Raw genomic sequence first — 57,671 nt, 5'->3', positions numbered from 1 at the left:
CTAATTTCTGAGCCAATGTCACGGTATGGCAGGCCGCTCAGACGTGTCATGTGTTTCTCCTGTTGCACAGATCGTCAACTGGTCTTGCACGCAAAGGCAAGTCGTCGGTTGATGGGCTGCAGGCACCCTGGCACGGCATTTTCGGTTGTTCCTGCGCTGTGCACGGCGGGAATGCGAATGTGTCATGTCGGTGCAGTTTCTCGCCGGATAATCAGGCGCAGGACTGACCCCATGTGACCTGCGGCAGAAAGACGCAAAGTCCGCGCCAGAACCAAGGGGGCATTCACCCGCTACAGGCTCTTTCTGCATAAGGCACAACCTCAGTCGGGAAAGCCCTGCGCCCTTGCGCAAATCGTCAACTGGGGTTGCACGCTCCAGCAAGACCGAGGCAGTCCGGCTGCCTACGATGGGTTGTCCGTTACCTAACCCACCGCAAGAAAGGTCGCTTCCCATGGCTATCGATTTCCAGCTCACCGAATCACAGAAGGCTTTACAGGCAAGCGCGCGAACCTTCGCCGCCGAAGTCCTCAGCAAGGTCGCTCCCACCATCGCCCCAATCGCGCGACCGGAAGACCGGTTCTACGCCACGCGGCCGTTCTACAATGCAATGGTCGACGCCGGCTTCATCAAGGCGTTGCTGCCAGCCTCGTTCGGCGGCAGCGCCCTGACCACGCTGGATTTTGCCTTGGCTGCCGAAGAACTCGCCGCCGCCGACGTCAACTTGCCTTCGGCCTTACTGGGCACCGGCCTGGGTTTGCACGCGGTGCTGCACCACGGCACCGAGGAGCAGAAACGCCGCTTCCTGCCGGACTTCGTCGAAGATGGCTCGCGCCTGGCCGCCCTGGCCTTCACTGAGGTCACCGGAGGCGCAAACTACGACAGCCCCGATCCCTCCGCCGGCGTGCAGACATTCGCCCGCCTCGAAGGCGACGAATGGGTCATCAACGGCGCAAAGCACTACACCACCAACGGTACCGGTTGGGACGGCAAGGGCGCGCACCTGTACAGCGTCATATGCCGCACCGATGCGGCCCTGCCGCCACAGCAATCGCTGGCGGTCATCATGGTGCCCGGCAGCGCTCAGGGCATCGAGATCGCGGGCTTTCTCGATACCGTCGGCCATCGCGCGACGATCTCGCCGCGCATCCATTTCAACAATGTGCGCGTGCCGGCGGCCAATATTGTGGGCAAGCCGGGCGATGGCATTGCCATGGTGGAAGATGCCTTCTCCTGGACTGCGGCTCTCATCGGCGCGGCCTGCGTAGGTGTGATGCGCGCGGCCTTCGACGTCGCCTTGAAGTTTGCCCGCACCGACAAACGCTCCGGCACGGTGCCTGTGATTGAGCACCAGAACGTTGGCTTCATGCTGGCCGACATCAAGATGCGAATCGAAGCCGCGCGCTACCTGACCTGGAAAGCCTGTCACCAACTCGATATCACCCAGGGACGCAGCCGCGAACTGGCCATCATCACCAAGGTGCACTGTTCGGAACTGTGCGTTCAGGCTGTCTACGATGCCATGCGCGTTGTCGGTGTCGATGCCTACACCGACCTCTACCCGTTGGCCGGCCTGATGCAGGACGCGCTGTGTTTTCCCCTGTACGACGGCGGCAACATGGGGGTCCGCCGCCGGCAACTCCATGCGTTGCTGCGCTCGCCGGCCTACGACGCCATGGCCTGCGCAGAGGCACGCAGTTGAAGCGGCCCCCGTGCCACGAGGCGTAAGCGCCGAGCAGCTGTCCTTCCCAGCACAACGAATGACCGCCCCAACAAAGCGACTTGGGGCGCTCCCCCCCTATCTTTGTCATGCGCACTGCCGCGTTGTCCTGTGTCGCCGCACTTCGCCGACCGATCAATGACAGATGACTACTCGAGAGAGGACTTCCGTAATGACCCAAGCATTCTCCAGCGTCGCCCGCAGGACCGGCCACGTGTCAAAGGCCGGTACCCACTCGTCCCTGAGCTGCATGAACAAGGTATTGGCCTTGGCCTGTCTACCGATGGTCACGATGGTACCGATGACCGCGCGGGCCATCGATGTGGACATCGGTGATTTTGTCCCGGCGCCGGAGGGTACGACAGCGGGGTTGCTGTACCTGCAGCATGCCAAGCGCGACAAACTCTATGCTCAGGGACGGCAGACGGCGCGGGATCCTCGGCTGGTCTCGGATGTCGGTATCGGGAGGCTGGTGCACTACACCACGATTGGCGGGCTGACGGTAGGCCCCCAGATCCTGGTACCGTTTGGCCGGCTGGATGCCGGGCGCGACACGAGTGCACTGGGCAAGACCAGCGGGGTAGGTGACGTCATCCTGGCCGCACCAGTCTGGTTGATCAACGACTCAGCGTCTCGCACCTATCTAGCCATAGCGCCCTATCTGTACCTTCCAACGGGTAGCTATAGCCACGACCGCCCGCTCAATCTGGGTGAAAACCGCTGGAAGTTTGATTTACAGGTAGGTTTCGTCAAAGGGCTGACCGACAATTGGTATGTCGATTTGACCGGCGACGTCATGTTCCACGGCAAGAACGACAACTATGGCGCTGCCGGCGAAACGCTCAAGCAGAAACAGCTCTACCAGGGGCAGGGATATTTGCGTTACCAGTTCACGCCCGGAGCCAACGCTTTCGTCGGCCTGTCGCAGACCTGGGGCGGTGAGACCCGGGTCGATGGCGTTGACAGCAACGACGAAGCTCGGCAACGGAAAATCAGCGTGGGTGGCAGTTACTTCATCCGCCCGAAGACGCAACTGCTGGTAGCGCTTGGGCGCGACCTTGAGGTGGAAAATGGCTTCAAGGAAAGCGCCCGCATCAACGTTCGACTGTTGCAGGTGTTCTGAGTAGGAAGACGACATGTTTGTCTAACCCCGAGCCAACAATCGATCGAGCAGACATTGAGCACCGAGCTGCCGCGCACCGCTGTCGGCATGCACCGGTGCACTGTCTCATCTTCGCGCCACCGACTCGACGGTCACTCACTGGAAAAATCAAGCCGATTGCGCTCTTAAAGGAGTTCGCATCAGCGAAGACGAAGAAGAACGCCTGGCGTTAAAACATATCCGGGCATGGGGTAGCCAGGCGTAATCGAACAGCATTTGCCCTCAATTGACGCGTAACCCAGTACTGATAACGGCTTACCGAAAGGTAGACCGTTTTTTTATGCCTTGAAGAAAGTGCCTGGGGCATACTCGCAGCGCCCCTCCTGGATACAGAACTTAGCCAATAGGACGTCCCTTCATGAGCCTTGATGTGTTCGCAATCATCATGCTGGGCGCTGCGTTGCACGCCACTTGGAATGCCGTGGTCAAGGGCGGTGACAACAAGCTGCTGACCACCTGCATGATCGCGTCGATCGCATCACTGATCGCATCGGCGGTCATTCCGTTTCTGGAACTGCCATCCAAGGAAAGTTGGCCCTTCATCGGCGCGTCGGTGATTTTGCAGGTGGTGTATTTCGTGCTGGTCGCCTCGACTTACCGCATTGCCGACATGAGCCAGACCTACCCGATCATGCGCGGCACCGCGCCGTTGCTGGTGGCGACAGCGAGCGTAGGGCTGTTGTCCGAATCCTTGTCCTCCTTTGCCTGGCTTGGCATTGCCATCATCTGCATCGGTATTTTGAGCATGGCTGCAACCCCCGGCACCGGTCAGCGAAAAGGGCTGCTCCTGGCGCTGGTCAACGCGGCAGTCATTGCCGGCTACACCCTTATCGACGGTGTGGGTGTGCGCAAATCCGGCGCGCCTGCGGCCTATACGCTGTGGATATTCCTGCTCACCGGTCTTGCGCTTGCCGTATGGGCCGTTGCCGTCAGGCGGCGCGAATTCTGCCGATATCTGGCGCGCCACTGGCGCCCAGGTGTTATCGGTGGTTTCGGCACCGTCGTGTCCTACGGCCTGGCGCTTTGGGCAATGACGGCGGCACCGATTGCCACGGTTTCGGCGCTCCGGGAAACGTCGATTCTGTTTGGCGTGGTGATCTCGGCACTGGTGCTCAAAGAACAGCTGACCCGCCGCCGGATCATGGCCGCGTGCATCATTGCCGGCGGGGCGATGGTGTTGCGACTGGGCTGACGCGCCGGTCAAACCCATGACATGCCCGGCAGGGCTGCTCTCCAAACAAATCCCCCGCCACCCTATCAAATGAGACCACTTCTCATTAATATGCCTGCTATTCGCGCAACGCCGCATCAGGGTATCGGGGCCATGGAGACAGGGACGCCAGGGGATCAGGAAAAACTCAGCGCCGTTTTTATCGGGCAGCGCAGTGCGTTAATCCGTATGCTGTCGCGCGTCGTCGGCTGTTCGAGCCAGGCGGAGGACCTGGCCCAGGAAACCTACCTGAAGGTGGCGAAAGCGCTGTACGCCCGCCCTATCGAACACCTGAAGCCGTTTCTTTATCAAACCGCGCAGTACCTGGCCTTTGATCATCTGCGCAGTGTGCGCAGCAAAAGGCGCTATGAGTGCCATTTGGCCGCAAGCCTGGTTGTCGAGGTGCCCACCACGGCACCCGGACCGGAGAGCCAGGTCCAGGGCCAACAGCAACTGCTGCAGTTTCAACAGGTGCTCGCTACCTTGCCCAAACGCCAGCAACAAATCCTGGTATTGCATCGACTGCATGACCTGTCTCAAAGCGAGATCGCCCAACGCCTGCAGGTGTCGTTGAGCACGGTAGAAAAAGATCTGCGCCAAGCCCTCACTGCCTGCGTCAAGCAAACGACCGACCATGATTGATCGTGCCGATATCCCCGATGCCATACGTAAGCAGGCGACCGACTGGTTCGCCCAGCGCGATGAGACGGTGCGCAACCCCATCACCCGCCAGCGCTTTGAGCAGTGGCGCGATGCGGATCCCCGGCACGCCACGGCGTATGCGGAACTGGCCGCGATGTGGGAAAGCCGTGCCTTCGAGCAAGCCTTGAAAAACCTCGCCGGCGACCTGGAATTGCCCCCTGCCCCGCAAGCCGCCACGCACCGCAAGACACGCTTCGTGGCTGCCGCCGCTGCCGTGTTGATCACGCTGGGCATCGGCTGGATGACCGATGTGCCGATGCGCCTGCAGGCTGACCACATGACCGACGTTGCGCAGTTGGAACGCTTTGACCTGGAGGACGGCTCCCACATCGTGCTGGGCAGCCACAGCGCAATCAGCATCGCATTCGACGGCGCCCATCGCCGCATCAAGCTGCTGCGCGGCGAGCTCTACGTCGAAGCCGCCCATGACTCAGAGCGTCCCCTTAGCATCGAAACCGCCGAGGCCAGCGTCACCGTGGTGGGCACACAATTCAGCGTCAGCCAGCGCGACGCGGGCGTCACCGTCGCCGTGCGCCAAGGCCAGGTGCGCTTCGCCAACCGCAAGGGCGAACAGAGCCTGTTGCAGGCGGGCAACTGGCAACAGTTGCTGGGTGGGCATCTGCAACCACTGTCCCTGGACGGCGGTGAACGACAGATGGCCTGGATCAACGGACGGCTGTCGTTCCAGAACGCGCCGCTGGCGCAGGTATTGGCAGAGATCCGCCGCTATTACCCCGCACCGATCCTGCTCTTGAACGATACCGCCGCCGGTGAGCGGGTCAGCGGCAATTACCAGTTGGATGATCCCCAGGCGATCGTGCAGGCGTTGGGTAAAGTCACTTCCACCCGGGTCCAGCGCCTGCCTGGCGGCATCCTGGTGATTCGCTGACACAGAGCCCCTGACACCGTCGAAAAAAGTTTTACGGCTTTCGAAGCTTCAACCCGTCAAGAACTTTGCCTTTGCAAATCATTCCTATTTCTAACGGGGCTCACATGCACTTCCCAGCACTCAATCCGACCCATGCCCGAAGCATTCTTGCGCTCGCCATCTGCCTGGCGTGCAGCACTGCGGTTGCCGTGGAACCGGCGGGCAAACCGGCCATTCGTGAAGCAGCAGATACCCGCAGCTTTGCCATCGCGCGTCAGTCGCTGGTCAATGCCTTGGATCAATTGAGTGTGCAGAGCGGGCTGCAAATTGCCTATGCGGCTGACCTGGCCCAAGGCGTCGAATCGCCTGGCGTCAGCGGCCGCATGACCGCCCTGGAGGCGCTGACCCGATTGCTCAAAGGCACGCCCCTGAGCTTCGAGCGCAACGGCCCTGACGCAGTCATGCTGACCCGCACCGAACAACCCGGCGCGGCCTTGCAACTGGGCACCACCACCGTCATCAGCAACCAGTTGGGCACCGTCACCGAAGGCACCGGCTCCTACACCCCGGGCACCATCGCCACGGCCACGCGCCTGGTGCTGACCCCGCGCGAAACGCCGCAGTCCATCAGCGTCGTCACGCGCCAGCACATGGATGACTTCGCCCTCGACAGTGTCGACGACGTGATGCGCCATACCCCTGGCATTACCGTGTCGGCCTACGACACCGACCGCAGCAATTACTACTCGCGTGGTTTTTCGATCAACAATTTCCAGTACGACGGTATCCCCTCGGCCGTGCGCAACGTGGCCTATTCGGCGGGCAACACCCTGAGCGACATGGCGATCTATGACCGAGTCGAAGTGCTCAAGGGCGCCTCCGGCCTGCTCAGCGGCGCCGGCTCCCTGGGCGGCACCATCAACCTGGTGCGCAAGAAACCTACGGCGGAATTTCTCGGCCACATCACCACGGCGGCGGGCACCTGGGATCACTACCGCACGGAAGTGGACGTCAGCGGCCCGCTGACCGAAACCGGCAATGTGCGTGGGCGTGCCGTGGCGGCCTATCAGGACAACAAATCGTGGGTCGACCGCTACTCGAACAAAAGCTCGGTGTTCTACGGCATTCTCGAATTCGACCTGTCACCCGACACCTTGCTCACCGTGGGCGCCGATTATCAGGACAGCAAACCCAAAGGCTCCACCTGGTCCGGCAGCTTCCCGCTGTTCAACTATGCCGGCGAGTTGAACAATGCCAAGCGTTCCTTCAGCAATGCCACTGACTGGAGCAGTTGGCAGCAATACACCCGCACGGTGTTCGCGAACCTGGAGCACGATCTCGGCGACGGCTGGGTGACCAAACTGCAACTGGACCACAAGCTCAACGGCTACGACGCCCAGATGGGTGCGATCCAGTTCTACCAGCCGGCGGCGGACGGCACCGCCAATATCAACGCCCAGCGCTACAAGGGCGAAACCACCAGCGACTCGGCCGATCTGTATATCAGCGGCCCGTTCAATTTTCTCGGCCGTGAACATGACCTGGTGGTCGGTGGATCCATCAGCACCGCCCATTGGAAGGGCAAGGGTTATTGGGACGAAACCTTCCCCACCGCCAACCTGGTCGACTACTTCAACTGGCATGGCAACCTGGCCAAGCCCGACTGGGGCGTGGCCTCCCAAGTCACCGACGACACCATTCGCCAGACCGGCATGTACGTCACCACTCGCTGGAACCTCACCGACGACCTGAAACTGTTGCTCGGCGGGCGCGTGGTCGACTACACCCTGACCGGCAGCACCGACACCTACCGTGAAACCGGACGCTTCATTCCCTATGCCGGGGCCATCTATGACCTCACGGACAACCTGTCGGCCTATGTCAGCTACACCGATGTCTTCATGCCCCAGGAAAGCTACAACCTCGACCGTAACCGCAAGCTGATTGACCCGGACGAAGGCGAGAACTATGAAGTGGGCCTCAAGGGTGAGTTCCTCGACGGGCGCCTGAACGCCAGCCTGGCGTACTTCGAGGTAAAGGAAAGCAACCGCTCCCTGCCCGACGATGCGTACAACAACCAGACGCCGACACCGCCCAACTTTGCCTTCAAGGGCACCGATGCGACAACCAAAGGCTATGAACTGGAACTGTCCGGCGAAATCGCCCCCGGCTGGCAGTTGCAGGGTGGCTACACCCACAAAGTGGTGCGCGACGATGCCGGCAAAAAAGTCTCGACCTTTGAGCCCGAGGATCAGGTGAGCATGTTCACGATCTACAAGCTCAAGGGCGAGCTGGACAAAGTCAGCGTCGGCGGTGGCCTGCGCTGGCAGAACACGGTGTGGCAGGACATCTACAACAGCCCCAGGAATACGACCGAGAAATTTTCCCAGGAGGCCTACTGGGTGGCGGACTTGATGACGCGCTACCAATTCACGAAAAACCTGTCGACCACGCTGAACCTCAATAACGTGTTCGATAAGCCCTATTACACCAATGTGGGCTTCTACAACTCCGCCATCTACGGCGCACCGCGTCACTTCATGCTGACCACGCGCTGGGACTTCTGACTGCCTGAGCCACACGGCCTATCACGAGGTAGGCCGTTTTTGACGCCCTCCCTTGCCACTGTTAGTGTCCAGCCTTCCCCATACACGGAGTGCTTCACGGTGAAACTGGACATCTACCAAGTCGACGCCTTCAGCCAGCATGCCTTCGGTGGCAACCCTGCCGCGGTGTGCCCGCTCACCGAGTGGCTGCCCGACGAGCAACTGCAGCATATCGCCGCCGAAAACAACCTCTCCGAAACCGCCTACTTCGTGCCCCGCGATGGGTTCTACGAGTTGCGCTGGTTTACCCCGCAAGTCGAAGTCGACCTGTGCGGCCATGCCACGCTGGCGACGGCGTGGGTGTTGATTCACGCGCTGGCGGACGCACCCCAGGTGCTGCGCTTTGCCACCCGCAGCGGCGAGCTTCGGGTGACGCGCAAGGGGGATGAGCTAGCGATGGACTTTCCCGCCCGGCAACCACAGCGTTGCGAACCGCCCGCTGGAATGTTGAGTGCCCTGGGGATCGAGAGCGCCGACGTGTTCGGCACCGATGACTACATCGTGCTGGTGGACAACGAAGCCCAGGTCGCCGCGCTGACGCCTGATTTTGCACGGCTCAAGGGCCTGCCCAAGCGCGGGATAGCAGTCACCGCCAAGGGCACGCGGTTTGATTTTATTTCACGCTGGTTCGGGCCGAATGTGGGGGTCGATGAAGACCCGGTCACCGGTTCGGCGCATACCTCGCTGGCACCGTTCTGGGCCGAGCGCCTGGGCAAATCGCACTTGACGGCCGAACAAGGGGGCCAGCGCAAGGGCCAGTTGCACTGCGAGCTGCAGGGCGACCGCGTGATTATTTCCGGCAAGGCAGTGTTGTACATGCAAGGCACGATTTACCTGTAAACCGCAGCGCCCCCAGGACAACAGATCATTCGCAAAATGAACGGAGTTCAGCACGTGTTTTCGATTTCCCTCCGCCAACTGTCGCTCATGGCGGCAGCCCTGAGCCTGGCTGCCTGCCACACGCCGGTCAACGAACAGCCACCGGCACCGGAGTTGGGCTCGGGCTATCGCACCGACCTCAGCACCCGCCATGCCGAGCGCCATATGGCCGCCGCCGCCAACCCGCTGGCGGCCGAGGCCGGACGCGAGATGTTGCGCCAGGGCGGGTCGGCAATTGACGCTGCCATTGCGATGCAGGCGGTGTTGACCCTGGTGGAGCCACAATCTTCCGGCATTGGCGGCGGTACGTTCATCATGTTGTGGGATGGGAAAAACGTGCACGCCTATGACGGCCGCGAAACGGCGCCGGCGGGGGCGACCGAGCGGTTGTTCCTGAACACCGACGGCACGCCGATGGCCTTCACCGACGCGCAGATCGGCGGGCGCTCGGTGGGCACGCCAGGGGTGCTGCGGGCCCTGGAAATGGCCCATAAAAAGACCGGCCGCCTGCAATGGGCCAAGCTGTTCGAGCCAGCGATTCGTTTGTCGGAGCAGGGCTTCGCGATTTCACCGCGCTTGCACAGCCTGATCGCCGCTGACCGCTTTATCCCGCAATCGCCGGAGATGGCAGCCTACTTTCTGAATGCCGATGGCACGCCAAAAGCCGCCGGTACACGGCTGAAAAACCCGGCGCTGGCCGCTGTGTTCAAACGCATTGCCAAGGAAGGACCGGACGCCCTGTACCACGGGCCGATTGCCGATGAAATTGCGCGCAAGGTGCAGGGCAACCGCAATGCGGGCAGCCTGACTCAAGCGGACCTCAAGGGCTACGTCGCCAAGGAACGCGCGCCGTTGTGCACTGATTACAAACGCTGGAGAGTCTGTGGCATGCCGCCGCCGTCCTCAGGCGGGATTGCGGTCGCGCAGATGCTCGGAACATTGCAGGCCCTGGAAGCCCGCGACCCGCACCTGGCCATCGCGCCGATGACACCGATAAAAAGCGCCTCGCCTGCCGGGCTTGAGCCCACGCCCGAGGCCGTGCACCTGCTCGCCGAGGCCGGTCGCCTGGCCTTTGCCGACCGCGCGCTGTACGTGGCCGATGCGGACTTCACCCCGGTGCCGGTGGCCGGTCTCGTGGCCCCGAACTACCTGGCACAGCGTGCCACGCTGATCGGCGAGCGCAGCATGGGCATCGCCAAGCCAGGCCGACCGGCCGGTATTCAAGTCGCGTACGCACCGGACCGTTCGCCGCTGCGAATCTCCACCTCACAAGTCGTCGCCGTAGATGACCTGGGCGGCGCCGTGTCGATGACCACCACGGTGGAAGCCGCGTTTGGCGCCCATGTGATGGTCCAGGGCTTCTTGCTCAATAACCAGATGACCGACTTCTCATTCATCCCCGAAGAAAACGGCCAGCCGGTAGCCAACCGCGTGCAACCCGGCAAACGCCCGCGCTCGGCGATGGCGCCGACCTTGGTGTTCGACCGCGAGAGCGGTGAGTTGCTGGCCGCGGTCGGTTCGCCGGGCGGCTCGCAAATCATCGAGTACGTGAGCAAATCCCTGGTGGCGATGCTCGACTGGAACCTCGACGCGCAAGCGGCCATCGGCCTGCCCAATTTCGGCAGCCGCAATGGGGCTACCGAGCTGGAGGCGGGCTTGTTCAGCCCAGGCCTGAAGCAGGTGTTGAAGGACAAGGGCCATGAGCTGAGCGAGATCGACATGACCAGCGGCGTCCAGGCCATCGTGCTCAAGCGGGATGCCCAGGGTAAGGTGTCGCTGAGCGGCGGCGCGGACCCTCGGCGCGAAGGCGAAGCGCTCGGCGACTGACTTTAGTGAACGGAGGGAATCCCTTGCACCAGGCTGAAAATCTCGCTGCCATCCCTGGCATCGACCACGGTTTCTGTTCGATCGACGACCCGCTGCGCCCGGATGAAGTATTCATCTGCAAGCAAGTGCACAGCGCCTCGGTGATTGAATGGCAGGCGGGCCAGGTGGCCAATACGATCGAGGCCGATGGTGTGTTGACGCACCACGCTCACCCGATCGCGGTGATCACCGCAGATTGCCTGCCCATTCTGTTCGCGTCGAAAACGGGCGAACGGGTGGCCGCAGTCCATGGCGGCTGGAAGGGGCTGCAACGCGGGATTATCGCCAACGTCATGCAGCGCTTTGCCGCCGAAGGGATTGCAGCCGACCAGCTGCAAGTGGCTATCGGCCCATCGATCAAGCCGTGCTGTTATGAAGTGAGCGAAGGCTTTATCGCCGACTTCCAGAGTGACCAAGGGCACCTGTGGCAACACGCCCAGGCACCGTGGAGCTTCGTGCAACCGGCACCGCTGCGGTCGCCGGAAATTACTCCGCCCCATGCACGACAAGCAGGCAGTGCGTGGTTTGACTTGAGCGGGTATGGGTTGTTGCTGCTGCAAGCGGCGGGCGTCAAGCGTGAGCAGATCGACGTGAGCGAGGTGTGCACCTACTGCACGTCGCCGACGTTTGCCAGCTACCGCAGAAGGACGCATCAGCCGGACGAAGCGAAGACGTTGATTTATTCGTGGATTGCTCGTACAGACTGACACGAGAAGGCCTACAACACTCTTTCTCAAATCCTCTACATGTCTTCAGATCGCAAAATGCCATGTCATTTTTTGCGATAAACCCCCTCTTGAGCGGCGCCTTTTCACCTGCGATTTTCTGGCCCGCACTTTCTTGCCAGGGGCTACGTCAAAGACGTAGAATTTCTCGTGTTAACGATCATAGAATCTCCATTGTTCAGCAAACTATGGCCTGACTATTGGAGCGAAGATGAAAAGGGTATTTTCATGGCGTTTCTTGCCAGCCATCCCGATGCCGGGAATGTTGTTCCTGGCTCGGGCGGTTGCCGAAAAGTACGCTGGTGCTTGGAGGGTCAGGGCAAAAGGGGGGCCGTGCGAGTCATCTACACCACTCAATTGGCTTGCGGAGCAATAGTAGCCCTACTGATTTACGGCAAGGGCGCTACGGAGAATATTCCAGCGCCCATCCTGTACAAAATTGCGAAGGAGATGAACCATGCCACTCACTGATAAACAACTGAAGGAACGTGACGCCAAACGCAATATCGGCGAAGAATTACTGAGCGCTATTCAGGATGTTAAAGCAGGACGCTACGGCGCCGTGCAGCAGATCGAAATCACTCAAGCTGCCGAAGCAAGAAGCAAGACAGGACTGTCGCAACCCAAATTTGCCGAGCTTTTGGGGGTTTCGGTAAGAACCCTTCAAGAGTGGGAACAGGGGCGTCGTTCCCCCTCCGGCGCAGCACGCTCACTGCTGCATATTGCGGCCATAAGACCAGACGTTTTTCGGGAAGTCCTCAGTAACGCCTGATGGCGTTACTGGCCACTCCCTGAGGATCAACGGCTGATCTTCAACCCCTTACGCCCCGCATGCCGCTCCAACGCCAGCTCGATCAACCGGCTCACCAACTCGCTGTAGCTCATCCCCGCCGCCTGCCACAGCTTGGGGTACATGCTGATGCGAGTGAAGCCGGGCAGTGAGTTGATTTCGTTGATCAGCACTTCGCCATCGTCGGTCAGGAATACATCGACCCGCGCCAACCCCGCGCAACCCAGCACGTCAAACGCCTCGAGGGCCAAGCGGCGAATCCGCTCACTGGCTTCATGGCTGATATCAGCCGGCACCACCACCTGGGCCGCCTGCCCGTCGATGTATTTGCTGTCGTAGGAGTAGAAACCGCTGCTCACCACAATCTCGCCGCAGCCGCTGGCGACCGGGTTTTCGTTACCCAGCACAGCGCATTCTATTTCGCGGCCGCGCACGGCCGATTCCACCAGCACCTTTTGATCAAAACCCAGGGCCAGTTCAACCGCGGCGTGGTACTCAGCCTCGTTGCCCACCTTGCTCACACCCACCGAAGAACCCTGGTTGGCCGGTTTGACGAACATTGGCAGGCCGAGTTTATTCACCGCAGTGTCAAAGGAAGTACGCGCGGCGTTGCTGCGGGTCAGGGTGATGAACGGCGTCACGGCAATGCCGGCGTCGCGCAGCAGACGTTTGCTGATGTCCTTGTCCATGCACACCGCCGAGCCGAGCACGTCGGAGCCGACGAAAGGCAGGTCAGCCATGCGCAGCAGGCCTTGCAGGCAGCCGTCTTCGCCGAGGGTGCCGTGGACGATGGGGAAGATCACGTCGATGTGTGCCAGCAGGCCGTTGCCGGAGGTTTCCACCACCTGCTGGCTGGCCTTGCCGGGCACCACCGCCAGTTCACGGTTGGATTGGTTAAGGGCGATGAGTGCCGGGTTTTCCTGGTTGATCAGGAAGTTCGAGGTGTCGTTGAGGTGCCAGTGGCCGGCCTTGTCGATGCCGATCAGGACTGGCTCGAAGCGTGTGCGGTCGAGTGCATCGACAATATTGCGCGCCGACTGCAACGAGACTTCGTGCTCGGCCGAACGACCACCAAAAATAATCCCCACCCGCACCTTGCTCATGACTCGGCCTCACTGTCGAAAGTAAGGCTTCTTACCACGGACGGTCAGCGATTCGCTACCAGGTGTGCGCCGAACAACACGTAGCAACCGCCGGCAAAACGGTCGAGCCATTTGCGCGAGCGGCTGTAGAGGTTGGCCATGTGCGCACTGGAAAACACCAGGGCCACGCAGGAATACCAGCTGAACGACAAGGTGGCCATGGTGATCACCGCCAGGGTCAGCAGCATCGGCGACGGCGACGGCGGCATGGTGGAGGCGAAGATGGTGGCGACGAACAACGCGGCCTTGGGGTTGGACAGATTGCCCAGCAACCCCAGGCGCCAGGCGGAAAACAACGAGCGGCGCGCTTCGTCCGGCAACGGGCTCTGGCCCATGGCTGGCACCGAGCGTTTGAACAGTTTCAGCCCCAGGTAAATCAGGTAGCAGCCGCCGATGATCTTGAACGCCAGGTACAACATGGGGGCGGCGGTAAACAGCGACTTGATGCCCAGGCCACCCGCCAGCCCCCACATGATCGTGCCGGTGGACACGCCCGCCGAAGCCACCACGCCATGGCGGCGCGAACAACTGGCAGCCAACTGCGCCGTGTTGAAGAAGTTGGGCCCAGGCGTCACCACCGCCACTGTCCACAACAGGGCCAGCGAGACCAGGGGAGCCACGTAGGCGGGGTTGATAAATTCCATTGGGCAGTTCCATCAGCGCAGGGCACGAGCAAGGAGCATAGACCTCGCCCACCGCCCGCACAATCGTACAAGACCCCGGCAGACAAGGGATGCAGACTGGGTTAACGTATTTCCACCTCTCCTTGTGACAAGCCGCCATGGGCAAACCGACCCGCAACTTCGACTGGCTGCACCGCGCCCCGCATGCCAGCGGCCTGGACCGTATCGAGGCGTACTTTGCAGGCTTTGCCTTCGACCCGCATCGCCATGACACCTATGCCATCGGGCGTACCTTGTCTGGCGTGCAGAGTTTTCACTATCGCGGCGACATGATCCACAGCCTGCCCGGCACGACCATGGTGCTCCATCCCGATGAGACCCACGACGGACACGCCGGCAGTGACGAAGGTTTCAAGTACCGGATGATTTACGTGGAGCCGTCGCTGATCCAGCAGATCCTCGGCGGCAAGCCGTTGCCGTTTATCCCCAGTGGTTTATCCACTGACCCCAGGCTGTTCCGCGCCAGCGAAGTGCTGTTGCAGAACCTCGATCATCCGATTGACCCGTTGCAGGAACAGGACGCGATGTTCGACCTGGCCCACGCGCTGAGCAACGCCGCTGGCGCCCTCGTCAGCCGCAAGGCGTTCGATTACGTCGCCGCCGAACGCGCCCGGGAGTTTATCCACAGCGCCCTGGGCCGCAGCATCACCCTGGATGAAATCGCCGACCACGCCGGCCGCGACCGCTGGGCATTGTCGCGGGATTTTCGCGTGCTGTTCGGCACCAGCCCCTACCGCTACCTGACGATGCGTCGGCTGGACCTGGTGCGCAGTCTGCTCGCGCAGGGACAGTCGTTGGTGGACGCCGCGCTGATCGCCGGCTTCACCGACCAGAGTCATATGACCCGGCAATTTCGCAGCACCTACGGTATGCCGCCGTCGCGTTGGGTGAAGATGCTCGGGCGCTGAGTACGCTTAGAGCGAGTGCCCATCGATGGGCTCGCCGATGGTCAGGAAATGCCCTCCCGCCACATGATGCAAAGTCCGTAATTCATCATGCCCTTCGAAGTGCCAGTGGCCTTCGCTGAACACCCGCTCATCGGCATAGGCTGCGACCACTTCGCCGAGGAACAGGTCATAAGTCTGCTGGTTGTGAGGTTCGGGCAGCAGGCGACATTCTAGCCACGCTACGCAGCCTTCCAGCAAGGGCGCGTCGCTGTGTTCACCGCTGAAGGTTTGCAGGCCATAAGCAGCGAATTTGTCGCGCTCGGTACCGGTGGTATTGCCGACCGTCTGCACGAGGTCGACCTGGGCCACACAGGGCACCTGCAGCACGAAGGTGCCGGCGCCTTCCAGCAATTGGCGAGTCCAGGTGGCCTTGTCCAACACCACCGCGACTTTCGGCGGTTCGAAATCCAGCGGCATGGCCCAGGCAGCCGCCATGATATTGCGCTGGCCGTTGTGGGCCGCACTGACCAGCACGGTTGGGCCGTGGTTGAGCAAACGGTAGGCCTTTGACAGCGGGACGGGGCGACAGTGGGCTGGGTTCATGGAGGATAGGCTCTTCAAACGAAAAACCTACGATACCTCAAGCATGAGTCCTATGGATCAGCTCGACAGTTGGTTAGCGAATCGCCCTACGCGTTGAGCGCCAGCACACTTAACTGCCGTTATTTCGACACACGCCCATGACTTGGTACTCCAAAGTCGTGAGCTTGCCGCTGGAGTCTTCATAGGTCATGCGCGAAGGCACGGTGTTGCACGCGCGGATCGGCGGCGTCACGTTGACCACCTTGGCAATGTCCAGCTTCATCCCATAGCGATAGGCCTGCACTTGAGGCACCGGCTTGCCGTTTCTCACGGCGTAATCGGCCATGGCCTTTTCATTGCGCTCCATCATCAGGGCAAAGGTGCGATCACCGCCGCCTTCGGCCAATACACCGAAAGACAGGACGGCCGTTAATACACCCAGAGCGGTTTTATAAAAGTTCATCACCTGTTCCTCGACTGAAAGTTCAGTGCCGAGACTAACGAACGAACCCTGACGCGATGTTCACCAGAACATTACTTATTTGTTAGGTGGTGGCGAGCTTCCAGAATTGTAATGTTCACGCCACCCAATCGTTATCCACGGTTTGCAACTATCAGCCCGGGCCAGATCAATAAGAACGCCCGCCTCCATAAGAAGCTGATAACTGCCAATACCGAGGAGCGAAACATGCGGATCCGTTATTACACCCTTCCCCTTTCACTGATCGCCACATTGCCCCTGGCAGCCGTGGCCGCGGAAGACAAACCTGAAGGGTTTATCGAAGGCAGCAGCGTGAACGTGCTGGCGCGCAACTTTTACTTCAACCGCGATGACCGCAAAGGCCAATCCAGCCCCACCGGGAATGGCTATTCCGAAGCCTGGGCCCAGGGACTGATCGGTAAATTCGAATCCGGCTTTACCCAGGGCACCGTGGGGTTTGGCCTGGACGCCTTCGCCATGGTCGGCGTGAAGCTCGACTCGGGTACCGGCCGCAGCGGCGGCAAGGGCTCGTTCGGCGTGCTGCCGGTGGACAGCAACAACCATCCCGAAGACAACTACAGCAAGGTCGGCGGCGCGGCGAAACTGCGGGTATTGGACACGGTGATCAAGGCCGGCGACGTGTTCCCGCTGACCCCCGTGGTGGCCTACGGCGATTCGCGGGTGTTGCCGGAAAGCTTCCGTGGCGTGACCCTGCAGAACACCAGCCTGGAGGGCCTGAACTTGCAGGGCGGGCGCTTGAGCGGCATGAGCCAACCCAACGAAAGCGGCATGAACAAAGGGTTCGCAACGTTTTACGCCGGCCCGGTCGATTCACCTTGGATCGGCTACTTCGGCGGCGACTACGCCGTGAACAAACACCTCAGCCTGAGCCTGTACAGCAGCCGCTTGAAGGACGCCTGGGACCAGTACTACGTCGGCAGCGCCGCCAGTTACCCGCTGAACGAAGACGTCTCGCTGTTCGGCGACGTCAACTACTACAAGGCTGTGGACGAAGGCAAAAAGCTGCTGGGTGAATTCGACAACTCCATCTGGAGCGCCCGGCTCGGCGTGAAGGTGGGCGCCCACAGCCTGGCTGTGTCACACCAGCGCAACAACGGCGATGACGACTTCGATTACCTGCGTCAGTCGGACTCGATCTTCCTCAACAACTCAATCCAGTACAGCGACTTCAACTCGCCCAAGGAGCGCTCGTGGATGCTGCGCTACGACCTGGACATGCAGCCATTCGGCATTCCCGGCCTGTCGTTCATGACCCGCTACGGCAAGGGCACCGGCGCCGACTACAGCAACGCCAACGCGGTGTATATGCGCCGCGATGCCGCCGGCGATCCGCTCACCGACCAACGCCGCTGGGAGCGGGATATCGAAGCCAAGTACGTGGTGCAAAGCGGCAACTTGAAGGATTTATCGCTGCGGCTGCGCCAGGCCACCGTGCGTTCAAGTTCATTTGAGTCCGACCTTGAAGAAGTTCGCGTGATTGTCGAATACCCACTGGCGATTCTTTAAGACGCGCTTACATTCACTTGCCGATGCCCTACATCTCTTCACAGGTTGAAGTCTGTCAGAACTGTAATATCGGCCTCACCTTCTCGTTAAGTTGCACTTTTTATACTGCGCATCGAACACATCTCATCTCTGCAGCTTTTGTGTAGCTCCTTTGGAACAGAGATGAATTTTATACGCCCCAGCCGGGGCGTTTTTTTTGTGTGCCCGGTCAGTGACGAATCGTCGCACTGGCCTGACGCGGCTTGACCTTAAAGCTACTTCAGGCTTCAGAGTTTTCCTACAGCCTATTCAGCCTCTATGAGGCCATCTCCTTTCGTTTTCCTTGAAGGTAAATTCCCATGCGTATCCTTGTGGTTGAGGACGAGCAGAAAACCGCCGACTACTTGCAGCAAGGCCTGACCGAAAGTGGCTACGTCGTCGATTGCGCCGCCAGCGGCATCGACGGCCTGCACCTGGCCAGGCAGCACACCTACGAACTGGTGATCCTCGACGTGAACCTGCCCAACACCGACGGCTGGGAGGTACTCGAGCAACTGCGCCGTGACGGCAACCAGCGCGTGATGATGCTGACCGCGCGTGGCCGCCTGGCCGACAAGATCAAGGGCCTGGACATGGGCGCCGACGATTACCTGGTCAAACCCTTCGAGTTCCCCGAACTGCTGGCCCGTGTGCGCACCTTGCTGCGCCGCAGCGAACATATCCCGCTGCCGGATGTGCTGCGCGTCGCGGACCTGGAGTTGGACCCGCGTCGTCATCGCGCCTATCGCGGCGACCGGCGCATCGACCTGACCACCAAGGAATTCGCCCTGCTGCATGTGTTGATGCGCCAGGCCGGGGAGGTGATGACCCGCACGCAGATCATCTCGCTGGTGTGGGACATGAACTTCGACTGCGACACCAACGTGGTCGAAGTCTCCATCAGCCGCCTGCGCGGCAAGGTCGATGACCAGAGCGAGGTCAAGCTGATCCATACCATTCGCGGCGTGGGTTATGTGCTGGAGGCGCGCCAATGAGGACCAGCAGCCTGTCGATGCGCCTGGGGCTGACGGTCAGCCTGATGGGCGCGGGGCTGGTCGTACTGCTGGCGACCCTGGCCTACCTGGCCTTGACCCATGAGCTGGAAAAGCTCGCGCGCAAGGGCCTGGAAAGCAAGATGGAGCAGATCCAGCACAGCCTGGCGGTGGGCCTGGACACCCACGGAATCAAAGCCCGCCCCCACTCGTTGCTGGACCTGGTGATGGGCCATGACAATTTTTACCTGACCGTCGTCGGCACCGCGCCCGATAACGCCGTGCTGCTCAGTGTCGGCGCCAAACCCCAGGAACCGTTACTGACCGACTTTTCCCCCAGGGAAACCCTCGGTTACCTCAACTGGGAAGACCAAGACGGCAACCAGGTACTCAGTGCCTCCAGCCTGATGCGCCTGGCCAGCGGCGAGCGCGTGCGCGTGTTGCTGTCGCTGGACCGCAGGGATGACCAGGCGCTGCTCAGTGCCTACCTGCGCGCCACCCTCATCGCCCTGCCGATGCTGCTGATTCTTATCGGCATGGGCGCCTGGGGGCTGGTGCAACGCGGGTTGGCGCCCTTGAAGCAGTTCAGCCATGTCGCTGCCCAAGTGACGACCCAGGACCTGACACACCGCTTATCCATCGACAACCTGCCCAAGGAGCTGGGCGAGTTGGCGCAAAGCATCAACGTAATGCTGAATCGCCTGGACGCCGGCGTGCAGCAGTTGTCGCAGTTCTCCGACGACCTCGCCCACGAACTGCGTGCACCGCTGACCAACCTGATGGGCAAGGCCCAGGTGACCCTGTCCCGTGAACGGCCCAGTGAGGAATACAAGGCCGGACTGGAATCCTGCACCGAGGAAATGGAGCGCCTGTCGCGCATGGTCTCCGACATGCTGTTTCTCGCTCAAGTCAGCCATCCGGCGGCGCGAGCCGGGTTCGGCACGGTGTCGCTGGGGGCGGAGGCACAACGGGTGATGGAACTGTTCGCCCTGAGCGCCGAAGACAAAAACGTGAGCCTCAACCTGCGCGGCGACGCCTGGGTGACAGGTGATCGCCTGATGATCCAGCGGGCCATTTCCAACCTGCTGTCCAATGCCATTCGCCACACGCCCGAAGACTCCAGCGTGCTGCTGCTGGTGGAGACCTACGACCAGAGCGTGTCGTTGTCGGTGGGCAACCCCGGGCGTGGCATCGAAGCGCACCACCTACCGCATCTGTTCGAACGTTTCTACCGCGCCGACAGCAGCCGTACCCGCGCCGAAGGTGGCACCGGGCTGGGGCTGGCCATTGTGCAGTCGATCATGCACCTGCATCAGGGGCACGCCGACGTCAGCAGCCAGCCAGGCCGGTTTACACGGTTCAGCCTGGTATTTCCTCTTCCTTGCGATGTGCCCACTGGTACAGCGCCGGCAGCACCAGCAAGGTCAGCAACGTAGAAGAAATGATCCCGCCGATCACCACCGTCGCCAACGGACGCTGCACTTCGGCGCCGGTGCCGGTGGCCAGGGCCATGGGGATAAACCCCAGGGAGGCCACCAGTGCGGTCATCAATACCGGGCGCAGGCGAGTCAGCGCACCCTCGTGGATGGCCACCGACAGCGAGCGCCCTTCCTCCCGCAGGTTGCGGATGAAGGCAATCATCACCAGGCCGTTGAGCACCGCCACGCCGGACAAGGCAATAAAGCCAACGCCTGCGGAGATCGACAGCGGAATATCGCGCAGCCACAGCGCCATGATCCCACCGGTCAACGCGAACGGAATCCCGGTAAACACCAGCAGCCCGTCCTTGAGGTTGTTGAACATCATGAACAACAATCCGAACACCAGCAGCAACGCCACCGGCACCACGATTTGCAAACGCTCGGAGGCTTCCTTCAGTTGTTCGAACTGGCCGCCCCATGTGGTCCAGTAACCTGCCGGGACTTTCACCTGCGCCGTGATCGCCGCCTCGGCCTCCTCCACGAACGACCCCATATCCCGCCCGCGCACGTTGGCACTGACGATCACCAGGCGCTTGCCGTTCTCGCGGCTGATCTGGTTCGGGCCGAGCACCAGGTCCAGGCTGGCGACCTGGGACAACGCAATAAACCCCAACTGCCCCGCCGCATTCCCGGCCAGCGCCGGCACCGGAATCAGCAGCCGCGACAAACCGTCGATATCAGTACGCAGCGCGTCGGACAAGCGCACGACCATGTCGAAGCGGCGGTCACCTTCATACAGGGTACCGGCCTGGCGCCCACCGACGGCAACGGCAATGGTGTCCTGCACATCGCCGACATTCAGACCAAAGCGCGCGGCCTTGTCACGGTCGATATTGATAGTCAGCACCGGCAGGCCGGAAGTCTGTTCGACCTTCACTTCCGAAGCCCCCTCGAGGCCTTGCAAGGTCTCGGCAATGTCTGCGGCGGTGGTGTTGAGCACCGCCATGTCGTCGCCAAATACCTTCACCGCGACATCGCTGCGCACCCCGGAAATCAGCTCGTTGAAACGCAGCTGGATCGGTTGCGACAACTCGTACGCACTGCCCGGCACAATCGCACTGGCGCGCTGGATATCGGCGATCAGAGCTTCGCGGGACTTGCTCGGATCTGGCCATTGATCCTTCGGCTTGAGCATCACGTAGCTGTCGGAAATATTCGGCGGCATCGGGTCGGAGGCGATTTCCGCCGTACCGGTACGTGCAAATACCCGCTCTATTTCCGGCACCTGGGCCATCAAGGTTTTTTCCAGTTGCTGCTGCATCTGCACCGATTGCGTCAGGCTGGTGCCGGGCACGCGCAGGGCCTGTTGGGCGAAGTCGCCCTCACTGAGGCTGGGGATAAACTCACTGCCCATGCGGCTGGCCACCACGCCCGAGGCGACGATGGTCAGCACGGCCAGACCGAACACCAGCGGCCGGCGGGTCATCACCCAGTCCAGCACCGGCGCATAGGCCCGGCGTGCGGTACGCATCACCAGGTTTTCTTCTTCCTTGACCTTGCCGGTGACGAACAGCGCAATCGCCGCCGGCACGAAGGTCACCGACAAAATCATCGCCCCCAGCAGCGCGATCACCACGGTAAACGCCATGGGGTGGAACATCTTCCCGGCCACGCCGGTGAGGGCGAAGATCGGCAGGTACACGACCATGATGATCAGCTGCCCGAAGATCAGCGCACGCCGCGCTTCCTTGGCCGCAGCGAACACCTCGTGCAGGCGCTCGCTGCGGGTCAGCAAGCGACCATGGCGCTGCTGCGCATGGGCCAGGCGGCGGATGGCGTTCTCGACGATCACCACTGCGCCGTCGACGATAATGCCGAAGTCCAGCGCGCCGAGGCTCATCAGGTTGGCGCTGACTTTGTTGGTGAACATGCCAGTAAAGGTGAACAACATTGCCAGGGGAATCACCATCGCGGTGATCAGCGCCGCGCGGATATTGCCGAGGAACAGGAACAGCACCGCGACCACCAGCAGCGCACCCTCGAAGAGGTTTTTCTTCACGGTGGCAATGGCTTTTTCGACGAGGTTGGTGCGGTCGTAGACGGTAACCGCCACCACGCCTTCGGGCAGCGAGCGATTGATTTGTTCGAGCCTGGAAGCCACCGCCTGGGACACGGTGCGGCTGTTTTCTCCGATCAACATAAACACCGTGCCCAGCACCACTTCGCGGCCGTTTTCCGTGGCGGCGCCGGTACGCAGCTCACGGCCGATCTCGACCTGGGCGACATTGCGCACGCGGATCGGCGTGCCGTCGGACGTGGTGATGACGATATTGGCGATGTCGTCGATGGACGCCACCTGCCCCGGCGCGCGGATCAACAATTGCTCGCCGCTGCGCTCGATGTAGCCGGCGCCGACGTTGGCGTTGTTGCGCTCCAGCGCCGTGACCAGATCGTTCAAGGTCAGGTTGTAGGCCGCCAGGCGCTTGGGGTCGGGGGCGATCTGGTATTCCTTGGCGAAGCCGCCGATGGTGTTGATCTCGGCCACACCGGGCACGTTGCGCAGTTGCGGCTTGATGATCCAGTCCTGGATCACCCGCAGGTCGGTCGGCGTGTAAGGCGTGCCGTCGTCCTTGCGGGCGCCCTCTTCGGCCTCCACGGTCCACAGGAAAATTTCCCCGAGGCCGGTGGAAATCGGCCCCATCGCGGTTTCGATCCCCGTAGGCAATTGCTCGCGGGCCACCTGCAGCCGCTCGTTGACCAACTGGCGGGCAAAGAACAGGTCGGTGCCGTCCTTGAAGATCACCGTCACCTGGGACAAGCCGGAGCGTGACAACGAACGGGTCTGCTGCAGCCCCGGCAAACCGGCCATCGCGGTTTCGATGGGAAAGGTAATGCGCTGCTCGGTTTCCAGCGGCGAAAAACCGGCCGCCGCCGAGTTGATCTGCACCTGCACATTGGTGATGTCGGGCACCGCGTCGATGGGCAGTTTCTGGTAGCTGGCGATGCCGACACCGGCCATCAACAGCACCGCCAGCAGCACGATGATGCGCTGCTCGATAGCGAATTGGATAAGGCGCTCAAACATGAGAAATCACTCGCAGGATCAATGGGCGTGCTCGGCCGAGCCCTTGCCCAATTCGGACTTGAGGATGAAGCTGCCGGTGGTAGCCACCTGGGCACCGGCCTCCAGGCCCTGGCGCACTTCGACGTAGCCGTTTTCACTGGCGCCCAGTTCGAGATGGCGGGTGATAAAACCGTCTGGCGTGCGCACGAATACCGACGGTTTTTCCTCGACGGTCTGGATCGCCGTGTGCGGCACGGTGACCTTGGCCTGGTAGGTGTCCGTGGCCAGTTGCACGGTGACAAACAGCCCTGGACGCCAGGCGTCATCGGGGTTGGGCACCGTCACGCGCACGGTGGCGGTACGCGTTTGCTCGCCGAGCAAATTGCCGACATAGGCCACGGTGCCCTGCACATCGGTACCCATTTCCGTGGAGCTGACCTTCACCGGTTTGCCGAGCCGGACCTTGTTCAAATCCTTGGGAAATACGCCGAAGGTGACCCACACCTGTGACAGGTCAGAAAGCGTGAAGGCATTGCTGGTCTCGCTCACCACCTCGCCGACACCGAGGTGTTTTTCCACCACCACGCCTGCGAAAGGCGCACGCAGTTCGTAACGATTGCCGCCGACCAGCACGGTGTTGCCGCTAAGTGCGGTCATTTTTTGGCGGGCATTGTTCAAGGCGATTTCGGCTTCTTGCAGGGTTTGGCGCGCCAGCAGGTAATCCTGTTCGGCGGAGATCTTGTCCTGCCACAACTGGCGTTCACGCTGAAAGGTAATACGCGCCAGTTCAACCCGACGCTCGCTGGCCGCCAGCTCACTGCGCTGGTCGGAAATCTGCTGGCTGGCGATCACCGCGAGCAACTCGCCCTTCTTCACTGCCTGGCCAAGATTGACCTTCACCGACTCCACCACGCCGGCCGCGCGCGGGACGATATGCGAGGTGCGGTCTTCGTCGAAACGCACCTCCCCCGGCAGCGTCAGCAGGGTGCTGATCGACCGGGGTTGGGCCTCGGCGAGTTCGATGCCGGCGGCCTGGATTTGCTGTTCAGTCAGCTCGAGCGTGCCTTCTTCTTCCTCGGCGTTGGTAACGCCGGACAGCATCAGGCCCAAGGCGACGGCAAGCGCCACGCCGTGTCGTTTGTTCATAAGGCACTCCAGAAAAAATCAAAACCGGGCGAGGTCGCCGTAAATCCGTTCGATGCGCAGCCAGGCATCGGTGGCCTGGGCGGTGGCCGCAAGGTATTGGGTGCGCGCCGCGATCAGGGTGCGTTGGGCGTCGAGCACGTCGAGGAAGTTGAACTTGCCCATCTCGAAGCCGCGGGTGGCGCTGTCCACCGCGCTTTGGGCGGCGGGCAGGATCTGCTGGTTGAATGCGCGCACTTCGGTATTCGCGGTTTGCCACAGGTCCAGGGCCTGGCGCGTTTCGGTACGCAGGCGCAATTCGGCAGCGTTGCGCAGGTCGCGGGCCTGATCGGCACGGCGCGTGGCGGCAAGTACGTTGCCCTGGTTGCGGTTGAACAACGGAATCGGCATCGATACACCGACCAGGTTCACCCGCTCGCGCACACTGGCGTCGTATTGACTGCCAATGGACACATCCAGGTCGGGAATCCGCTGGGCTTTTTCCAGGCCCACGCTGGCTTCGCTCTGCACGATCTGCAGTTCTGCCAGGCGCAGTTCGGCGGTCTGTTCAAGGCGCGCCAACAGTTGCGTGGCGGACGGCAACGGCGGTGTGGAGTGGCTTGGCGTGGCGACGGCCTGGAAGTCGGGCGCCGCGCTGCCGGTACTGGCGGCCAGGCGGCGATAGGCGTCGGTAAGGCCCATTTGCGCGCGGTTGAATTCGAGGCGGATCTCCGACAACTGCACCTGGGCCCGTGTGGCTTCCACCGGTGAGGATTTGCCGGCGGTCACGCGGCCGTTGGCGACCACCAGCCCGCGCTCGGCCAAGGCCAGGGAGCGCTGGGCCAGATCGAGACGTTCCTGGGCGCGCAGGGCACCGTAGTAGCCGTCGATCACCTCGGCCCGCAACGTATTGCGGCGCTGTTCCAAGGTCAGTGCGGCGGCGTCCTGGGCACGTGTCGCCACGTCAATGCGGGCACCGCGCTTGCCACCCAGCTCCAGGGTTTGGCTTAGCTTGAGTGTGGTGGTGCGCGTATCGCGACGTGTGTCTTCGGCATCCCAGGACGCCACCGGATTGGGGATCAGCCCGGCCTGCTGGCGACCGCCCTCGGCGATCTCGATGTCCCATTGCGCGGCCGCCAGGTCGGGGTTGTTGGCGAAGGCGGTTTGCAGGGCGGCGTCGAGGGTAAGGGTTTGTGCCTGGGCAATGCTGGCAGCTCCCCACAACAGCGTCGCGCCCAAGAGTTTTTTAACGGAAATTGCCATACGAGAGTTCCACGCCCAAGAAGTCCAAGCGGGGGCAATGTAGCGTTCGCGACTTATCAGAGCGGTGGAGCAAAGATTACAAATCCGACAGCAATGGCTCTGGGGCGGGCGTTATCAGGTATGCTTTTGGAGCAGGAAACAAAAAGAAACAATTTTCCCAACCTGTTCGATAAGGAGTCCCGTCTTGGCGTTATCGACTGCCGCGTGGATGCTTCACGACACCCGCCTCATGCTCTGCGTACTACTGGCCATCGCCAGCATCATCGTGCTGATCAGCGCGACCAAGTTGCCGCCGTTCCTGTCGATCCTGATCGGCACCTTTATCGCCGGGGTCGGCGCCGGGCTGCCAGCGGAAGAGGTGGCCAAGGCCTTCAGCAAGGGCGCCGGGGCGATCCTCGGTGAAGCCGGGATCATCATTGCCCTGGGCTCGATGCTGGGTGCGCTGATGGCAGAATCCGGCGCGGCCGATCGCATCGCCACCACCCTCCTCGGGCTGGGCAAGGGCAAGTCATTGCCATGGGTGATGGCGCTGGTGGCGATGGTGATCGGCCTGCCGCTGTTCTTCGAAGTGGGCCTGGTGATGATGGTGCCGATCATCTTTGTGATGGCCAAACGGTCGAACCAGCCGCTGTTGAAAATCGCCATCCCGGCGCTGGCGGGCATGACCACCTTGCACGCCTTGATGCCACCGCACCCGGGGCCGCTGATTGCGGTGGGCGCGTTGCACGCCGACCTGGGCCTGACCATGTTGCTGGGCTTTTGCCTGGCGGTGCCGGCGGTGATCCTCGCCGGGCCACTCTATGGCAACTGGCTGTCCAAGCGCCTGCATGTGGATGAGCCGGCCGACATCGGCGCGCTGTTCAGCGCCCCGCCCAAGGCCCCGCGCCAGCCGAGCTTTGGCGTGTCATTGCTGATCATTCTGTTGCCGGTGATTCTGATGCTCGGCAGCACCTTGGCCAAAGTCGCGCTGCCAGCGGAAAGCAGCGTGGGCCTGACTCTGAAATTCCTCGGCGAACCACTGATCGCCCTCGGCCTGGCGGTGATCGCCGCCGTGATCTGCCTGGGCTGGGCCGCCGGGATGCCTCGCGCCGAAGTCGGCAACACCCTGCGCAAGGCCCTCGCGCCCATCGCCGTGTTGCTGTTGACCATCGGCGCCGGCGGCGGCCTCAAGCAAACCCTGCTCGACGCCGGCGTCAGCCAGACCATCAGCAAAGTCGCCGAAGGCGCGCACATGCCGTACCTGCTGCTGGCCTGGTTGATCGCGGTGGCGCTGCGCCAGGCCACCGGCTCGGCCACTGTCGCCACCACCACGACCGCCGGCATCCTCGCGCCGATGATGGCCGGGTTGGCGGCGACGCAAAGCTCACTGGTGGCGCTGGCGATCGGCGCCGGCTCGGTGTTCTTCTGCCACGTCAACGATGCGGGGTTCTGGATGGTGCGCGAGTACTTTGGCTTGCAGCTGAAACAGACGATTTGGGTATGGTCGGTGTTGCAGACGATTGTTTCGGTCGTCGGGTTGGTCGGTACGCTGGTGCTGTGGCACTTCTTGACCTGACCTTCAGGCCGCCAACGTGTGGCGCTTACCAAACAGCGCCACACTCGCCACACCCACCGCGCCCATTACCACGCAATACGCCACGCAAATCCACGGGCTGGTCGGCATCAGCGCGATCAGCATCAGCGGGGTAGTACTTGCCCACAGCGCATAGGCGATGTTGTAGGTGAAGGAAATGCCCGACACCCGCACCTGCGCCGGAAACAGGCCGACCATCACCGACGGCACCGCACCGACCACCCCGCAACTCAAGCCCGCTACCGCGTACGCCGCACCAAGCCAGATGCCGCCGCTGATCAGGCTGGCGTACAGCAGGAAAATACCCACTGGCAGCAGCAGGCTGTAGACCAGCACCGCGCGCCAGGCACCGATGCGGTCCACCAGCAGGCCGGCGAGGACGCAGCCGATATTCAGGAAGACGATGCCCAGGGCGCTCAAGGCAAAGGTGTGGCTGGGGCTCATGCCGAAGGTTTTCTGCATCATGGTCGGGGTGATGACCACCAGCACCACCACGGCGGAGGTGAGCACGCAGGTGAGGATCATCGCCGGCAGCAGCACGGCGCGATGGTCACGCAGTACGGTGCGCAGCGGCATCTCGGCGGCGGCCTGGCGGCGGGCCTGCATTTCGAGAAATACCGGGGTTTCGCTGAGCCAGCGCCGCAGCCACACGCCGATCACGCCGAACACACCGCCGAGCAGGAAGGGAAAACGCCAGGCGTAGTCGAGGATTTCGGCCGGGGTGAAGACCTGCGCCAGCAGCGTGGCGGTGAGGGCGCCGAGCAGGTAGCCGAAGGTCAGGCCCGCTTGCAGGAAGCCCAGGGCATAGCCACGATGGTTGCGCGGTGCGTGTTCGGCGACAAAGGTCCAGGCGCTGGGCACTTCACCGCCCACCGCTGCACCTTGCAGCACGCGCAGCACCAGCAGGATCAGTGGTGCGAAGTAGCCGATCTGTGCGTAGGTGGGCATGATCCCGATCAGCAGGCAGGGCAATGCCATCATCAGGATGCTCAGGCTGAACACGCGTTTGCGCCCCAGGTGATCGGCGAAGTGCGCCATCAGGATGCCGCCCAGCGGGCGCGCCAGGTAACCGGTGACGAAGATGCCGAAGCTTTGCAGCAGGCGCAGCCACTCGGGCATTTCTGGCGGGAAGAACAGTTGGCTGAGGGTCAGCGCGAAGAACACGAAGATAATGAAGTCGTAGATTTCCAAGGCTCCGCCCAGGGCGGCCAGGCCCAGGGTTTTGTAGTCGGAGCGGGAAAAACGCTGCGCCTGTGGAACAGAGGTGGCAGTCATGTGGAGGCTCGGCAGACAAACAAAATGGCGTGCAGGTTATGAGCTGAGCCGGTTGATGGCAATCGCGGCAGATATATTTGTTTTCCTCATGGATCGATGAAGATAACTGCATTCCCATATCAATGGCCGTAGCGGAACATGCCGGAAAATTGCCGACACCATAATAAATACAAGAGGAAAGACTCGTGGCCGATGCTATCGAAGAAAGCCGCTATGCCCGATTTGCCCTGCGCTGCTCGAACTTTGCCGAGCGCTGGTTCCCCGACTCCTGGGTGTTTGCCGCCCTCGCCGTGATCATCGTCGCCGTCGCGACCCTGGGCATGGGCGCCGCGCCGACCGAAGCCGCCAAGGCCTTTGGCGACGGGTTCTGGAGCCTGATCCCGTTCACCATGCAGATGGCCTTCGTGGTGATCGGTGGTTACGTGGTCGCCAGCTCGCCGCCGGCGGTCAAGCTGATCGACCGCCTGGCACGCATCCCGAAGAACGGCCGCTCCGCCGTGGCGTGGGTCGCGTTGATCTCCATGGTGGCGTCGCTGCTCAACTGGGGCCTGTCCCTGGTGTTCGGCGGTTTGCTGGTGCGTGCGCTGGCCCGTCGTACGGATTTGCGCATGGACTACCGTGCTGCAGGTGCGGCGGCCTACCTGGGACTGGGCGCGGTGTGGGCGCTGGGGTTGTCGTCATCAGCCGCACAATTGCAGGCCAACCCGGCCAGTTTGCCGCCGTCGATCCTGTCGATCACCGGGGTGATCCCGTTTACCGACACCATCTTCCTGTGGCAATCCGGCGTGCTGTTGCTGGCGCTGATCGTGGTGTCGCTGATCATCGCCTACGCCACCGCGCCCGGCCCCAACAGCGCCCGTGATGCCGAGGCCTGTGGCGTCGACCCGGCCTTCAACCTGTCCAAGCTGCAACCACCGACCCGCCCCGGCGAATGGCTGGAACACAGCCCGTTGCTGACCATTCTGCTGGCATTGCTGGCGGCGGGCTGGTTGTTCCATGAGTTCTCGAGCAAGCCGGCGATCAGCGCGATTTCAGGGCTGAACACCTACAACTTCCTGTTCATCATGGTCGGCGCCCTGCTGCACTGGCGCCCGCGCAGCTTCCTCGATGCGGTGGCCCGTGCAGTGCCGACCACCACCGGCGTGTTGATACAGTTCCCGCTGTACGGCTCGATTGCGGCGCTGATGACCGTGGTCAAGGGCGGCGACGGCCAGACCCTGGCGCACCATATCTCGACCTTCTTCACCTCCATCGCCTCCCACGACACGTATGCCCTGCTGATGGGCGTGTACTCGGCGGTGCTGGGTTTCTTTATTCCGTCGGGCGGCGGCAAGTGGATTATCGAAGCGCCTTATGTGATGCAAGTGGCCAATGACCTGCAGTACCACCTGGGCTGGGCGGTGCAGATCTACAACGCCGCCGAAGCGCTGCCGAACCTGATCAACCCGTTCTATATGCTGCCGTTGCTGGGGGTTTTAGGGTTGAAGGCGCGGGATTTGATCGGGTTTTCGTTTGTGCAGCTGCTGGTGCATACGCCGCTGGTGTTGTTCCTGCTGTGGGCATTGGGGACGACGTTGAAGTATTTGCCGCCCGTCATGCCGTAGAGCACGGTGTTTCTGATGAAGTGCGTCGGGGTTGTCCTACTCAATAAGGTGACAACCCCTGGCTCCTCCTGCCAGCCCCTTTGATTAACCTTGGCTGCCTCCTCACATAGCACAAGGAAAATCCGATGACACCCTTATCCAAATCACTGGAGCAGTTGCTCGATGATATTTACAAGGACGACAACGTATCGTTCGTCGAGTACAAGACCCTGCGAGACGACGCCGATCGCCGCATGGACGCTGTTATCAAGGAATTCGGCCTGCATAACAACGTGACGGCCTTCCAGAAGGCCATAGATGTGGCCATGCAACTGCTACAGACCAGCGTTATCGATGCAAAAAAAGCCACCCTGACTGACACCGGCGAGGCAATCGTCAAGGATGCCGTGACGGCTCAGGTGGAGTACTTGCGCGCCGGCAGCCAATTGGCACTGCGTCTGCTGTGATCACCTGACTGTCTTCGTTCCGTCACATTGCATTGCTACCGTCCTGCGAAATATCTTGCAACATCTCGCCCGCAAGGACTCCCCGCAATGAGTGATGATCACGAAGACCGCCCTTCCCCCGATTCCATAGCCCAACCGCCGGTAGACACCGGCCGTCGGCGCTTCCTGGGGGGCGCGGCGGTGTTGGGGGTTGGCGCGACCTTGAGTGCCTGCGGCAATAGCAGTGAGGCGCCCGGCAAGCCCGTGGCGCGGCCGCTCACGCCGCAGGAGCTGGACAAGGCGTTGCGCGACCAGGTGAAGACCGTGGTGGTGATCTATGCCGAGAACCGCAGCTTCAACAACCTGTTTGCGGACTTCCCAGGCGTTGAGAAACCGCTGTCGGCGCTTTCTGCCGCCGACACGCAGCAACGCGACCGCGACGGCAGCCTCTTGACCACCCTGCCCCCGACCTGGGGCGGTGTGCTGCAAGTAGGCCCGCAAAGCGTGGATGGGGTGACTTACCCCAGCGAAGTGCAATTCCAGGAAAACCTGCCCAACGCGCCGTTCGCCCTCAAGGGCCCGAACGCTGAAGACCTGCCTTTGAGCCTCGTCACTCGCGACTTGTGGCACGTGTTCTACCAGAATCAGATGCAGATCAACGGCGGCAAGAACGACGGTTTCGTCGCCTGGGCCGACTCCGGTGGCCTGGTCATGGGCCATTACGCCCAGAGCCGTTATTCCCTGCGCCTGTGGGACGTGGCCAAGGAGTTTGTGCTCTGCGATAACTTCTTCCAGGGGGCGTTTGGTGGCTCGTTCCTCAACCATCAATACCTGATCAGCGCCACCGCGCCGTTTTACCCAAATGCCGCGCAGTCGGTGGCCAAGGCGCAGATCGCCACGCTGCAAAGCGATGACCCCACCGACCCGCGTCTCAAGCCGCTGGATAAATCCCCGGCCAGCGCCATGACCGGCCCGCCGCAGTTCGGCCCCAGCGCGCTGACCCCGGACGGCTACGGTGTGAACACCCTGGCGCCGCCTTACTGGCCGACCTGGATTCGTGACCCGGAAAACCCGGACTACGCAAAAGCCGACCTGCCCAATGTGCTGGTGCCGCAGACCCACGAACATATCGGCGACAAGTTGTCGAAAAAGAACGTCGACTGGGCGTGGTACGCGGGGGCATGGCAGGCAACGCTGGATCAGTTCAAGGATTCGGGGGGCATTCCGAAGATTCCAAACTTCCAGTACCACCACCAGCCGTTCAACTATTTCAAGCAGCAAGGCCCCGAGAACCGTGCGGAGCGCGACAAGCGCCTGCGCGATGGCGGTTTGGGCGATGAGGCGAGCACCAACAAGTTCTTCGCCGATGCCCAGGCCGGCAAGCTGCCGGCCGTGAGTTTCTACAAGCCACAAGGCAACCTGAACATGCACGCGGGTTACGCTGACATTGCCTCGGGCGACCGCCATATCGTCCGCGCCTTGAAGGTGCTGCAGGAAAGCCCGCAGTGGAAAAACATGGTGGTCGTGGTGACCGTCGATGAAAACGGCGGCTGGTGGGACCACGTCGCCCCACCCAAAGGCGACCGCTGGGGCCCAGGCACGCGGGTTCCGGCGCTGGTGGTCTCACCCTTCGCGCGCAAAGGCACCGTGGACCATACGGTGTACGACACCGCGTCGATCCTGCGCTTGATAACGCGGGTCTTCCAGCTGGAGACCCTGGACGGGCTCAAGCAACGCGATGACGCCATGATTACCCGCGGCCAGAAACCCATGGGGGACTTGAGCAACGCGTTGCAGTTCAGCGTGTAGGACGCTTATCCAATAGCGACATGCCTGGCGATTTAGCACGCGGTTTTCCTGGTCAACCGCTACTGTGAGGGGGTGGGCTTTCATCCCGCGCAGACGGGCTTTCGCTGACAAGGAATCGAGTATGTTCAAACCGACCAGGTTGTCCTTCACCCTGGCCGCACTGATGAGCAGTGCGGTCGTACACGCCGACATCGAAGTCCCTCTGGGCAGCACGCAACGGGTCACCCAGTTGTTCGCTTACCCCAATAACTGCAATGTGGTCTGCTTTCGGCCATGGACGCTGGAGCAGACCGCCGAGCACTACCTCAACCAAAGCCTGCAGCGTGACGGCTACAGCCGAGCCAAGGTCAGCGTCAAAAACCATGAAGGGCAGCTCGCCGCGACCTTCAGCGGTGTACCCGACAGTTACGGCCAGCCCCTGACCGCGCTGCTCAATACCGCTGACCTGGCCTACCAGGGCGCGAGCAAACTCAACAGCGACGGCAAGTGGGCTTACAACTGGTACCTGTTCCTGCCGCTGGGCATGGCCCTGGAAAACCGCAAGAGCATCGAGCTGCTGCATTTTCCGCCGGATTATTCGCTGACCCAGGCCCAGGATTACCTGGAGTCGGCCACCACCGACCGCTGGGCCAGCCTGCTTACCGATAACGGCGTGCCGGCCACCGAAACCCCGGCCTACCAGACCATCATCGATATCGCGCCCATCGCCGCCCCTTCCAATGCGGGCAAGGACCTGGAGAACGTCTACAGCTACTTCACCGACTACCAGACCCGCATGGTCAGCGAACTGAGCCTGCACCCCAACGGCTCGCTGCCAATGGTCGCGTTCGGCGCGCCGGTGCGCAGCTGGATCAAACAACAATACGGGCAAACCGTGGGTGTGCTGGGCCTGGCGCAGATCAGCCCTGCCGCGGGCAAGACCGTCTCGGTGCTGGGCGCCAACCACCCCAGCTACATCTGGTACGCGGCCAGCCCGGACACCTATGACGGTAACGAGCAGAAAGCCGACGATGCGGGTTTAAAAGTGATGGGCCAGGACTTGAGCGCCGCCTGCTGGCAGGCCGGAATGGGCCAGAAACCGGCGAGCAATCCGAATGTACTGCTCAAGGCCTGCATGAACACCTGGCAGGTCACGCGCAAAGAGCAGACCTGTGAGTTGTTCTACACCTCGGTGCGCAACCTGACCCCGGAACAGGCGAACGCCAAATGCGCCACGCCCGCGATCAAAACACAGCTCAAACAGCTGAAGAACACAGCGCCCGCCCCCACCATCACGGCGCCTGTGCTGTAGAAAGCCAAAAAAAACCGATTTCTACTGTCAAAGTTGACAGTAGAAATCGGCTCCATGTTCAGCGAGTCTTGGGCCGGGCACATCCGCTGCAAGACTGGTAGTCAGCCACCACCCGCAGGTCGATGCAGCCTCACCAAGGAGAGTTATGAAAACTCAAGCCATGGACCAGGCTAAAACCGCTGTGGGTGATTGTTTGTACCCGTTCAAGACACTGCTCGTTGAACAGGGCTATCCATCGGCCAAGCACTTTAAGGTTGAGCGCGACGACGGCGGCGTCAGGGCTCGCGTGAGTTTCGATGGCCGCGTGCGCATTGCCCGAGTGTCCGGTTACGCCGTGAACGAGCGACGCACACGTACGTTGCAACTGTCCGCCCGCATCCACCTGTACGACAGCTGGTTCTGCGGCCTGCTGCGGCATTCCTGCAATCCTAATGTGTTTTTCGACACCACCTACCTGGAGCTATGGACCGTGCAGCCCATAGCCGCCGGCGCCCCGCTGACCCTGGATTACGCCAGCACCGAGGACGCCTTGTTCCGGCAGTTCGCCTGCCAATGCGGCGAGCTGAACTGCCGGGGGTGGATCACCGGCAGCACAGAGCTTTTGAACGCCGAGGGCCAGGCATTCATGACCCGCTGGCGCGATCGCAAACGGCCTTAGGCTTCGCCCAGCGGACGCAGGCGATACTGCGGCGGCAACTGCTCAAAACCACTGATGGTGGTGTTCAAGCTCTTCCAACGGCCGTCCTTGATGCCGTAGATGCAGCCGTGGATCGACAGGCTCTGCCCACGGTGCCAGGCATTTTGCACAATGCTGGTGTGGCCGACGTTGGCCACCTGCTGGATCACGTTCAGCTCACACATGCGGTCCACACGTTCCTCTTCGGTCGGCAATTGGGCCAGCACGTCACGGTTTTCGTAGTAGAGGTCGCGAATGGTGCGCAGCCAGCCGTCGATCAGGCCGAACTGGCGGTCCTGCATCGAGGCACGCACGCCGCCGCAGCCGTAGTGGCCAGTGACGAGGATATGTTTGACCTTGAGTACATCGACGGCGTACTGGATCACCGACAGGCAATTGAGGTCGGTGTGCAGCACCACGTTGGCCACGTTGCGGTGTACGAACAGGTCACCGGGCAGCATGCCGACGATCTCGTTGGCCGGTACCCGGGCGTCGGAACAACCGATCCACAGGTATTCAGGGGTCTGCTGGCGGGCGAGCTTGGCGAAGAATTCGGGATCTTCCTGTTTGATCGCATCCGCCCAGCGTTCGTTGTTATCAAGCAGGTCTTGTAGTTCGTTCATCAGGGAAAGCCTCAGGAATGATGCGCAGCTTTGACAGACGACCGCCCGTCCGGGTCACGCCGATCATAAAGATAGCCGGCGGGCAATTACTTGAATCTTGGGGGGCCATGCCTGTCCACACACTATAAGCCCCACAGTATGAGGATTGGCCATGACTGAATCACGACGTCCCTACGGCGCTACACAGCCCGAACCGATTGACGACAACGAAGATCGCATGGGCTCGATGCGCGAGCTGGATTTTGACGAGGAAGAACCGACGGCGGAGATTGGCAATGAGATTCCGCGTGGCGAGCGTGAACACCTGATGCCCGACGAACGGGTGCGCGAGGCAGGAATGACCGGGGCTTCGACCGATAATCATGAGTCGACCGATGATGATATGAGCCCGGAAACGCTGATCCATGAAGATGGTGCGCGGGATGCTCGGGAGGCGGGTGAAGACAACCCGGCGGATTTTGACCTGAGCATTGTGGATGAAGATGACATTGGCGGCGGGAATGGGCTGGATGAGGCCGAGTTGGCTGATATCGACCCGGTAGACGGTAACCGCTGACACACCGCACAGCTGAATGTGGGAGGGAGCAAGCCCTCTCCCACATGGGTTTTGTGTGCTCAGTCGACCAGGGTGCAAGCCATGACCACCGCATCTTCACGACCACCAACAGCCGGGTAGTAATCCCGACGACGGCCAATCTCGTTGAAGCCATAGCGTTCATACAGGCGGAACGCACCGGTATTACTGTCGCGCACTTCCAGGAAGCATTCCCGCGCATTGGCGGCATAGGCACGGGACATCAGGTGCTCCAGCAGCGCCAACCCCAGGCCACGGCCCTGGTTTTCCGGCTTGACGGTGATGTTCAGCAAATGCGCTTCATCGAGGATGATCTGCACCACGCCGTGGCCGACCTGCTGCTCGCCTTCGAACATCAGCCAGATCTGGTACTTGCCCAGCCCGTCGAGAAAGATCCCGCGAGTCCAGGGGTGGCTGAACGCCGCGTATTCGATTTTCAGCACGGCGTCGAGGTCGGCCTCGGTCATCGGGCGGAAGGATAAAGCCTCACTCATCGGTTGTTTTCCAGCGCGCCATCAGCCGGCGCATGGCTTGCCAGACATCAGCCTTACGCTGTGGCTCTTCCATTAATAATTCCAGGCCCGGCAGGGCCCATACAGAACCCAGGCCCTCGACCTGCAGTTCGCGGTACCAGGCTTCGGCGTTCGCTTCGCCGGCAAACCGTACGGCGGGCAGGCCGATCAGCCACAGGCACACGCAGGGTTCGTCTTCCAGGCGCGCCGAGACGAAGCCTTGCACAAAATCCCGCGCCGCTTCCGGTCCCTGGTCCATGGTGCCGCGTACCAGCAGCGGCCAACGGACCGGGTCGCCGACGATTTGCGGGCTGTCGGGCAGGCCGGCGGCGCGCAGCATGTCCTTGAGCAGCATGTAGGCGGGGTCGCGGGTCTGGAAGCGTTCGCCGGTGGGCAGTTCCACCAGCAGCAGACAGCGCCCGGCCCGCAGCAGTTGCAGGGCGAAACGCGGTGGCGGCACCACCGGGGCCTTGACCACCGGGGCTGCCTCTTCGGCTACCACCGGCTTGGCCATGGGCGAGGGACGTGGCACTTCGATCTTGGCCCGTTCGACCGCTGGCCGCGCAGGCGGCACGGGCTTGGCCACCACCACCGGGGCGGCGGCCTCCTCGCCCGAGGTCTCGAACGCCTCATAGGGCTCAAGCGCCTCTAACAGCTCGGGCCGCGACGGGGCGGCGAACGGCAGTTCGGTGCGGGGCAGCCAGTTGACCACCTGCATGGCGGTCAAGTAAGCGCGACGTCGGGACTCGATAAGCACAGCTCGGCCACTTGTGGATAAGTAAAGAGCGGGGATTCTACCGCTGTTCGGTAACAATCGCCCACTGTGCACTGACCGGCTGTGGATAAATCCCGCGCCTGATGCAGTACAATCGCGACTTTTAATCGCCAACCAGCCGGCCATTCCCATGATCGAACCCAAGCGCGTCCTGCGCGCCCTCGCCGAACACTGGGCCTTACTTGAGCCACTGTGCGAACACTTCGACCAAGGCACCCTCAGCCTGAGCGAGTTGCGCGCACAACTGGCCGCCCAACAACTGGACAGCACGCCCCAGGACATCACCAGCCTGCTGGACGTGTGGATTCGCCTGGACATCCTGGTGCCTGTCGCCAAAAGCCCGAATCGTTTCGAGCTCAACGCGCAGATCCATGACTTCCTGGCTTATCTTCGCAAGGAGCACCGGCTTGGCCTGTGCCTGGAAATCGAAGCCTACCTGCGCCATCTGGAGCGCTTGGCCGGTTATATTCAGGACGCCTTCGACATCCGTGATAGCCACGACCTGGCCCGCCAGTTGCGCCTGCTCGACATGCGCGTACGCGACGTACTGAAAAAACTCGCCAACGACGAACAGGCCCTCGCGGCCGTGGCCGACCGTGCCAAGACCAGCGACCGGCAGATCCCGTTGCGCCAGCGTTACGCCGAAGTCCTGGCGACCTGGGACGAATACGTCGAACCGATGATTCAACTGGTGAACGCCGACGGTGCCTTCGAACAAGGCGTGCGCAAGGTGGAAAACGTGCTGTTGCGCATGCTCACCGAGCAACAGCGCCTCGGCCACCTGGTGGACGACGACATGCTGCTGCGTACCCACGCGCGCATCCTCGAAATGCAGACCAGCGCCCAGCTGACCTTGCGCCACGCCCGCGAGTTGCTGTTGCCGCTGCGCGAAGAGGCACGCCGGCACAACGCCGTGACCCGCGGTGCGGCGCTCGCGCTGTCGGCCATCCGCCGTAAAGGCCTGGACGCGGTGCCGCAGGCGGCGATGCCGATGTTTACCCGGCCGCAAAGCACCTTCCTGGGCAGTGCCAGCCAGGTCGAAGCCTATGTGTATGCGCTGGCGAATTTCGAGCCTAAACCGGCACGGTTCCCAAAGGCGCACAAATCCCACAAGGGCGAAGCCCAGCGCGCGCCGCGTACAGTCAAGGAAATGCTCGAGCGCTGCGAAGACGCGCTGCCGATGCCGGACCTGATGACCTGGCTGCTGGAGCAGGAACCGGATGGCGCCACCGACGAATTGCTGTACTGGTTCTCACGGCTCTCACGCGAAAAACGCTTCAAGCGCGAGCGCCTGGAACGCCGCGATTACCACACACACGAGCACCAGGTCAGCCTGCGCTCATTCGCCCTGCTCCCGGCCGGCACTGACGCCGCCGAGCATCCTGCGAGTACACCTTATGCATCTTGATCTATCCGAACTGTCCCAGCTGGCGCCGATTTTTCGCGAGCTGTTCAAGGGTTACCACGTCAGCCGCCGCGACCCCGAACTGTACGCGCAACTGTCGAACTTCCAGGACCAGTACCGCACGCTGTTCAAGGCCCTGGGCTTTGAGCTGGTGTGCGATACCCGTGGCTTCTATTACTTCGTGCCGGACTCCGCGATTGCCAGTGCGCAGGTCAACAAGACCGCCCAGCGCCTGGCGCTGTTCACCTTCATCATCGTCGAGCACCTGGCCGACCAGGGCCGCGACCCGATTGCCGTGCTCGACGGTGGCAGCCTCGGTCGTGATGAACTGCCGTCCCTGCTGGAAAAGTACCGCGACCTGTTTATCCAGGCCGAAGTGCAGACCCAGGAAGAACTCGAAGAAAAAATCATGCGCCGCATGACTCAACTCGGGTTCGCCAGCGAAGACAACGGCATCTATCGCTTCCTGCCGCCGATGCACCGTTTCCTCGATGTGTGCCTGTCGGTGCAGCAGGACCGTGACCTCGCGGCCAGCGTGCACAGCGTGTTGCCGTTACCGGCACCGGTGATCATCGACGAAGACAGCGATGAGAAGCTGCTGAAGACCGATGACCCGCTGGACTTGAGTGACTTCGCTGAAGAAAGCGAAGAAGACGCCCTGGCCCGCGCCATTGCCGAAGAACAGGAGACCGACGCATGAGTAAGGAACGCTACGGCATCCGCCGCTTCGCCCTATTGAACACTGCCGGTTACAGCTTGGGCTTATTCCCGCTGGAAGAACCGCTGTCGGTGTATGGCGCCAACAACCTGGGTAAATCCGCGTCGATCAACGCCTTGCAGTTCCCGATCCTGGCGCGCATGTCGGACATGAGTTTCGGCAAGTACACCCTGGAGCAATCGCGGCGCTTCTATTTCGCCACCGACACCAGCTACATCCTCGTGGAAGTCTCCCTGCCCCATGGCCCGCATGTCATCGGCGTGGTCGGGCGTGGCCCGGGCGGCGGTTTTGGTCACCAGTTCTTTGCCTATGCTGGCAAGCTGGACCTGGCCCACTACCAGAAAAACGACACCTGCCTGCGCCAGAAAGAGCTGTTCACCAACCTGGAACGCGAAGGCCTGAAAGCCTACGAACTCAAGCCGGATGAACTGCGGCGTTTGCTGGTGGGTGGTCACACGTCGATCCCGCTGGACCTGACGTTGATCCCGCTGCGCTCCACCAGCGAGCAAAGCCTGAAGACCTTCCGCGCGTTGTTTATCAACCTGCTGCACATGCGCGAAATCACCGCGGCCAAGCTCAAGCAGTTGTTCCTCGATGCGTTCGAGCACAGCCTGCGTTCGGGTAGTGTGGATTACATCGCAGCGTGCGAAGAGGCCTTCCGCGATGTACGACGTATGGAGCAGGACTACAACGCCCTGGTCGCTGCCGGCCCGCTGGTCGAAGCCCTGGCCAATGGCGTCCGGCAGCGCGACGCCCTGCGCGGCAAACTGCATCGCCTGTCGCCGCTGCTGGACTCGCTGCTGGGCACCTGGTCGGACTACGCCAGTGCGCGCAAGGAAGAGCTGACCATCCAGGCCGAGCACTACCGCAACGAGCAGGATGCGCTGCAGAACGATCAGCGTGGCGGCACCCAGGAGCTGATGCGCCTGGAGCGGGAAATCAGTGGTATCCAGCGTTGGCTGGGCGAGTTGTCGGTGCTCAAGCATCGCTTTGCCCTGGTGGATGACGTCAAAGTGCTGGAGCAGCAACTGCTGGCGGCCAAGGACGCTCACGATGAACTGGCGGGCGCCCTGGCGCAGTCGCGGCAGTTCAGCGCCGAGGATTTGGACGAGCGTTTGCGCGACCTGGAAAAACGCTTGAAGTCGGTCAAGCAGCAGCTTGATCACGCGGATAACAACAGCTACGCCAAGCTGCGCGAAGAGTTTTCGCAGCAGGATGTCGAGCGCCTGATGCGCCTGTTCAACAGCTCGTTGTTCAGCCTGCCATTGGGTGAACACGGCATCACGCTGGACGAGGACGGCCAGTGGGTCAAATCCTTGGAGAAGATCCTGGATGGCTTCAAGGGCGAGCGTTTTGAAGTGCCGGGGCTGTCCATCGACATCTCGCACATCGAACCGCCGGCGTTGCAGGCCCTGGCGGATCGCGCGGCGTTGCGCGACCAAAAGGAACGCCTGGAAAAAGAACTCAAGCAGCTGAAAACCCAGCAAGCGGTGGCCTCTGACCGTGCCGCGAGCAAGACCCAGACCGAAGCGCTGTACCAGCAAGTGCTCGACGCGCAAAAGGCGCTGGAAGATTTCCGTCGCGCGCAAACCCTGAGTGCCGAGGAAGGCGAAAAACTGGAAAACCTGGCGCAGATGGAAGCGGCCCAGGATGAGTTGAAGCGTTCCAGTGACGCCTTTACCGAACGCGTCCAGCAACTGTCCGCCAAGCTGCAACTGGTAGGCCGGCAAATCGGCGATATGGAAGCCAAGCAACGCACGCTGGATGACGCCTTGCGCCGCCGGCAGCTGTTGCCGGCCGACTTGCCATTCGGCACGCCGTTCATGGACCCGGTCGATGACTCCATGGACAACCTGCTGCCGCTGCTCAATGACTATCAGGACAGCTGGCAGGGCTTGCTGCGTGCCGATGGCCAGATCGAGGCGCTGTACGCTCAGGTGCGCCTCAAGGGCGTGGCCAAGTTCGACAGCGAGGATGACGTGGAGCGTCGCCTGCAATTGCTGATCAACGCCTATGCGCACCGCACCGATGAGGCGCTGACACTGGGCAAGGCACGCCGTGCTGCGGTCACTGACATTGCGCGGACCCTGCGCAATATCCGCAGCGACTACGACAGCCTGGAACACCAGTTGGCGCTGTTCAACCGCGAGATCAACAAGCGTCAGGTGTCCAACCTGCAGAGCTTCCGCATCGTGCTCGCGCCGAACAAGGAAGCCCTCAAGCATATCGACCAGATCATCCACAGTGCTGGCCAGTACGAAGAAGGCGAAACCCTGTCGGTGTTCGACCTGAGCCAAAGTGCCGAGCAGGACAACAAGAACGAAGAGGCCAAGGAATACCTGGCCCGCCTGGTGGCCGCCAACCATAACCAGTTGGGCCTCAAGGACCTGTTCGAGCTGGCCTTCGAGATCACCAAGGTGCATGGCCAGCCGGTGATCCACACCGACATCGACGGTGCGGCGTCCAACGGCACCACCATGACCATCAAGGCGCTGACCAACATGTACTTGTTGCTGCACTTGATGGACCGCGACCAGGCTGGCCGCGTGCGCCTGCCGTACTACCTCGACGAGGCGGCGGATATCGATGAGAAGAACCAGGCAGCGTTGCTGGAGACCAGCTTGCAACTGGGCTTTGTGCCGATCCTCGCCAGTGTGAAGCCGCAGGTGTCTGCCCAGGTGGCAATCGACCTGGAGGGCGGCAGCGGGCCGAACGGGATCTACATCGATGAGGCGGACTGGAAGTACATCCGCCGCCATGATGGGGTGAAGGCGACGGTGAATGTGCAGGCGGATGAGCCGGAGCTGGATGAAGTCTGACGCTTTGCGCTGAAATGTAAAAAGGCCGCGATCCATTGGATCGCGGCCTTTTTTGTAGCTTTATTTGCCGAGTGAAATTTTAGGCGCCCACGTCAGCCATTCCTCTTCGAATTTGTCGAACAGCGGGAAGGTTTGCTGCGGCCGTGCTGCGTTCCCCATGCGCTCGCCGTCTGGCGTGGCAAATGCGATACCACCGGCCACCAGCGTCTCCAGGGACTCGGTACGCACCGTCGCCCCCTTGAACAGGCCGAAGTCGAGGCCGAAGCCACTGGTGTTCCAGAAGCGGCTGCCACTGCGTACCAGCGGCGCGTACTTGGGTTCGATCAGGATGTGGATCAGCACGCGGTCGGCGGTCTGGCCAAGCTCGTAGCCGGTCACTTTGCCCACGGTGACTTCACGGTAGGTCACCGGTACGCCTTCCTTCAACGAGCCACGGCGTGCGGCGCTGAGTGTCAGGCTCAGGCCAGCCTCTTGACGGACAGCTTCAGGGGGCTGGTCCAGCGCGACGAAACTCTTCTGCGGGCCGGCGTTTTTCGCAGCCGGCTGCACCTCGATGTATTGCCCGGTGACCAGGGTTTCGAGGTTGGAGGTTTTCATCAGGCCCAGCTCTGGCTTGACCACCCAGAACTGGCTGCCGACGCGCGCGATACGGTCTGCCACTTGGGTGATACGTGCGCTGAGCAGCACCGACTGCATATCGGCACTGAGGTCCACACTCTCGATCTTACCCACATCCAGGCCTTTGAAACGTACCGGTGTGCCTGGACGCATACCGTCAGCACGGTCGACCTTGATGGTCACCAGGGTGCCATGCTGATTGGCAGCCTCACGGTCGGCAAACAAGCGGAAACGTGGAATGCGCTTTTTCAGCGGTACGTTCGGCTGCGGTGTTTCGAAGGCAATACCGCCGGCCATCAGGCTAGCCAGGGATTCACTCTTCACCTGGATACCACCGGTAAGGCCGCCGGTCAGGGTGACGCCGCTGGCATTCCAGAAACGTGTCGAACCGTTGACCAGGTTTTCGTATTCCTTCTCGATATGAACGCCGATCACCAGTTGCTTGTTCTTGCGCGAGAACTGGTAGCTCTGCACCGAGCCGACCTTGACCTGCTTGTAGAGAATCGGGCTGCCGACATCCAGGGAGCCGAGGTTGTCGGTGAACAGCACCATGTGCAGGCCTGGGGAACGCAGGTCCAGCGGCGGCGCCTTGGCGCGGGCGACGAATTCGCGTTGCGGGGCGCTGCCTTTGTCGCCAGGGCGAATGGCGATGTAATTACCTTTGACCAGGGCTTCCAGGCCAGTAATACCGGCCAGCGAGATGGAAGGTTTGACCACCCAGAACTGAGTGTCCTGAACCAGGTAGTCTTCGGCCAATGGGTCGAGGGTCAGCTCGGCGTTGGCGCTGGACAGGTCCGGGTCGATCTTCAAGGTTTTCAGGCTGCCCACCTGAATGCCTTTGTACATCACCGGTGTACGCCCGGCCTGCAGGCCTTCGAAGTCCGTTAGCTTGACCTTGGCCTTGATACCGGCAGCGGCCGCGTCGAAATCTTCGTACAGGCGGAACGGCAGGCTCGGATCAGTGGGTGGGCTGTCCTTGCGGTTCTCTGGCGTGGCGAAGGCGATACCACCGGCGACGATGCTGGAAAGAGATTCGCTGCGCACTTTCACGCCGGAGAGATTGGCGTCGATGCTGATGCCGCTGGCGTTCCAGAAGCGCGTGTGTTTGCGCACCAGGCTGGCGTAGGTGGGTTCGATGTACACCTTGATCTCGACGGTGCTCTGATCCTCGGAGAGCAAGTAGCTTTTGACCTGGCCGACCTGTATCTGCTTGTAGAACACCGGGCTGCCGCGATTGAGCGAACCGAGGCGATCGGCCTTGATGGTCAGGTGTAGACCGGGCTTGGCGTCAGATAACGGAGGCTCTTCTGAGAGCGCCTTGAATTTACGGGTGGGCTCACCATCGCCAGGACTCGCGGCGATATAGTTACCCGAGACCAAGGTTTCCAGGCCAGTAATGCCAGCGAGGCTGACGCTGGGCTTGACCAGCCAGAAACGGGTGTTGGTCTTGAGGTATTGGTCGACATCCTTATTCATCTCGATGGTGGCGATCACCCCGCGATTATTACCCTCATCGTCAAGAGCCAGGGCCTTGACCTTACCCACGGACATGCCTTTGTAGACCACTTCGGTTTTGTTGGCCTGGATGCCTTCGCCGCTTTCAAAGCGCACCTGGATCTCAATACCCTGCTGGGAATAGGCACGCCACCCCAACCAACCACCGATGATCAGGGCAATCAGGGGGAGAACCCAGATGGCCGACCAATTGGAGGCCGGGCGGGTTTTAGCTTTAGGCAAATCACTCATGGTCGTCGTCCGACTCCGTGTTATCCCAAATCAGTCGGGGATCAAAAGTTACTGCGGCAAGCATCGTCAAGATCACCACACTGGCGAATGCCGCAGCGCCGAGGTTGGCCTCGACACTGGCAAGCCGTCCAAAGTTTACGACCGCCACCAGGATGGCGATCACGAAGATATCCAGCATGGACCAGCGGCCAATGAATTCGATAAAGCGGTACATGATAATGCGTTGCTGCGCGGAAAGCGGTTGGTGACGCTGTACGGAAAACAGTAACAGGCCAATGCCCACCAACTTGAACGTCGGCACCAGGATGCTGGCGATGAACACCACAGCCGCAATCGGGAACATACCGTGCTGCACCAACTGGATCACACCGGCCATGATGGTGCTGGGCTCGCCCTGGCCAAGGGAGTTGACGGTCATGATCGGCAACAGATTGGCGGGGATATACAGAATGGCCGCCGTGACCAGTAAAGCCCAGGTGCGCGCGAGGCTGTTGGGGCGACGGGCGTGGATCAGTGCACCGCATCGAGTGCAGGTTTGCTCATCGGTGTCCGGCTCTTGTTTGTTCAGCTCATGACATTCGGTACAAATCAGAATGCCTGCGTCAATCGCCCGCATGATCATCTTCTCCTGACAGTGCTTGCCAGATCTGGTGCGGCGACATCACCACCTCAAGCAGAACCTGAACCATTAAGAGGCTGACGAAGCAGACCAGACCCAGGCCGATGGTGATTGAGGCCATGTCGGCGAGTTTCACGATCGCCACCAGTACGCCCATCAAGTAGACCTCCAACATCCCCCAATCCTTCATGTGGTGGTAGATGCGGTACAACAGCAACCCGTAACTGCGGCCTATTTTCCAACGAATACTGAGCAGCACCGCCAGTTGGCAAAGCAGCTTGAGCAGCGGAATGCCCATGCTGCATAGGAACACCACGGCGGCGACGCCTTGCATCCCGGTATCGAATAGGCCGACTACGCCACTCCACACGGTGTCTTCTGAGGACTGCCCGAGCAGATTGAGCTGCATAATGGGCAGAAAGTTCGCGGGGACGTACAGCAACAGCGCGGCGAGTACCAGGGCGAGGCTGCGCTCAACGACGTTATGGCGGTGAGCGTAGAGCTCATAACCGCAACGCGGGCATAGGGCTTTTTCACCGAGGGTGAGCACGGGTTTGCGCATCAGCAAGTCGCACTCATGGCATGCCACCAAGTTCTCCAGTGGTAAATCCGACACCTCAAGGGCGTCAACCGGATCCGGCATAGGTAGGGCTCAAACTCTAAAAAAGGTTAGGTGGCTATTCTAGTGGTCTGGTTCAGAAATAACTGTGCAAATTTGTCGTGCGTCTTTCCGCACTTTTCGACCGCGCAAAACAAAACCCCATCTGCTTTCGCAAATGGGGTTTCGGAATTTAATCTTGACGATGACCTACTCTCACATGGGGAAACCCCACACTACCATCGGCGATGCATCGTTTCACTACTGAGTTCGGGATGGGATCAGGTGGTTCCAATGCTCTATTGTCGTCAAGAAATTCGGGTACTGAGTCGCGGCCAGCTGGCCTCGCTTCAGCAAATTGGGTATGTGACAGCTATCGGTGTTTTGTGAGCATCGAACTTTCGGTTCATTGCGTCTTCACACACCGCAATCTGATGCTCTTTCGAGTATTCAAATTGCTTGGGTGTTATATGGTCAAGCCTCACGGGCAATTAGTATTGGTTAGCTCAACGCCTCACAGCGCTTACACACCCAACCTATCAACGTCGTAGTCTTCGACGGCCCTTCAGGGGACTCAAGGTCCCAGTGAGATCTCATCTTGAGGCTAGTTTCCCGCTTAGATGCTTTCAGCGGTTATCTATTCCGAACATAGCTACCCGGCAATGCCACTGGCGTGACAACCGGAACACCAGAGGTTCGTCCACTCCGGTCCTCTCGTACTAGGAGCAGCCCCTCTCAAATCTCAAACGTCCACGGCAGATAGGGACCGAACTGTCTCACGACGTTCTAAACCCAGCTCGCGTACCACTTTAAATGGCGAACAGCCATACCCTTGGGACCGGCTTCAGCCCCAGGATGTGATGAGCCGACATCGAGGTGCCAAACACCGCCGTCGATATGAACTCTTGGGCGGTATCAGCCTGTTATCCCCGGAGTACCTTTTATCCGTTGAGCGATGGCCCTTCCATACAGAACCACCGGATCACTAAGACCTACTTTCGTACCTGCTCGACGTGTCTGTCTCGCAGTCAAGCGCGCTTTTGCCTTTATACTCTACGACCGATTTCCGACCGGTCTGAGCGCACCTTCGTACTCCTCCGTTACTCTTTAGGAGGAGACCGCCCCAGTCAAACTACCCACCATACACTGTCCTCGATCCGGATAACGGACCTGAGTTAGAACCTCAAAGTTGCCAGGGTGGTATTTCAAGGTTGGCTCCACGCAGACTGGCGTCCACGCTTCAAAGCCTCCCACCTATCCTACACAAGCAAATTCAAAGTCCAGTGCAAAGCTATAGTAAAGGTTCACGGGGTCTTTCCGTCTAGCCGCGGATACACTGCATCTTCACAGCGATTTCAATTTCACTGAGTCTCGGGTGGAGACAGCGCCGCCATCGTTACGCCATTCGTGCAGGTCGGAACTTACCCGACAAGGAATTTCGCTACCTTAGGACCGTTATAGTTACGGCCGCCGTTTACCGGGGCTTCGATCAAGAGCTTCGCGTTAGCTAACCCCATCAATTAACCTTCCGGCACCGGGCAGGCGTCACACCCTATACGTCCACTTTCGTGTTTGCAGAGTGCTGTGTTTTTAATAAACAGTCGCAGCGGCCTGGTATCTTCGACCGGCATGAGCTTACGGAGCAAGTCCTTCACCCTCACCGGCGCACCTTCTCCCGAAGTTACGGTGCCATTTTGCCTAGTTCCTTCACCCGAGTTCTCTCAAGCGCCTTGGTATTCTCTACCCAACCACCTGTGTCGGTTTGGGGTACGGTTCCTGGTTACCTGAAGCTTAGAAGCTTTTCTTGGAAGCATGGCATCAACCACTTCGTTAACTAAAAGTTAACTCGTCATCAGCTCTCGGCCTTAGAATCCCGGATTTACCTAAGATTCCAGCCTACCACCTTAAACTTGGACAACCAACGCCAAGCTGGCCTAGCCTTCTCCGTCCCTCCATCGCAATAACCAGAAGTACAGGAATATTAACCTGTTTTCCATCGACTACGCTTTTCAGCCTCGCCTTAGGGACCGACTAACCCTGCGTCGATTAACGTTGCGCAGGAAACCTTGGTCTTTCGGCGTGGGTGTTTTTCACACCCATTATCGTTACTCATGTCAGCATTCGCACTTCTGATACCTCCAGCAAGCTTCTCAACTCACCTTCACAGGCTTACAGAACGCTCCTCTACCGCATCACTTACGTGATACCCGTAGCTTCGGTGTATGGTTTGAGCCCCGTTACATCTTCCGCGCAGGCCGACTCGACTAGTGAGCTATTACGCTTTCTTTAAAGGGTGGCTGCTTCTAAGCCAACCTCCTAGCTGTCTAAGCCTTCCCACATCGTTTCCCACTTAACCATAACTTTGGGACCTTAGCTGACGGTCTGGGTTGTTTCCCTTTTCACGACGGACGTTAGCACCCGCCGTGTGTCTCCCATGCTCGGCACTTGTAGGTATTCGGAGTTTGCATCGGTTTGGTAAGTCGGGATGACCCCCTAGCCGAAACAGTGCTCTACCCCCTACAGTGATACATGAGGCGCTACCTAAATAGCTTTCGAGGAGAACCAGCTATCTCCGAGCTTGATTAGCCTTTCACTCCGATCCACAGGTCATCCGCTAACTTTTCAACGGTAGTCGGTTCGGTCCTCCAGTTAGTGTTACCCAACCTTCAACCTGCCCATGGATAGATCGCCCGGTTTCGGGTCTATTCCCAGCGACTAGACGCCCTATTAAGACTCGCTTTCGCTACGCCTCCCCTATTCGGTTAAGCTCGCCACTGAAAATAAGTCGCTGACCCATTATACAAAAGGTACGCAGTCACCCAACAAAGTGGGCTCCCACTGCTTGTACGCATACGGTTTCAGGATCTATTTCACTCCCCTCTCCGGGGTTCTTTTCGCCTTTCCCTCACGGTACTAGTTCACTATCGGTCAGTCAGTAGTATTTAGCCTTGGAGGATGGTCCCCCCATATTCAGACAAAGTTTCTCGTGCTCCGTCCTACTCGATTTCATGACTAAGAGATTTTCGCGTACAGGGCTATCACCCACTATGGCCGCACTTTCCAGAGCGTTCCGCTAATCTCAAAGCCACTTAAGGGCTAGTCCCCGTTCGCTCGCCACTACTAAGGGAATCTCGGTTGATTTCTTTTCCTCAGGGTACTTAGATGTTTCAGTTCCCCTGGTTCGCCTCTTGCACCTATGTATTCAGTACAAGATAACCATCTTATGATGGCTGGGTTCCCCCATTCAGACATCTCCGGATCAAAGTCTGTTTGCCGACTCCCCGAAGCTTTTCGCAGGCTACCACGTCTTTCATCGCCTCTGACTGCCAAGGCATCCACCGTATGCGCTTCTTCACTTGACCATATAACCCCAAGCAATCTGGTTATACTGTGAAGACGACATTCGCCGAAAATTCGATAATACTCAATTAAGAGCAACTCACAAATTTTACCTTAGCCTGATCCGTTACCAGTGAAAGTAACGTTCAGTCTATCTTTCTATCACATACCCAAATTTTTAAAGAACGATCTAATCAAAGACTAGAAATCAACATTCACCATCACACGGATGGAATGCTCATTTCTAAGCTTTCATAACGTAGAAGCAGTAGTGGTGGAGCCAAACGGGATCGAACCGTTGACCTCCTGCGTGCAAGGCAGGCGCTCTCCCAGCTGAGCTATGGCCCCGTATTTCTACAGGCGTTTCCCACACAAAATTGGTGGGTCTGGGCAGATTCGAACTGCCGACCTCACCCTTATCAGGGGTGCGCTCTAACCAACTGAGCTACAGACCCAATTTCGGGCTGCTTCTTTATCGTCTTCTTCAATGAATCAAGCAATTCGTGTGGGAACTTATGGAGCAGCTGATGTCGTCGATTAAGGAGGTGATCCAGCCGCAGGTTCCCCTACGGCTACCTTGTTACGACTTCACCCCAGTCATGAATCACACCGTGGTAACCGTCCTCCCGAAGGTTAGACTAGCTACTTCTGGTGCAACCCACTCCCATGGTGTGACGGGCGGTGTGTACAAGGCCCGGGAACGTATTCACCGCGACATTCTGATTCGCGATTACTAGCGATTCCGACTTCACGCAGTCGAGTTGCAGACTGCGATCCGGACTACGATCGGTTTTCTGGGATTAGCTCCACCTCGCGGCTTGGCAACCCTCTGTACCGACCATTGTAGCACGTGTGTAGCCCAGGCCGTAAGGGCCATGATGACTTGACGTCATCCCCACCTTCCTCCGGTTTGTCACCGGCAGTCTCCTTAGAGTGCCCACCATAACGTGCTGGTAACTAAGGACAAGGGTTGCGCTCGTTACGGGACTTAACCCAACATCTCACGACACGAGCTGACGACAGCCATGCAGCACCTGTCTCAATGTTCCCGAAGGCACCAATCTATCTCTAGAAAGTTCATTGGATGTCAAGGCCTGGTAAGGTTCTTCGCGTTGCTTCGAATTAAACCACATGCTCCACCGCTTGTGCGGGCCCCCGTCAATTCATTTGAGTTTTAACCTTGCGGCCGTACTCCCCAGGCGGTCAACTTAATGCGTTAGCTGCGCCACTAAGAGCTCAAGGCTCCCAACGGCTAGTTGACATCGTTTACGGCGTGGACTACCAGGGTATCTAATCCTGTTTGCTCCCCACGCTTTCGCACCTCAGTGTCAGTATCAGTCCAGGTGGTCGCCTTCGCCACTGGTGTTCCTTCCTATATCTACGCATTTCACCGCTACACAGGAAATTCCACCACCCTCTACCATACTCTAGTCAGTCAGTTTTGAATGCAGTTCCCAGGTTGAGCCCGGGGATTTCACATCCAACTTAACAAACCACCTACGCGCGCTTTACGCCCAGTAATTCCGATTAACGCTTGCACCCTCTGTATTACCGCGGCTGCTGGCACAGAGTTAGCCGGTGCTTATTCTGTCGGTAACGTCAAAACCATCACGTATTAGGTAATGGCCCTTCCTCCCAACTTAAAGTGCTTTACAATCCGAAGACCTTCTTCACACACGCGGCATGGCTGGATCAGGCTTTCGCCCATTGTCCAATATTCCCCACTGCTGCCTCCCGTAGGAGTCTGGACCGTGTCTCAGTTCCAGTGTGACTGATCATCCTCTCAGACCAGTTACGGATCGTCGCCTTGGTGAGCCATTACCCCACCAACTAGCTAATCCGACCTAGGCTCATCTGATAGCGCAAGGCCCGAAGGTCCCCTGCTTTCTCCCGTAGGACGTATGCGGTATTAGCGTCCGTTTCCGAACGTTATCCCCCACTACCAGGCAGATTCCTAGGCATTACTCACCCGTCCGCCGCTCTCAAGAGAAGCAAGCTTCTCTCTACCGCTCGACTTGCATGTGTTAGGCCTGCCGCCAGCGTTCAATCTGAGCCATGATCAAACTCTTCAGTTCAAACATCTTTGGGTTTTTAAGAAACCCTAAACTTGGCTCAGCAATCGTTGGTTATTCTTTGATTTCTCGCGGAGTAACTTGTGATGCTGATAATCTTGTTGACTATCAGTCTGACCCCACAAGCACCCACACGAATTGCTTGATTCAGTTGTTAAAGAGCGGTTGGTTAAGAGCTTTCGTCTCAACCGAGGCGCGCATTCTACAGCAGCCTCATTTGCTGTCAAGTGATTATTTTCAGAAGCTTTCGAAGATTTCTTCAACAACTTCAACCACTTGCGCTTGCGATCTCTCGTTAGCGGGAGGCGAATTCTACAGCGTTACACGCTGCTGTCAACACCTCTTTTTCTCCGCTTTCGACCGAGAAGATCGAATCGTTAATAGCGCCAAACAACACGACTCTATCAACTCCTTCTGAGCTTCGATGAACTGAAGCAACTCGCCGTCTAATCCTGCATAACTCTTTGTTTACCAAGGAGTTTTACGTTTCGACTGCGCCGGAAGTGGGGCGAATTATAGACTTCCAGAATCTGCCGTCAACCTTCTTTTTCATCTTTCTGTCATATAAGTCAAAAACGCAAAAGCCGGCCCCAAGGGGCCGGCTTTCTGCTTACTGAGGCTTACAAGCTAGGGAAAGCGAATTGCGACGCTTCATGGCTGGCCCGCTGCGGCCAACGCTGGGTGATCGCCTTACGACGGGTGTAGAAACGCACTCCATCCGGCCCATAGGCGTGCAAGTCGCCAAACAACGAACGCTTCCAGCCACCAAAGCTGTGATAAGCCACCGGCACAGGCAATGGGACATTCACACCGACCATACCCACTTCAATTTCGTCACAGAACAGACGCGCCGCTTCACCGTCACGGGTGAAGATGCACGTACCGTTGCCATACTCGTGATCGTTGATCAGTTGCATCGCCGCTTCCAGGCTGCTCACCCGGACCACGCACAATACCGGCCCGAAGATCTCTTCCTTATAGATGCGCATCTCAGGCGTCACACGGTCAAACAGACTCCCCCCCAGGAAGAAGCCGTCTTCATTCCCGGCAATACTCAGTCCACGACCATCAACCACCAACTCCGCACCAGACGCAACACCGTCTTCTATATAGCCGCTGACCTTATCCCGCGCCTGGCCCGTCACCAGTGGCCCCATATCCAGTCCACATGTCGTGCCCGCACCGATCTTCAGCGCCTTGATCTGTGGCACCAGCTTGGCGATCAACGCATCCGCCACCTGATCACCTACGCACACCGCCACCGAGATCGCCATGCAGCGCTCGCCGCAGGAACCATAGGCCGCGCCCATCAAAGCACTGACCGCGTTATCCAGGTCTGCATCCGGCATCAGCACCGCATGGTTCTTCGCCCCACCCAGTGCCTGTACGCGCTTACCGCGTTTGGTCGCTTCGGAATAGATGTACTCGGCAATCGGCGTCGACCCCACAAAACTCAGCGCCTTGACTTCCGGCGCCTCGATCAACGCATCCACCGCGCCCTTGTCGCCATGCACAACACTCAACACACCTTTGGGAAGACCGGCCTCCTGCAGCAGTTGCGCGATCAACAACGTCGAACTCGGATCACGCTCCGAAGGCTTGAGGATGAAGCAGTTACCGCAAACAATCGCCAGCGGATACATCCACAGCGGCACCATCGCCGGGAAGTTGAACGGGGTAATACCGGCCACTACGCCCAACGGCTGGAAGTCCGACCAGGCATCAATGTTCGGCCCGACATTGCGGCTGTACTCGCCCTTGAGAATCTCCGGCGCCGAGCACGCATACTCAACGTTCTCGATCCCGCGCTTCAGTTCGCCAGCGGCATCTTCCAGCGTCTTGCCATGCTCCTCGCTGATCAGCTGCGAAATACGTGCTTCGTTCTGCTCCAGCAATTGCTTGAACCGGAACATGACCTGCGCGCGCTTGGCCGCCGGCGTGTTACGCCAAGCCGGAAAGGCCGCCTTGGCCGAGTCGATAGCACGTTGAATGGTTTCGCGGCTGGCCAGTGGCACTTGGTGAATCACCTGGCCCGTGGACGGGTTATACACATCGGCAGTACGGCCGGACTCACTGACCAACTCACCGTTGATCAAATGCTGGATAAGACTCATGCAGGGCTCCTGAAAAGCTGTTCTATATAGAAGGAGAAATCAGTCGATCTTGTTCAGCACTTCGCCGACCGCATCGAACAGGCGATCCAGGTCCTGCGGCTTGCTGTTGAAGGTTGGCCCGAACTGCAGGGTGTCACCGCCAAAGCGCACATAGAAGCCCGCTTTCCACAGAGCCATGCCGGCCTCGAATGGACGCACGATGGCATCACCGTCACGTGGGGCAATCTGGATCGCACCGGCCAGGCCGTAGTTACGGATGTCGATCACGTTCTTGCTGCCCTTCAAACCGTGCAGCGCATTCTCAAAGTGCGGCGCGACTTCGGCCACGCTCTGCACCAGGTTTTCCTTCTGCAACAGGTCCAATGCCGCCAGGCCCGCCGCGCAGGCAACCGGGTGCGCCGAATAGGTGTAGCCGTGGGGGAATTCCACTGCGTACTCCGGCGTGGCCTGGTTCATGAAGGTCTGATAAATCTCGCTGCTGGCAATCACCGCACCCATAGGGATCGCACCGTTGGTGACCTGCTTGGCGATGCACATCAGGTCCGGGGTCACGCCGAAGCTGTCAGCGCCGAACATCGAGCCGGTACGACCGAAGCCGGTGATCACTTCGTCGAACACCAACAAGATATTGTGCTGGTCGCAGATTTCACGCAGACGCTTGAGATAGCCCTGTGGCGGTACCAGCACGCCAGCGGAACCCGCCATGGGTTCGACAAACACTGCAGCGATATTGGAAGCGTCGTGCAGTTCGATCAGCTTGAGCAACTCATCAGCCAAGGCGATACCGCCCTGCTCCGGCATGCCGCGAGAGAAAGCATTGCTCGCCAGCAAGGTGTGAGGCAGATGGTCAACGTCCATCATCGCCTGACCAAACATCTTACGGTTGCCGTTGACGCCGCCCAGGCTGGTACCGGCGATGTTCACACCGTGATAACCACGGGCGCGGCCGATCATCTTGGTCTTGGTGGCCTGGCCCTTCAGGCGCCAGTAGGCACGCACCATCTTCACCGCAGTATCGGCGCACTCGGAACCGGAGTCGGTGAAGAACACGTGATTCAGGTTGCCTGGGGTCAAATCGGTGATCTTTTCCGCCAGTTGGAAAGACAATGGATGGCCGTACTGGAAGCCTGGGGAGTAGTCCAGCGTGCCCAGTTGCTTGGCGACCGCCTCCTGGATTTCCTTGCGCGTATGCCCGGCGCCACAGGTCCACAGGCCCGACAACGAGTCGTACACCTTGCGCCCCTTGTCATCGGTCAACCAGCTGCCTTCGGCGGCTACGATCAGACGCGGGTCACGCTGAAAGTTACGGTTGGCGGTGTAAGGCATCCAGTGAGCGTCCAACTTCAATTGGCTGGCCAGGGACGATGGGGCGTTTTCGGGCATGTTCATCAGCAAAACCTCGCAGGGCAACAGGCAGCGTCGGGATTGAAAAAGCGTTGTTGCAGCTAAATTGCCACGAGCATAAAGTCGGTGAAATCCAACTCTTCTAACCTTCAGTCAGGCCTTCACTAAACTATGAGCAGCCGTCGACCCGATCCCCTGGCCCAAGTCAGCGACTTCGATATCCGCCTGTTGCGCATCTTTCGCAGCGTCGTGGAGTGCGGCGGCTTCTCGGCGGCGGAAACCGTGCTTGGCATCGGCCGCTCCGCCATCAGCCAGCAAATGAGCGATCTTGAGCAGCGGCTCGGATTAAGACTTTGCCAACGCGGCCGTGCCGGTTTCTCGCTGACCGAAGAAGGCCGCGAGGTCTACCAATCGGCCCTGCAACTACTAAGCGCCCTGGAAAGTTTCCGCACCGAGGTCAACGGCCTGCACCAGCATTTGCGCGGCGAGTTGATCATTGGCCTCACCGACAACCTGGTCACGCTGCCCCACATGCGCATCACCCACGCCCTGGCACAGTTGAAGGAACGGGGGCCGGACGTGCAAATCCAGATCCGCATGATCGCCCCCAATGAAGTCGAACAAGGCGTACTCGACGGCCGCCTGCATGTCGGTGTGGTGCCCCAGGCCAGCGCCCTGTCCGGCCTGGAATACCAGGCGCTGTACAGCGAACGCTCACTGCTTTACTGCGCGGTTGGCCACCCCCTGTTTTATGCCGACGACAAGCAACTGGGCGACGAGCGCATCGACGCCCAGGACGCCATCGCCCCCACCTTCCGCCTGCCCGCCGAGATCCAGGCCCATTACCAGGCACTCAACTGCACCGCCAGCGCCTCGGACCGCGAAGGCATGGCATTCCTGATTCTCACCGGTCGCTACATCGGTTACTTGCCCGACCACTACGCGAGCCTATGGGTGCAACAAGGCCGACTGCGCGCGCTGAAACCGGCTACGCGCTTTTACGATTTAAGCCTCGCATCGGTCACGCGCAAAGGCCGTCGCCCTCATTTGGTGCTGGAAAGCTTCTTGGAAAGCCTGGCAGCAACGCGCTAACTCGGGCCTTACGCAAAAAGCTGAGCACCTGGACAGCTTTTTGCAAGGACACCAGGACCTAGAACCGTCCGCCTCGAGTTTGCTTGCCATGCCACCAGAATCCTCCAGCCCCAGTGACCTGATCTACGGTCTCAATGACCGCCCCAAACCCGCCCCTGCCTTGCTGGCCGCACTGCAACATGTGCTGGCCGCCTTTGTCGGCATCATCACGCCACCGCTGATCATCGGCTCCACCCTGGGCCTGACCGCACACTTGCCCTACCTGATCAGCATGGCGTTAATGGTGTCCGGCGTCGGCACATTCATTCAGGCCCGTAGGCCATTTGGGATCGGCGCCGGGATGATCTGCCTGCAAGGCACCAGCTTTGCGTTTCTCGGCGCAGTGCTGTCGGCCGGCTTTCTGGTCAAGCAACGCGGCGGCAGCTCGGAAGACATCATGGCGATGATCTTCGGCGTGTGCTTTTTCGGCGCTGCAGTGCAGATCATTCTCAGCCGCTTTATTGGTCAACTGCGCCGAGTGATCACCCCGCTCGTGACCGGGATTGTCATTACCCTGATCGGCATCAGCCTGATCAAGGTCGGTATCACTGACCTGGGCGGCGGTTTCAACGCACCGGACTTCGGCGCACCGACCAACCTTGCCCTGGGCTTGTTCGTGGTGCTGACTATCATCTTGCTCAACCGCTCCAACACACCCTGGGTGCGCCTCTCGGCGATCATCATCGGTCTCGCCCTCGGCAGCCTCGCGGCCTGGTTCAGCGGCAAGCTGGTCCCCCAGGCACTGGGCGACTTGCCTTTAGTCAGCCTGCCGATCCCCTTTCGATTCGGCTTCAACTTCGACTGGAGCGCCTTCCTGCCGATCGCGCTGATTTATCTGATCAGCAGCATCGAAACCGTCGGCGACCTCACCGCCAACTGCATGATCGCGCGCCAGCCCATCAGCGGGCCTTCCTATATAAGCCGACTCAAAGGCGGCGTCCTCGGCGATGGCGTCAGTTGCATGATCGCCGCCACGTTCAGCGCCTTCCCCAACACCACCTTTGCCCAGAACAACGGCGTGATCCAACTGACCGGCGTGGCCAGCCGATACGTCGGCCTGTACATCGGCGTGGTGCTGTTCTGCCTGGGTTTGTTCCCGTTGATCGGTGCCGTGCTGCAACAAATCCCCAAGCCCGTGTTGGGCGGCGCAACCCTGGTGATGTTCGGCAGTGTGGCCGCCGCCGGCGTACGCATCCTCGCCCAGGCCCCCCTGGACCGTCGCAGCATGCTGATCATCGCCACCTCGTTCGGCGTCGGCCTGGGCATCGCCGCACAACCGAACCTGCTGCACCTGATGCCAACCCTGGTGCAGAACCTGTTCGACTCAGCCATCACCAGCGGCGGCCTGACCGCCATCGTGTTGTGCCTGTTACTGCCGGAATCCAAGGTGCCCGCTCCTGCCGCAAACCACGCGCAGGAAAGCGACACCCTGGAACCGCTTTGACGGTTTTATTGCATCGGGACTTGTCTGAGGCTTGAGGGTGGGTTATCTGTGCACACGTCGTCTCTATCGATCAGCACGGAAACCTCCATGAGCCTCGAAGTTCCTGCCCACAGCAACCACGCCGGTAAGCCAGCCAGCCGCATTCGGCAAAAGAACGAACAAGCGATTCTCCAGGCTGCTGAAGATGAGTTCGCGCGCCATGGCTACAAGGGCACCAGCATGAACACCATTGCTGCCAGCGCCGGGCTGCCCAAAGCCAACTTGCACTACTACTTCACGAACAAGCTGGGCCTGTATATCGCAGTGCTCAGCAATATCCTCGAACTGTGGGACAGCACCTTCAACACGCTGACCGCCGAGGACGACCCGGCCGTGGCCCTCTCCCGTTACATCCGCACCAAGATGGAGTTTTCGCGGCGCCAGCCCCAGGCCTCGCGGATCTTCGCCATGGAGATCATCAGCGGCGGCGAATGCCTGACCGAATACTTCAGCCAGGATTACCGCGCCTGGTTCAGTGGTCGGGCGGCGGTGTTCCAGGCCTGGATCGACGCCGGCAAGATGGACCCCATCGACCCCGTGCACCTGATCTTCCTGTTGTGGGGCAGCACTCAGCACTACGCCGACTTCGCCACCCAGATCTGCCGCGTCACCGGTCGCACCAAGCTGACCAAGCAAGATATGGAAGACGCCGGCACCAACCTGATCCACATCATTCTCAAGGGCTGCGGCATCAAGCCGGCCCTCTAGACGAAGCTATTTATGTCTTTCACGCTCACCGGCCTTTGCGAGTTCCGCGAAGAAATTCGCAAAAGCCGCTTCATTACCCTGGCCGCACCGATCACCAGCCCGCAAGAAGCCCA

The 57,671-nt window shown here is 60.3% G+C and carries 44 protein-coding genes, 2 tRNA genes and 3 rRNA genes (1 of these 49 running past the window's edge); 28 read left to right on the top strand and 21 right to left on the bottom strand.

Features of this window, described 5'->3' with window-relative positions; genetic code table 11:
• Positions 1–451: 451 nt before the first annotated feature.
• The 10 genes from ACHPFG_RS04400 (at position 452) to ACHPFG_RS04355 (ending at position 12,507) form a co-directional block, all read left to right on the top strand.
• Positions 452–1,699 carry an acyl-CoA dehydrogenase family protein gene (locus ACHPFG_RS04400; RefSeq protein WP_431701694.1) on the top strand — a complete coding sequence of 416 codons (1,248 nt, stop codon included), beginning with the start codon at positions 452–454 and terminating at the stop codon, positions 1,697–1,699.
• A 190-nt stretch (positions 1,700–1,889) separates the two neighbouring features.
• Positions 1,890–2,840 (top strand): transporter, encoded by a 951-nt coding sequence (locus ACHPFG_RS04395; protein WP_431701693.1) that lies wholly within the window; start codon positions 1,890–1,892, stop codon positions 2,838–2,840.
• Between the two features lie 397 nt (positions 2,841–3,237).
• Complete coding sequence (locus ACHPFG_RS04390) at positions 3,238–4,071, top strand: EamA family transporter (RefSeq protein ID WP_431701692.1); 834 nt, start codon at positions 3,238–3,240, stop codon at positions 4,069–4,071.
• Positions 4,072–4,203: 132 nt separating this feature from the next.
• The gene (locus tag ACHPFG_RS04385; RefSeq protein WP_431701691.1) at positions 4,204–4,731 is read left to right on the top strand and encodes an RNA polymerase sigma factor; all 528 of its coding nucleotides are present in this window, start codon (positions 4,204–4,206) and stop codon (positions 4,729–4,731) included.
• Positions 4,724–5,680, top strand: a complete 957-nt coding sequence (locus ACHPFG_RS04380) for a FecR family protein (protein ID WP_431701690.1) — start codon at positions 4,724–4,726, stop codon at positions 5,678–5,680. The genes ACHPFG_RS04385 and ACHPFG_RS04380 overlap by 8 nt, the downstream gene beginning before the upstream one ends.
• 104 nt (positions 5,681–5,784) lie before the next feature.
• Positions 5,785–8,226: a TonB-dependent siderophore receptor gene (locus ACHPFG_RS04375; RefSeq protein WP_431701689.1), complete on the top strand. Its 2,442-nt coding sequence runs from the start codon at positions 5,785–5,787 to the stop codon at positions 8,224–8,226.
• A 99-nt stretch (positions 8,227–8,325) separates the two neighbouring features.
• A complete protein-coding gene (locus tag ACHPFG_RS04370) occupies positions 8,326–9,105 on the top strand; it encodes a PhzF family phenazine biosynthesis protein (RefSeq protein ID WP_431701688.1) in 780 nt (259 codons plus the stop codon).
• A 36-nt stretch (positions 9,106–9,141) separates the two neighbouring features.
• Positions 9,142–10,971 carry a gamma-glutamyltransferase gene (gene ggt, locus ACHPFG_RS04365; RefSeq protein ID WP_431701687.1) on the top strand — a complete coding sequence of 610 codons (1,830 nt, stop codon included), beginning with the start codon at positions 9,142–9,144 and terminating at the stop codon, positions 10,969–10,971.
• 23 nt (positions 10,972–10,994) lie between these two features.
• Entirely contained in the window at positions 10,995–11,717 is a 723-nt protein-coding gene (pgeF, locus tag ACHPFG_RS04360) for a peptidoglycan editing factor PgeF (RefSeq protein WP_431701686.1), read from the top strand.
• A gap of 475 nt (positions 11,718–12,192) precedes the next feature.
• On the top strand, positions 12,193–12,507 hold the full coding sequence (locus tag ACHPFG_RS04355) for a helix-turn-helix domain-containing protein (protein ID WP_090409699.1): 315 nt from the start codon (positions 12,193–12,195) through the stop codon (positions 12,505–12,507).
• Positions 12,508–12,533: 26 nt separating this feature from the next.
• Here ACHPFG_RS04355 and ddlA read toward each other — a convergent pair whose 3' ends face one another.
• Both ddlA and ACHPFG_RS04345 read right to left on the bottom strand, forming a co-directional pair.
• A complete protein-coding gene (gene ddlA / locus ACHPFG_RS04350; RefSeq protein ID WP_131700440.1) occupies positions 12,534–13,628 on the bottom strand; it encodes a D-alanine--D-alanine ligase in 1,095 nt (364 codons plus the stop codon).
• Between the two features lie 44 nt (positions 13,629–13,672).
• Positions 13,673–14,311 carry a LysE family translocator gene (locus ACHPFG_RS04345; RefSeq protein WP_431701685.1) on the bottom strand — a complete coding sequence of 213 codons (639 nt, stop codon included), beginning with the start codon at positions 14,309–14,311 and terminating at the stop codon, positions 13,673–13,675.
• Positions 14,312–14,448: 137 nt separating this feature from the next.
• Between ACHPFG_RS04345 and ACHPFG_RS04340 the strand changes: the two genes are divergently transcribed.
• Positions 14,449–15,258 carry an AraC family transcriptional regulator gene (locus tag ACHPFG_RS04340; protein WP_131700442.1) on the top strand — a complete coding sequence of 270 codons (810 nt, stop codon included), beginning with the start codon at positions 14,449–14,451 and terminating at the stop codon, positions 15,256–15,258.
• 6 nt (positions 15,259–15,264) lie between these two features.
• Here the strand turns inward: ACHPFG_RS04340 and ACHPFG_RS04335 are convergent, their stop codons facing one another.
• Together ACHPFG_RS04335 and ACHPFG_RS04330 are read right to left on the bottom strand one after the other, a co-directional pair.
• The gene (locus ACHPFG_RS04335) at positions 15,265–15,840 is read right to left on the bottom strand and encodes a flavin reductase family protein (protein WP_431701684.1); all 576 of its coding nucleotides are present in this window, start codon (positions 15,838–15,840) and stop codon (positions 15,265–15,267) included.
• A 109-nt stretch (positions 15,841–15,949) separates the two neighbouring features.
• Positions 15,950–16,282, bottom strand: a complete 333-nt coding sequence (locus ACHPFG_RS04330; protein WP_431701683.1) for a DUF2790 domain-containing protein — start codon at positions 16,280–16,282, stop codon at positions 15,950–15,952.
• Positions 16,283–16,507: 225 nt separating this feature from the next.
• Here ACHPFG_RS04330 and ACHPFG_RS04325 point away from each other — a divergent pair, with 225 nt between their 5' ends.
• The 3 genes from ACHPFG_RS04325 to ACHPFG_RS04315 all read left to right on the top strand — a co-directional run bounded on the left by ACHPFG_RS04325 (position 16,508) and on the right by ACHPFG_RS04315 (position 20,273).
• Positions 16,508–17,827, top strand: coding sequence for an OprD family porin (locus ACHPFG_RS04325; protein ID WP_431701682.1), 1,320 nt, complete (start codon positions 16,508–16,510; stop codon positions 17,825–17,827).
• Positions 17,828–18,165: 338 nt separating this feature from the next.
• Complete coding sequence (locus tag ACHPFG_RS04320) at positions 18,166–18,840, top strand: heavy metal response regulator transcription factor (protein ID WP_131700444.1); 675 nt, start codon at positions 18,166–18,168, stop codon at positions 18,838–18,840.
• Positions 18,837–20,273 carry a heavy metal sensor histidine kinase gene (locus tag ACHPFG_RS04315; RefSeq protein WP_431701681.1) on the top strand — a complete coding sequence of 479 codons (1,437 nt, stop codon included), beginning with the start codon at positions 18,837–18,839 and terminating at the stop codon, positions 20,271–20,273. The genes ACHPFG_RS04320 and ACHPFG_RS04315 overlap by 4 nt, the downstream gene beginning before the upstream one ends.
• On the opposite strand, the gene ACHPFG_RS04310 is transcribed toward ACHPFG_RS04315, so the two are convergent.
• The 3 genes from ACHPFG_RS04310 to ACHPFG_RS04300 are packed head-to-tail and all read right to left on the bottom strand — an operon-like array spanning position 20,197 to position 25,707.
• Positions 20,197–23,343 (bottom strand): CusA/CzcA family heavy metal efflux RND transporter, encoded by a 3,147-nt coding sequence (locus tag ACHPFG_RS04310; protein WP_431701680.1) that lies wholly within the window; start codon positions 23,341–23,343, stop codon positions 20,197–20,199. The genes ACHPFG_RS04315 and ACHPFG_RS04310 overlap by 77 nt on opposite strands.
• 18 nt (positions 23,344–23,361) lie before the next feature.
• Entirely contained in the window at positions 23,362–24,468 is a 1,107-nt protein-coding gene (locus tag ACHPFG_RS04305; RefSeq protein ID WP_431701679.1) for an efflux RND transporter periplasmic adaptor subunit, read from the bottom strand.
• Positions 24,469–24,486: 18 nt separating this feature from the next.
• A complete protein-coding gene (locus ACHPFG_RS04300; protein ID WP_431701678.1) occupies positions 24,487–25,707 on the bottom strand; it encodes a TolC family protein in 1,221 nt (406 codons plus the stop codon).
• 184 nt (positions 25,708–25,891) lie between these two features.
• On the opposite strand from ACHPFG_RS04300, the gene ACHPFG_RS04295 reads away from it, so the two are divergent.
• A complete protein-coding gene (locus tag ACHPFG_RS04295; RefSeq protein WP_431701677.1) occupies positions 25,892–27,262 on the top strand; it encodes a gluconate:H+ symporter in 1,371 nt (456 codons plus the stop codon).
• Between the two features lie 3 nt (positions 27,263–27,265).
• On the opposite strand, the gene ACHPFG_RS04290 is transcribed toward ACHPFG_RS04295, so the two are convergent.
• On the bottom strand, positions 27,266–28,555 hold the full coding sequence (locus ACHPFG_RS04290) for an MFS transporter (protein ID WP_184744910.1): 1,290 nt from the start codon (positions 28,553–28,555) through the stop codon (positions 27,266–27,268).
• A 185-nt stretch (positions 28,556–28,740) separates the two neighbouring features.
• On the opposite strand from ACHPFG_RS04290, the gene ACHPFG_RS04285 reads away from it, so the two are divergent.
• The 5 genes from ACHPFG_RS04285 (at position 28,741) to ACHPFG_RS04265 (ending at position 34,342) form a co-directional block, all read left to right on the top strand.
• Positions 28,741–30,159 carry a short-chain fatty acid transporter gene (locus tag ACHPFG_RS04285; protein ID WP_431701676.1) on the top strand — a complete coding sequence of 473 codons (1,419 nt, stop codon included), beginning with the start codon at positions 28,741–28,743 and terminating at the stop codon, positions 30,157–30,159.
• A 125-nt stretch (positions 30,160–30,284) separates the two neighbouring features.
• Entirely contained in the window at positions 30,285–30,605 is a 321-nt protein-coding gene (locus ACHPFG_RS04280) for a hypothetical protein (protein WP_141605450.1), read from the top strand.
• Positions 30,606–30,692: 87 nt separating this feature from the next.
• Positions 30,693–32,393, top strand: a complete 1,701-nt coding sequence (locus ACHPFG_RS04275) for an acid phosphatase (protein ID WP_431701675.1) — start codon at positions 30,693–30,695, stop codon at positions 32,391–32,393.
• A gap of 121 nt (positions 32,394–32,514) precedes the next feature.
• Positions 32,515–33,684: a hypothetical protein gene (locus tag ACHPFG_RS04270; RefSeq protein WP_431701674.1), complete on the top strand. Its 1,170-nt coding sequence runs from the start codon at positions 32,515–32,517 to the stop codon at positions 33,682–33,684.
• Between the two features lie 145 nt (positions 33,685–33,829).
• Entirely contained in the window at positions 33,830–34,342 is a 513-nt protein-coding gene (locus ACHPFG_RS04265) for an SET domain-containing protein-lysine N-methyltransferase (protein WP_431701673.1), read from the top strand.
• On the opposite strand, the gene can is transcribed toward ACHPFG_RS04265, so the two are convergent.
• Positions 34,339–34,983: a carbonate dehydratase gene (gene can / locus ACHPFG_RS04260; protein ID WP_003188288.1), complete on the bottom strand. Its 645-nt coding sequence runs from the start codon at positions 34,981–34,983 to the stop codon at positions 34,339–34,341. The genes ACHPFG_RS04265 and can overlap by 4 nt on opposite strands.
• Before the next feature lie 151 nt (positions 34,984–35,134).
• Here can and ACHPFG_RS04255 point away from each other — a divergent pair, with 151 nt between their 5' ends.
• The gene (locus tag ACHPFG_RS04255) at positions 35,135–35,539 is read left to right on the top strand and encodes a serine kinase/phosphatase (RefSeq protein WP_131700454.1); all 405 of its coding nucleotides are present in this window, start codon (positions 35,135–35,137) and stop codon (positions 35,537–35,539) included.
• 59 nt (positions 35,540–35,598) lie between these two features.
• Here ACHPFG_RS04255 and rimI read toward each other — a convergent pair whose 3' ends face one another.
• Positions 35,599–36,051 (bottom strand): ribosomal protein S18-alanine N-acetyltransferase, encoded by a 453-nt coding sequence (gene rimI, locus ACHPFG_RS04250; RefSeq protein ID WP_003188286.1) that lies wholly within the window; start codon positions 36,049–36,051, stop codon positions 35,599–35,601.
• Positions 36,044–36,787, bottom strand: coding sequence for an energy transducer TonB (locus ACHPFG_RS04245; protein ID WP_339452538.1), 744 nt, complete (start codon positions 36,785–36,787; stop codon positions 36,044–36,046). The genes rimI and ACHPFG_RS04245 overlap by 8 nt, the downstream gene beginning before the upstream one ends.
• A gap of 187 nt (positions 36,788–36,974) precedes the next feature.
• Between ACHPFG_RS04245 and mksB the strand changes: the two genes are divergently transcribed.
• From mksB to mksF, 3 genes are read left to right on the top strand one after another with little or no spacing between them, the layout of a single operon-like run.
• Positions 36,975–38,252 (top strand): Mks condensin complex protein MksB, encoded by a 1,278-nt coding sequence (gene mksB, locus ACHPFG_RS04240; RefSeq protein WP_431701672.1) that lies wholly within the window; start codon positions 36,975–36,977, stop codon positions 38,250–38,252.
• A complete protein-coding gene (mksE, locus tag ACHPFG_RS04235) occupies positions 38,242–38,949 on the top strand; it encodes an Mks condensin complex protein MksE (RefSeq protein WP_027606956.1) in 708 nt (235 codons plus the stop codon). The genes mksB and mksE overlap by 11 nt, the downstream gene beginning before the upstream one ends.
• Positions 38,946–41,786 (top strand): Mks condensin complex protein MksF, encoded by a 2,841-nt coding sequence (mksF, locus tag ACHPFG_RS04230; protein WP_131700456.1) that lies wholly within the window; start codon positions 38,946–38,948, stop codon positions 41,784–41,786. The genes mksE and mksF overlap by 4 nt, the downstream gene beginning before the upstream one ends.
• Positions 41,787–41,846: 60 nt before the next feature.
• Here the strand turns inward: mksF and ACHPFG_RS04225 are convergent, their stop codons facing one another.
• The 10 genes from ACHPFG_RS04225 to ACHPFG_RS04180 all read right to left on the bottom strand — a co-directional run bounded on the left by ACHPFG_RS04225 (position 41,847) and on the right by ACHPFG_RS04180 (position 54,281).
• Complete coding sequence (locus tag ACHPFG_RS04225) at positions 41,847–44,150, bottom strand: MlaD family protein (RefSeq protein WP_431701671.1); 2,304 nt, start codon at positions 44,148–44,150, stop codon at positions 41,847–41,849.
• Positions 44,143–44,766 carry a paraquat-inducible protein A gene (locus tag ACHPFG_RS04220; RefSeq protein WP_131700458.1) on the bottom strand — a complete coding sequence of 208 codons (624 nt, stop codon included), beginning with the start codon at positions 44,764–44,766 and terminating at the stop codon, positions 44,143–44,145. Before ACHPFG_RS04220 ends, ACHPFG_RS04225 begins: the two co-directional genes overlap by 8 nt.
• Positions 44,753–45,412, bottom strand: a complete 660-nt coding sequence (locus tag ACHPFG_RS04215; RefSeq protein WP_431701670.1) for a paraquat-inducible protein A — start codon at positions 45,410–45,412, stop codon at positions 44,753–44,755. The genes ACHPFG_RS04220 and ACHPFG_RS04215 overlap by 14 nt, the downstream gene beginning before the upstream one ends.
• Positions 45,413–45,564: 152 nt before the next feature.
• Positions 45,565–45,680 (bottom strand): 5S ribosomal RNA (gene rrf, locus ACHPFG_RS04210).
• A 157-nt stretch (positions 45,681–45,837) separates the two neighbouring features.
• A 23S ribosomal RNA gene (locus ACHPFG_RS04205) occupies positions 45,838–48,729 on the bottom strand.
• Between the two features lie 249 nt (positions 48,730–48,978).
• Positions 48,979–49,054 (bottom strand) — tRNA-Ala (locus ACHPFG_RS04200).
• Between the two features lie 30 nt (positions 49,055–49,084).
• Positions 49,085–49,161 (bottom strand) — tRNA-Ile (locus tag ACHPFG_RS04195).
• A gap of 83 nt (positions 49,162–49,244) precedes the next feature.
• Positions 49,245–50,781 (bottom strand): 16S ribosomal RNA (locus tag ACHPFG_RS04190).
• The 16S, 23S and 5S rRNA genes sit together here with 2 tRNA genes alongside, the layout of an rRNA operon.
• 617 nt (positions 50,782–51,398) lie before the next feature.
• On the bottom strand, positions 51,399–52,892 hold the full coding sequence (locus ACHPFG_RS04185) for a CoA-acylating methylmalonate-semialdehyde dehydrogenase (protein WP_167656884.1): 1,494 nt from the start codon (positions 52,890–52,892) through the stop codon (positions 51,399–51,401).
• 39 nt (positions 52,893–52,931) lie between these two features.
• Positions 52,932–54,281 (bottom strand): aspartate aminotransferase family protein, encoded by a 1,350-nt coding sequence (locus tag ACHPFG_RS04180; protein WP_027607942.1) that lies wholly within the window; start codon positions 54,279–54,281, stop codon positions 52,932–52,934.
• Positions 54,282–54,407: 126 nt separating this feature from the next.
• On the opposite strand from ACHPFG_RS04180, the gene ACHPFG_RS04175 reads away from it, so the two are divergent.
• From ACHPFG_RS04175 to ACHPFG_RS04160, 4 genes are all read left to right on the top strand, one after another.
• Positions 54,408–55,328 carry a LysR family transcriptional regulator gene (locus ACHPFG_RS04175; protein WP_027607943.1) on the top strand — a complete coding sequence of 307 codons (921 nt, stop codon included), beginning with the start codon at positions 54,408–54,410 and terminating at the stop codon, positions 55,326–55,328.
• Positions 55,329–55,416: 88 nt separating this feature from the next.
• Positions 55,417–56,811 carry a uracil-xanthine permease family protein gene (locus tag ACHPFG_RS04170; protein WP_431701669.1) on the top strand — a complete coding sequence of 465 codons (1,395 nt, stop codon included), beginning with the start codon at positions 55,417–55,419 and terminating at the stop codon, positions 56,809–56,811.
• Between the two features lie 87 nt (positions 56,812–56,898).
• Positions 56,899–57,558 (top strand): TetR/AcrR family transcriptional regulator, encoded by a 660-nt coding sequence (locus ACHPFG_RS04165; protein WP_027607945.1) that lies wholly within the window; start codon positions 56,899–56,901, stop codon positions 57,556–57,558.
• 12 nt (positions 57,559–57,570) lie between these two features.
• Positions 57,571–57,671, top strand: partial view of a YigZ family protein gene (locus ACHPFG_RS04160; protein WP_131696665.1) — the 5' end (the start) only. The gene runs 481 nt beyond the window's last position; only the first 101 of its 582 coding nucleotides appear in the window; it begins with the start codon at positions 57,571–57,573; its stop codon lies off the right edge, out of view.

Source organism: Pseudomonas sp. BR20 (genome assembly GCF_050780135.1).
GTDB lineage: Bacteria > Pseudomonadota > Gammaproteobacteria > Pseudomonadales > Pseudomonadaceae > Aquipseudomonas.
This window is presented reverse-complemented; position numbering and strand designations above follow the sequence as displayed.

Bases quoted from the DNA above. Each gene is read 5' to 3' on its own strand.
- ACHPFG_RS04400 (WP_431701694.1), top strand. From the start codon at position 452: ATGGCTATCGATTTCCAGCTCACCGAATCACAGAAGGCTTTACAGGCA.
- ACHPFG_RS04395 (WP_431701693.1), top strand. From the start codon at position 1,890: ATGACCCAAGCATTCTCCAGCGTCGCCCGCAGGACCGGCCACGTGTCA.
- ACHPFG_RS04390 (WP_431701692.1), top strand. From the start codon at position 3,238: ATGAGCCTTGATGTGTTCGCAATCATCATGCTGGGCGCTGCGTTGCAC.
- ACHPFG_RS04385 (WP_431701691.1), top strand. From the start codon at position 4,204: ATGGAGACAGGGACGCCAGGGGATCAGGAAAAACTCAGCGCCGTTTTT.
- ACHPFG_RS04380 (WP_431701690.1), top strand. From the start codon at position 4,724: ATGATTGATCGTGCCGATATCCCCGATGCCATACGTAAGCAGGCGACC.
- ACHPFG_RS04375 (WP_431701689.1), top strand. From the start codon at position 5,785: ATGCACTTCCCAGCACTCAATCCGACCCATGCCCGAAGCATTCTTGCG.
- ggt (WP_431701687.1), top strand. From the start codon at position 9,142: ATGAACGGAGTTCAGCACGTGTTTTCGATTTCCCTCCGCCAACTGTCG.
- ACHPFG_RS04355 (WP_090409699.1), top strand. From the start codon at position 12,193: ATGCCACTCACTGATAAACAACTGAAGGAACGTGACGCCAAACGCAAT.
- ddlA (WP_131700440.1), bottom strand. From the start codon at position 13,628: ATGAGCAAGGTGCGGGTGGGGATTATTTTTGGTGGTCGTTCGGCCGAG.
- ACHPFG_RS04345 (WP_431701685.1), bottom strand. From the start codon at position 14,311: ATGGAATTTATCAACCCCGCCTACGTGGCTCCCCTGGTCTCGCTGGCC.
- ACHPFG_RS04340 (WP_131700442.1), top strand. From the start codon at position 14,449: ATGGGCAAACCGACCCGCAACTTCGACTGGCTGCACCGCGCCCCGCAT.
- ACHPFG_RS04335 (WP_431701684.1), bottom strand. From the start codon at position 15,840: ATGAACCCAGCCCACTGTCGCCCCGTCCCGCTGTCAAAGGCCTACCGT.
- ACHPFG_RS04330 (WP_431701683.1), bottom strand. From the start codon at position 16,282: ATGAACTTTTATAAAACCGCTCTGGGTGTATTAACGGCCGTCCTGTCT.
- ACHPFG_RS04325 (WP_431701682.1), top strand. From the start codon at position 16,508: ATGCGGATCCGTTATTACACCCTTCCCCTTTCACTGATCGCCACATTG.
- ACHPFG_RS04320 (WP_131700444.1), top strand. From the start codon at position 18,166: ATGCGTATCCTTGTGGTTGAGGACGAGCAGAAAACCGCCGACTACTTG.
- ACHPFG_RS04315 (WP_431701681.1), top strand. From the start codon at position 18,837: ATGAGGACCAGCAGCCTGTCGATGCGCCTGGGGCTGACGGTCAGCCTG.
- ACHPFG_RS04310 (WP_431701680.1), bottom strand. From the start codon at position 23,343: ATGTTTGAGCGCCTTATCCAATTCGCTATCGAGCAGCGCATCATCGTG.
- ACHPFG_RS04305 (WP_431701679.1), bottom strand. From the start codon at position 24,468: ATGAACAAACGACACGGCGTGGCGCTTGCCGTCGCCTTGGGCCTGATG.
- ACHPFG_RS04300 (WP_431701678.1), bottom strand. From the start codon at position 25,707: ATGGCAATTTCCGTTAAAAAACTCTTGGGCGCGACGCTGTTGTGGGGA.
- ACHPFG_RS04290 (WP_184744910.1), bottom strand. From the start codon at position 28,555: ATGACTGCCACCTCTGTTCCACAGGCGCAGCGTTTTTCCCGCTCCGAC.
- ACHPFG_RS04280 (WP_141605450.1), top strand. From the start codon at position 30,285: ATGACACCCTTATCCAAATCACTGGAGCAGTTGCTCGATGATATTTAC.
- ACHPFG_RS04275 (WP_431701675.1), top strand. From the start codon at position 30,693: ATGAGTGATGATCACGAAGACCGCCCTTCCCCCGATTCCATAGCCCAA.
- ACHPFG_RS04270 (WP_431701674.1), top strand. From the start codon at position 32,515: ATGTTCAAACCGACCAGGTTGTCCTTCACCCTGGCCGCACTGATGAGC.
- ACHPFG_RS04265 (WP_431701673.1), top strand. From the start codon at position 33,830: ATGAAAACTCAAGCCATGGACCAGGCTAAAACCGCTGTGGGTGATTGT.
- can (WP_003188288.1), bottom strand. From the start codon at position 34,983: ATGAACGAACTACAAGACCTGCTTGATAACAACGAACGCTGGGCGGAT.
- ACHPFG_RS04255 (WP_131700454.1), top strand. From the start codon at position 35,135: ATGACTGAATCACGACGTCCCTACGGCGCTACACAGCCCGAACCGATT.
- rimI (WP_003188286.1), bottom strand. From the start codon at position 36,051: ATGAGTGAGGCTTTATCCTTCCGCCCGATGACCGAGGCCGACCTCGAC.
- ACHPFG_RS04245 (WP_339452538.1), bottom strand. From the start codon at position 36,787: ATGCAGGTGGTCAACTGGCTGCCCCGCACCGAACTGCCGTTCGCCGCC.
- mksB (WP_431701672.1), top strand. From the start codon at position 36,975: ATGATCGAACCCAAGCGCGTCCTGCGCGCCCTCGCCGAACACTGGGCC.
- mksE (WP_027606956.1), top strand. From the start codon at position 38,242: ATGCATCTTGATCTATCCGAACTGTCCCAGCTGGCGCCGATTTTTCGC.
- mksF (WP_131700456.1), top strand. From the start codon at position 38,946: ATGAGTAAGGAACGCTACGGCATCCGCCGCTTCGCCCTATTGAACACT.
- ACHPFG_RS04225 (WP_431701671.1), bottom strand. From the start codon at position 44,150: ATGAGTGATTTGCCTAAAGCTAAAACCCGCCCGGCCTCCAATTGGTCG.
- ACHPFG_RS04220 (WP_131700458.1), bottom strand. From the start codon at position 44,766: ATGCGGGCGATTGACGCAGGCATTCTGATTTGTACCGAATGTCATGAG.
- ACHPFG_RS04215 (WP_431701670.1), bottom strand. From the start codon at position 45,412: ATGCCGGATCCGGTTGACGCCCTTGAGGTGTCGGATTTACCACTGGAG.
- ACHPFG_RS04185 (WP_167656884.1), bottom strand. From the start codon at position 52,892: ATGAGTCTTATCCAGCATTTGATCAACGGTGAGTTGGTCAGTGAGTCC.
- ACHPFG_RS04180 (WP_027607942.1), bottom strand. From the start codon at position 54,281: ATGAACATGCCCGAAAACGCCCCATCGTCCCTGGCCAGCCAATTGAAG.
- ACHPFG_RS04175 (WP_027607943.1), top strand. From the start codon at position 54,408: ATGAGCAGCCGTCGACCCGATCCCCTGGCCCAAGTCAGCGACTTCGAT.
- ACHPFG_RS04170 (WP_431701669.1), top strand. From the start codon at position 55,417: ATGCCACCAGAATCCTCCAGCCCCAGTGACCTGATCTACGGTCTCAAT.
- ACHPFG_RS04165 (WP_027607945.1), top strand. From the start codon at position 56,899: ATGAGCCTCGAAGTTCCTGCCCACAGCAACCACGCCGGTAAGCCAGCC.